Source organism: Leptospira bandrabouensis (assembly GCF_004770905.1).
GTDB lineage: Bacteria > Spirochaetota > Leptospiria > Leptospirales > Leptospiraceae > Leptospira_A > Leptospira_A bandrabouensis.
This window is the reverse complement of sequence record NZ_RQHT01000014.1, coordinates 1,912,672-1,970,342: the sequence shown is the minus strand read 5'-3', so window position 1 is coordinate 1,970,342 and position 57,671 is coordinate 1,912,672. Positions and strand designations below refer to the sequence as shown.

Here is a 57,671-nt window from a genome sequence, read left to right as displayed (position 1 = left end):
TACTTTGAGTGAGGTCAATTCATGATTGAGATCACTTAACTTGGCATTGACCAACTCAAATACACGAAGGCCCGTACTATACAATACTTCGACAATGGCTTTATCCCGCTTTCCAAGCACTTCCGCTTTTTCACCGTCTTCATAATCTAAGATGTCTTCGGTTTCAATAGGTGTGAAGTTTTTTGGTAACTTCTTTTTTGTTTTCGGAAAACTCACTTGTAAGATGGGATTGGCACCAATCTTTTCTTCACGGAATAAAAATTTATAAAAAGTGCGAAGCGAAGAAAGTTTACGGCTTTGGGTTCGTTTGTCTTGTTTTTTCGTAGATTTTAAATCAGCAAAGTAGGCCCTAACATCCAAAACATCGACAGTCAATATGTCGATTTCCTCTTTCAAACAAAACTCAAAGAAAAATTTCAAATCACGTAAATAAGCAAATAATGTATGTTCCGAATAATTTTTTTCAATCTTAAGGTAAGTTCGATAACTGCGAAAAAGTTCAGCCATTGTTTGGGGAAAATGGTCGGGAATTTGGACTTCAAGAGTTGGCAGGGTCATACAGAAACACTATCGGCACAGTTTTCTTTCTCCAACGGCAAAAAAATACTATACAAGTACTTACATTTTGTTTAGTGTTGAAAACGACAAAAAAAGACATAATCCATAAAAAATTTCGCCATCTTCCTAATTTGTCCCAGGTCTCATGCATAATGGAGCCAATCTGGAAGAGAAAAAGAGTGGAATTCGGAGGGGATGGGTTCATCCTTGAGAGAGTCGGTTCAGAGTTTTTTTGAAACCAACTGCCCTAGTCCCCTACCTAGTCTTTCGGAACACCGATTTTAGGAGAACGTTTGATTCATGAAAAAAGAGAAAGCTGACAAGGCTCTAGAAAAAGAAACCGACCAAAGAAAGCAGGCCATTGACGCTGCCCTCGGCCAAATCGAAAAACAATTTGGTAAAGGTTCCATCATGCGCCTGGGCGCAGATACCCGTATGGCCGAAATGAATGTTGTATCCACTGGTTCTTTGGACTTAGACATCGCCTTGGGGATTGGCGGGTTTCCTTCTGGTCGAATCGTAGAAATCTACGGACCAGAGTCTTCGGGTAAAACTACACTCACTCTTTCTGCCATTGCAGAGACGCAAAAAAAAGGAGGCATTGCTGCCTTCATCGATGCAGAACACGCTCTAGATCCATCTTATGCTAAAAAATTAGGGGTCAATGTGGATGACCTACTCGTTGCCCAACCAGACAACGGGGAAGAGGCATTAGAAATTTGTGAATCTCTTGTTCGCTCCAATGCCATTGACCTCATCGTCATCGACTCGGTGGCGGCTCTTGTTCCAAAAGCTGAGATCGAAGGAGATATGGGAGATTCTCATATGGGCCTCCAAGCACGACTCATGTCCCAGGCCCTTCGTAAACTGACAGGAACCATTTCAAAATCCAATACCACAGTTATTTTTATCAACCAAATCCGTATGAAGATTGGAGTGATGTTCGGTAGCCCGGAAACTACTACAGGTGGTAACGCATTGAAGTTCTATGCATCCATCCGATTGGACATTCGTCGTATCGAAACACTCAAAGAAAAGGAAGAACCTGTAGGTAACCGTGTCCGAGTGAAAGTGGTGAAAAACAAATGTGCTCCTCCATTCCGACAAGCCGAGTTTGACATTATGTATGCCAACGGAATCAACAGAGAAAGTTCTCTCATTGATCTTGCGGTTCGCCACGACCTAGTTGCGAAAGCAGGTTCATGGTATTCTTACGGTGGAGAGAAAATTGGACAAGGAAAGGAACAAGTTAGAAATTTCTTCCTCGAAAACCCAGACATTGCCTTTAAAATCGAAAACCAAGTTAGGGATCTAAACGGCCTTCCGCTTATGGACCAAGTTAAAATCCAAACCAGAGAAGTGAAATCCATTGAAAGGGATCCAAAGGAAACTAAAGAAACAAAATCAAAACAACCAGTTAGTTTCTCTACCGAAGCAGACGGAGATGTTGCTGTCGGAGAATAAAACCATTCGGCTTTCTTTTTAGGAACCATTGACCGGTTCGGGGTTACCCGGGCCGGTTTTTTTTTGCTGTAACAATGGATAAACGATCAATCAGACCACTGAAAGTTGGTTCCCAACATTTGATTCACGGCACCAACGAGTCTTTCCGGTTCCCAAGGTTTCGATAAAATGATACTATTTTTATCAGATTTATAAACAGAAAGAATGTTTTCCTTAGTAGCAAAACCAGTTACAACAATCACAGGTAAATCTGGATAAAGCTTTTTCACTGCTTCAACTAATTTATCACCGGTTAAATAAGGCATCTTCACATCAGAAATCAGAAGATCTGGTCTACTTTTTTGTAGATATTCAAATGCAATTTCAGGATCTTGAATGTCGATGATAGACAACTTAACATTATCTAATTTTCTTGCTACAAAAGTTAACTCTCGTTTCATGGAAGATGAAATCGATTTTATATCATCTACCATCACAATTTTATAAACTTTCTCTTCTTTCTTGACATCCGTTACTTGAGACTCTACTTCTTCTATCAACTGGTCGATACTATTCGGAACCATTTTCATCCTCCAGATTTGTTGGCAATAAAATTGAAAACGTTGTGCCTTCACAACGAATACTCTCTAAATCTATTTTCCCTTTATGTTTTCGAATGATATCCATGCTGATGGACAAACCAAGTCCCGTCCCTTCGCCTGTTTCTTTTGTAGAAAAAAAGGGATCAAAAATTCTCGATTGGATATCTTCAGAAATACCAATCCCATTATCTTTAATCTTAATTTCTGCAAATTGTTGGTTGGTTTCGGAACTAATGTATCTTGTTTTAACTTCAATTTTTCCAGGTTTTTCACCCTGTATGTCAGAATATAAACCGTGATTTTTCTTTTCTTCAATTGCGTGTCCAGCATTCACGAGTAAATTAATGATCACTTGACCAATCTCTTGTGGATGGCAAGGAATTTCAGGAAGATCCTTAGCAAATGAAAACTCAACTACACTATCATATTTTATATTATGATGACTTATATTTATGGCGGAAGTAATCACCTCGTTTAAATTACACATTACAAAACTTTCTTCTTTATTCACATGAGCAAAACTTTTGATATTACGAACAATTTCCACAACACGACTGGCACCATCTATCGACTCCTCCAACATATCCGAAGTATCTAGTAAAACGTTAGTTACATCATAATGATCCCAATCAGAAAGAATTTTTGAAACAGTAGGATCTGTTTGGTATTTTTTTAAAACTAAATTTACACTTTCCATTATGGTATGAAGCTGTTTGTGATACCTCCTCATTGTTTCTAAATTACTTGATATAAAAGCCATAGGATTATTAATCTCATGTGCCACACCGGCAGCCAATTGTCCAATCGTAGCTAACTTTTCACTTTGCAAAAGTTGCATCTCTGTATCCTTGGCCTTCGAAAGATCATTAAGATAAACTAAAATAGAAACTTCACCATTATATATTATCTCAATGGCCCAAAAACTAACCCATTTTTTCTGACCGTTTGATAAAATAATATTTCTTTCAACTACATTCTGATCAGGAGCAAATCCATTATTAGATAAAGATTGAATGAACTCGAAAGGGTCCTCTCCATTTAAAAAACCAAATACCTCAGAAACTTTTTTATTTTTCATCTGGTTTTTGCTTTGAGAGAGAAGAATTTCCGAACTTCGATTATAAAATTGAATATTACCATCAAATAAAATCAAAATTCCGTTTGGAGAACATTCTACAATAGATTGTAGATTCCACTCACTGGTTAAAAGTAAATCTTCCGTTCTTTTTCGAATCAGAATATGAACTAACTCAGTACCAAGTAATTCTACTTCTTTAAAATCGATTCCTTCATATTCAGTTCTTTTATTATAAAGAATTAATTCGACAGTTTCATTTTCTTTTAAATTAAACTTAATTGGTAATTCTCTAATGATGCGAGGCAACTTAAAAGAAGAATCAAGTGGCATAAAAACAGAAGCAGACTGGTCCCGCACTGTATAAAGTCCAGATTCACTTATGATCAGCCCATCACGACAAATCCGTACGTATCCACAGTTACTCTCTGTTAGCTGCAATGAATATCGCAAAGCTAAAAGTAGTATGTTATCTTCACTCTCTGCCCGAGAACTTTTTTGTCCTATTTTAATTACAGCCTCAGTTCGAATCTCTGTTTTTTTACGTTCCGTTATATCAATATGAGTTCCTATCACACGAATCGGTAAATCATTCTCATCTCTTTCTACTACCTTTCCGCGACTCCAAACCCAGATGGTTTTCCCTAATCTTGTGTACATCCTAATTTCTAGATCATGTGAATCTATTGAGCCATTAAGATAATTTTCAAATAATGCCCGAATTTGTTCTCGATCTTCCCAATGAACCAAAGTCTCCCAATGAGAAAAGTTTTGTGGGAAATGTTCTGGCTCAAAACCTAACATCCTAGCATACTCCGGACTAAAATAGGCCTTCCCTAATCGAAGAGAAAAATCCCAAACACCACTCTGCCCACTTTCTAAAGCCAATTTCAACCTAAGTTCATCTGTGCGGTTTTCCGGTAGACGAATGGTATCCAAATTTATAATATAAACTACAAGTCTTTCTAAAGAAATTGATTGGGAAAGAATTTGGTAAGTTCCTTCCAGAAACGAAAGAATTACAGGAAAAGAAGACTGATCCGATTTGCGACTCAAAGAAGTCCGAATTTCTTCTTGAATCTCCTCCTTACAAATTAGTTCTACAAAATCCTTACCTAAAAGCTGAAAAAAAGATTTCTGAAAAAGTTCGGTCGCAGAAGCATTACATCTGAGGATTTTTAGGTCATGGTTTAATACAAACGAAGGTAATGGATTCCCATCCCAGGCAGCTTCCAGCTCCTTCTTTGCATTTAGTACTTTGTCGTTTGCCTCGCTGATTTCCATACAAACCTACCAACAAGATATGACGAAGAAATTAATTATTAGTTTATTATTTTTAACCATCCATTGCCAATTCCAAGAAAAGAAAACAGAGATCGCGTTTGCTGAAACTAACATTTATGATGAATGGGCAGGTCTTAGTGACTCGGATCTTCTCCATAAAAATGAAATGGAACTCAGTTGGAAAAAACTAACAAACACTAAAGATTTAATCGGAAACTATTTAAAAAACAAAGATTACCAACCAAAAGTAAAAACAGTCATTTATCCGTTTAGCGGAATTGATGTTTTAAATCTTTTTTCATTTTATCCAAATGCAGAACGTTATATCCTATTCGGATTAGAAGATCCCGGTTATCCCAACCAATATCAGTCTCTTTCTGAAAAAGAAAAACAAATCGTGAAACAAGGGATTCGCAATCTATCTGATCACTTAGCTGGTAGAAACTATTTTACCTATAGAAAAATGAAAGAGGAAACAAAGAAAAAAGAACTGAATGGAGCTTATCCAGTGTTTGTGGCCTTTCTTCGTCGTATGGGCAAAGAAATTCTTGATTCAAAAGAAGAAACAATTGTAGGCAAAGGCGTTACCTATAAAGGATTCACAATTTCTCTCTATGATACAAAACTACAAAAACAAGAATCACTTTCCTATTTTAAAATATTCTTAATTGGAAATGAAGGAAACCCTGGAGACGGGTTATATGAATATTTTTCTGACTTAAAGAATGTCGGGATATTTACAAAGTCTGCTGAATATTTATTTCATGGCGAAAAAAGAAAAGTATTCCGTGACCTATTATTAAAGAATGCTGAATTTGTAGTCCAGGATGAGTCAGGGTTTCCCATTCGTTTTTTTCCAGAAGAAAGTTGGAAACGTCAAGTTTTTGGAAGATATGAAAAGTCTTGGAATTTATCTGGAGCTGTTACCCCAGAAACCCAACCTGAATTAAAAACCCTAAGTGAAGTTACAAACGACGCACCTCTGCCTTTTCCTTTTGGTTATGGATACTTAGGAACAAAAGACAATCGCCAATCGGCAGTTCTCGTCTTTTCAAAAAAATAAATCGAAAACGATTTATCGAAAGCCCCATTACTCTACAGAGGTGGGGTCCCAACAAGTCCGGAAATTTTCATTCCAACTGGAGATTTCCTTCATATCTTCTTCCGATAAAACAAAATCAAATACATCTGCATTTTCTTTGATACGAACAGGATTTTTCGATTTTGGAATTACCACATGCCCTGCTTGTAATGACCACCGGATTAAAATTTGTGCATTCGATTTTTGATAACGATTGGCAAGTGCAGTAATTCGTGGGTCTTCTAACTTTTGTCCATGAGCCAGAGGACTATATGCTTCAAGGAGAATTCCCTTTTTTATACAATAATCTTTTAAATCATTATCTTGTAAAAAAGGATGATACTCTACTTGGTTCATTGCAGGCACAGTCCCAGTTTCTTTTAAAAGTTCCTCAAGATGCGAAACCATAAAATTACTGACACCTATCGATTTAGCTTTTCCTTCATTTTTGATTTTTTCCAAAGCCTTCCAAGATTCATTTCTCTTACCAGTTACAGGAAAATGAATTAAATACATATCTACATAGTCTGTACCAAGTTTACTTAATGATACATCTATTGCGCGTAAGGTGGAATCATAACCTTGGTCCGCATTCCAAAGTTTTGTGACGAGAAAAATATCACTTCGGCTCACTCCACTTTCCTTAATGGCAGCTCCTACATCGGCTTCATTCCCATAAATGGCTGCAGTATCAATATGCCGATAACCCAAAGATAAAGCCGATTTGACAGCTTCAAAACATTCTTTTGGACGAGACTTCCATACTCCGAGTCCAAACCTTGGTACGGAAACGGATTGGTTGGATGGTAAAGTGGATGTGATTTCTAGGTTTGTCATAAAGTAGACTTTAGACTTAAAAAACCCAACTATAGTTTTCATATAGTTGGGTTCCCATTTAGAATCCGGTAAAAATTATCGTTTGGATCCCACCCCTTCTGGAATGGCTGCAAATACTAATTGTTCTCCATTCCAATCGGCACGGTATCTACCTTCACCAATGGTTCCTGATAGAATCTCCTTTGCCAAGGGTCGATTGACAATTCGGTTGAACACACTACCCAGAGGTCTTGCTCCAAATTTTGGATCAAATCCTTGTTCACGTAAAATATGTTCAGTGCTTTCCGAAAGTTCCACAAAGATACCCTTTACCTTCAGACGTTCATTCAATTGACGAACTTGTTTTTCAATCAGTTTCTCCATAATAGAAGAATCTAATGAATGATAGGTTAGAATTGCATCCAATCGTCCTAAAACTTCCGGTTTAAAATCTGCTTCAATATTTTTTGAATTCGTAGTCAAAATCACAATGGTATTTTTAAAATTGATGGTTCTACCTTTGTTATCTGTTAATCGACCTTCATCCAAAATTTGAAGTAGAATATCCGAAAAATCAGGATGTGCCTTCTCTACTTCGTCAAAAAGAACCACAGAATAAGGTTTTCTTCGGATGGCTTCTGTAAGAATTCCACCTTCATCATAACCCACATACCCAGCTGGTGCTCCAATCAGTTTTGCGACCGAATGTTTTTCCGAATACTCACTAAGATCCAGACGAACCAAATTCGTTTCTTGATCGAATAAAAATTTCGCAATGGCCTTCGCAGTTTCTGTTTTTCCTACACCAGTAGGTCCTTTGAGTAAAAAGGATCCAAGTGGTCTTGTTTCTGAGGAAATACCTGCATAGGATGTAAGAAGAGTATCCGCAATTTCACGAATCGATTCTTTCTGTCCATAAACTACAGTATTGAGATCTTCTTCTAAATGGAGTAGATTGTCCTGTTTGGTTTTAAGAATTTTTTCTACAGGAATACCAGTTTGTCTAGAAATAACGGCCGCTATATGATTTCTTTCGAGAATCCAACTGTTTTGAAAAGTGCTTAGTTCTTTTTCCAATTCAGGAAGAACTGCATATTTCAAACGTGAAGCCTCTGTATAATCGGCTCTTTGTTGGGCTGCATCCAAATCAAACTTCACTCGATCAATTTTGTTTTTAATCGAAGCAATTTGTTTCAAAGAGTTTACTTCTTTTTCCCAAACCAATTTTCCTTCTTGGAATTTTTTTTCTAAAACCTCAATTTCCTTTAGAATCTCTTCGTTTTTCTTTTCAACTTGAGCAAAGATTTTTTTGGAACGAATTTCACTTTCTAACTCTACAAGTTCTGTAGGCATTGCTTCAGCAGAAAGTTTCAATGCGGAGGCCGCTTCATCAACCAAATCAATTGCTTTATCCGGTAAAAACTTATCGGTGATGTATTGGTCTGATAAAAGTACAGATGCATAAATTGCTTCATCAGAAATTTTAATTCCATGATGGATTTCATGTTTATCACGAATCCCCATAAGGATTTCGATTGCATCTTCCTTACTTGGTTCATTGACAGGAACTGCACGGAATCTTCTTTCTAAAGCTTGGTCACCCAAAATATATTTTTGAAATTCATCCTGAGTTGTGGCTCCAATACAATGTAATTCCCCACGTGCCAAAGCTGGTTTCAAAAGATTGGCCGCATCCATTGCTCCATCCGTTTTACCTGCTCCCACTAATTGATGAATCTCATCGATAAATAGGATTGCTTCACCTGCTTGGCCTTTGATATAACGAAGTAATGCGGTTAACTTCTCTTCAAACTCACCTCTATATTTTGTTCCGGCCATGAGTTGCCCCATATCCAAAGAGTAAATGGTTTTTCCTTTAAGAACATCAGGAACTCTTCCTTTAACAATTTGTTCCGCAAGACCTTCCACGATGGCAGTTTTACCAACTCCCGCACTACCAACTAACACTGGATTGTTTTTTGACCTTCGCCCAAGAATTTCCATCACAGAACGAATTTCTTTACTCCTTCCAATGACAGGATCTAGTTTTCCTTCCCGTGCAAGGTCATTCAAATTCACAAGGAAGTTGGGAACTTCTTCATCCGTTTCTTTTACCTGCAAATCTTCATAATTGATTTTTAACTCAGGTAAGATCTGCGGTAGAAACTTTAAGAAGTCTGCTTCTTTCAACTCTTCCCTGCCATTTTCGGCAGCGCGCGAGGAGGCCATCGTGAACCACTGCGCTAACTTCGGGGAAGTTCTTAGTGACTCAAAAGGAATCTCACCGGAAGCTCTTGCTTGTTTTTTTAGAAATTCATCTACTGTTGATTTATACTTAATTAATGATTTTCCAGAAACCGAAGTTGGTAGAGTCATGAACCCCCAAACCAAATGGTAAGGAGTGATTTCTGTATTTTGTCTCCTCATAGCTTCTGTTTGCGCGATGTCCAAGGCTCCCTGGACGTTGGAATCATACTGTTTCATAGTGTTTTGCCCCTTTTAGCACTCTATCGGTTAGACTGCCAATTCTGCGTTCTTATAACAAGTTTTTTAAGGAAATTCACTTTATCTGTCTCAAACTCGTCCCATTATAGTAGAAATGTTTTGCAGTCGCTTTTCTTTTTTTGATTTTTTGGTGGAATCTCGCAGGCGCTACTTTCAAGGCCCGAGCCAAAACCGATCCAAAAAGAAAACAATGTTCTCGTGCAACTCCCCCTTCCCACTCCTCCTTCTCGGGTTTAGCCTATTTATCCATTCTTCTCTCGAAGCGTTTCCTCTCTCCATTGAAGAATCCAAAAACTACCGAGACATCGGGAAATACTTTGAATATGTAATTGTACCCGAAAGGGAGTCCAGTTTGGACAGGATTTTGAGAGAAGATACCATCTGGAGACCCAACCCCAAAGCAACGATATCATTTCCCAGAGTGAAAAATCCCTTATGGATTCGCATTACACTCGTCCACTATGGGAACTTGCCCCATACATTTTTTTTACATTTCTCAAGCCCCGTAGTCGATGTCTTCGAACTACATTCTCAAGTGAAAGGGAATTGGGTGACACAAGTATCGGGAGAACAAATACTCCAAAGAAACAAACCTATCTATTCCCATATCCCAGCTTTTCCCATTACACTTTCTCCTGATGAAACAAGAACTATTTATGTGAAGATAAACTCAGCCAATCCAATCTTTAACTTTGTTTCCCTGTATAACTCGAGAAGTTTTATAGCCTTTTCAAAAAAACAAGACATCTTCTTTGCCGCTTATTTCGGCGCAGGTTTTATGATGTTTTTATTTAGTTTATTTTTAGCGAGTACCTTACGATATAGAAAATTCTTTTACTACTTCTTCTACTTAGCAACAGTACTTTTAATCAATTCCTTTTCGACAGGATTTATACAGTATATTGAAATCGGAAATTCTCATACATGGAAAAATTATCTTTTCCCGATTACAATTTATCTTACATCAGTATTTGGATTATTGTTCACGATCGAATTTTTAGAAACGGAGAAAGTTTTTCCGAAAGTTACTAAACTTACAAGAGGATTCATTTTTCTCTTTATATCTTTAATTTTTTCAATTTTCTTTTTAGAATTAAGGAATTTTATCCAATTGGGAGTAACACTCGTTATCATTCCCATTTTGTTAGCTTTATCAATCTCAACGATGGCATTTTTTAAAAGTAAGAAAAAATTAGAAGTGATTCTATTTTTATTCGCCTTTGGTTCCATTCTCCTTGGTGCTGCCTTAAATTCGTTAACAGTTCAAGGTTTAATTCGACCAATGCATATTTCATCTTATTCCTTACCATTAGGTTCTGCTGTAGAAGTCTTCTTTTTATCGATGGCATTGGTTTTGAAGGTATCGGATTACAGAAAAGCAACGGAAGATAAACAAGAAATTGATTTACAAATGAAGATCGCACAAAAATTACAAAACGGTCTTCTTCCGAAAAAAAGAACCCATGCAAATGGATATGCCTTAGGATTTCGATATTCACCTGCTTCAGATATAGGTGGAGACTTTGTACAAATCTTTGTGAAAGAAAATGAAATAGGTTTATTTTTATGTGATGTATCTGGACATGGAATTCCAGCAGCAATGATTGCTTCGATGGCAAAAGTTTCCTTACAATTTTGGGATGATTCTTTAGACAAACCAGCCTATGCTGCAGAAAGAATTCGGTTGTCTTTACTCAGCTCCCTCTCTGGTCATTTTTTAAGTGCCTTTTTTGTTTATATCAACCCCAAAGAAAAAATTCTAAAAATAGCGAATGCTGGACACCATCCCATGGTGTATTTAGATCGAAAGGGAAATTTAGAACATATCACCAGTTATGGAAGGGCCATTAATGAATATATCGAATCACAAATGATCGAAAAAACACTTCCCCTTCCCGACTCTGGAACGTTGGTATTATATACAGATGGTGTAATTGAGGCAAGGAATGCTACAACAGGGGAACTCTTCGGAGAAGACCGATTTTTCCATCTTCTAAAAAATTTGAAAGACCAGACTCCTCAATCCATTTGTGATCAGGTAATCACAGAAGTGGAAAAATTTCAGAAGTCAAAAAGATCTGACGATGACATAACTATATTAGCAATTTCTTTAGAAAAAGAACTTAATTAGAAATCCAGTGAATTAATTTTTGTTGCAAATCGTTAGGATAAAACGGTTTAGAAATAAAATCGTTCATTCCCACCGCATGAATTTTCTCCTGTGTTTCTAATTGTGCGGATGCGGTCAAAGCAATGATAGGGATTTTCGACCAAAAAGAATTTTCTCTAATACGTTTTGTTGCCATATACCCATCCATATTTGGCATATGTAAATCCATTAAGATCAAATCAAACTTTTCATTGATTAACTTACTGATTACTTCTTCTCCATCAGAGGCTTCTACACATTCAATGCCCCAACGTTTTAAAAAACGAACCACAATAGATCGATTGATTTCAATATCATCAGCAATAAGAACCCTTTTTCCGGCCAGATCAAATGATTTTTTTAACGTATGTTTTTGGCTTATCGAATTTATTTTTCCAATTTTACATGGAAACGTAAAAGAAAATTTAGAACCTTTGCCTAATTCCGATTCTAACTCAAGATTTCCTTTCATCAGTTCCACAAGACCTTTTGAAATAGCAAGACCAAGTCCAGAACCACCATACTTTCTAGTTGTATCGCCACTAGCCTGCGTAAATTTTTCAAAAACAAACTTAAGTTTGTCGGGTGCAATACCAATGCCTGTATCGTGTACTTCAAATCGAATAACCACTTCTTCATTAGTCTTAGAAACTAAATATACGCTGAGAGTGATTCGACCTTCTTTTGTAAATTTTATTGCATTTGATAGAAGGTTATTAAGAACTTGTAACAAACGAGTAGGATCAAAACAAATAGATTCTGGAAGATTAGAATCAATTTTGGTTTCAAATAACAAGAGTTTTTCTTTGGCTTTTATTCCAAAAGAGGAAGCAACAGAACCAATGAAATCTTTTAGATTAAAATCTATTTCTTCAATTATAATCATTCTTTCTTCGATTTTATTAAAATCTAATATATCATTAATCAAAGTAAGAAGTGTTTCACTTGAAAACTTTAAGTTTCTCAAATATTCGATTTGTTCTGGTTTAGGATTATCTTCCATTAACCACAAAGAAAGACCAATCACAGCATTTAAGGGCGTTCTCAGTTCATGACTCATATTAGAAAGAAACTCCGACTTTGCACGGTTAGCTTCTTCAGCCTTAAGGCGAGATTCTATTAATTCTCGTTCATATAAAACCATTTGTGAAATATCTAGGGAAACAGCACGAGAACGAATCACCTCATTATTTTTACCATAAATTGCCGTAGCGGAAAGATTTAAAAACAACGAACTTCCATCTTTACGGATCACTTCGAATCGCAAATTATCCACTTGACCCGTCTTCTTAAATATCTGGAAGTGATTCTCAAAAATTTCTTTACTTTCCTTGGTTAAAAGATCTGGCCATTTAACTTTCCCAAGTAATTCTTCTTCCGAATAACCTAGCCATTTTTGTTCTGTTTTATTGATTTTTACTATATAACCATCAACATCTAAACTATGAAAACCTACAGGTGAATTCTGATACAAATCATCTACTTCGAACAGACGATCCTCAATCAGCTCTTTCTCAAGTATGATCTGAGCATTTCGTTTTAATACAAAAATCATCCAGATGATGAATATCGATAAGATAAAAAATAAACCACCTGAGATCGTAATTAAACGAATTGTATACTTACGACTTTTTTCCCTATCCAAACTTTCTTTTTCTGATTTCTTTTTCAAAAGAGATTGAACTTCACTTCGAAACAGATCCATTCTTCTTTTGCTTTCGATAAATTCACCTATTTGGGGTCGCTTCGCAGGAAAGTTTTCAATAAAATTTTGAATCCAATCTAACTTTAATTGTTTAGCGCGAATGATTGAATCTAAGTCTGACTCATAAGAAGGTTCACATTTCGCTCTCAGGAATTCTTCCGCAATCCTCATTTGATTCAGAGAATTACTATATGGTTCTAAAAAATTTGGATCACCGCCAGTAAGAAGATAACCGCGAACTCCAGTTTCAGCGTCTTTCAAATAGGATGCATAGTCGTTTAAGATAGAATTCCATTGCGTTTTTTCTTCAAATGTAATTCGATCCACTCGACTTTCATAAATTTGATAAAAGAAAAATAAACATGAAAAAAATAGTAATCCAAGAAGTCCCCACAGAAATCCTAAATATAAGGACTCAAAGTATTTACTTAGAAAATATTTCATGTTACCAATTCAAATCATCAAAAAAAGTCAATTTGTCAAATGATTAAACCATCGCCTTCCATGCTGGAAAATATAAATCAAATTCAGTTCCAATTCCTACCTTGGAATTTGCAAGAATGGTCCCACCCATTTTTACCATGATTCCATAAATGATTGGTAGTCCTAAACCTGTTCCCTTTCCACCTTTTGTGGTAAAGAATGGATCGAAAATTTTTTCAATAATTTCAGGAGGTATACCAGATCCATTATCAGCAAAACCTAACTTCCAATAATCGGTATTTTTCATAAAACCTATATGCAGCAATTCTGACTTTTCATACGAAACTTTTGAAAGCGAAATGGAAATCTTCGGGTTTGGTACATCTTGCAAGGCAAAAACTGCGTTTTCATATAAATTAGATAGAATCTGAAAAATTTGGATAGGATCCGCATTCACATAAGCCGCTTCATTTCCCAAATCTGTAAACAAAGTGATTTGGTTTGAAGAAACACTTCGCACTTCTTGTAAAACCTGCAATAAATGTTCGCGCAAATCTAATTGTTTCGAAATAGAATTATCAATTTTAGAATATGTCAAAATCTGTTGGATTAAATTTTTGGCCCTATCTAATGACTTGGAAATTCCCTCAATGGCTGGCAAAGATTTTTGTATCGCTTCGTTTGTTTCCCCTTTCGACCATTCTGAATTCAAATATGATACATAAGCCATCATCGGAGTAAGAAGATTATTGAAGTCATGCGCAATCCCGCCAGCAAAGGTGCCAAGTGCTTCTAGTTTTTGCGATTGGGCATAAGCGCGTTCTAATACGATTTTCTCCGTAATGTCTTTTGCTTCGAGTACAATATATAGAATTTTTCCAGTAGCATCTGTAAGAGAATAAAAATCACAATCAAAATATTTCTCACGACCATCTAACAAAGTATAACGAACAAACACTTCGAAACTTTGATTTTTTAATGCTAGTTTCATCCCATAGGTTAACTTCTTTTTTGACTCTTCATCTGAATTAGAAAAAATGGAACGAATTAATTCTAAACCCTGTACATCCGTCTCATCTCTCTCAAAAGATAAAACAGCCATACGATTCATACGAATCACATGACCCTGCAAATCTAATAAAAAAATTGCCTGTGAAGAATTATTAAAAATACCTTTAAATAACTGTTCGTTGAGTTGAATGGAATGTTCTAGTTCAGAAAGATCTGAGATATCATGGATGGTACCGAAAATACGAAAGCGTGAATCTTCATACCTTTCTGCCTCCAACCAAAGATTAACTTTTTTTTTGCCTACCTTCGTATTCAATGTAACAATCATCTCTTTGGAATGGTTGTCCTTTAGTAGATCTTCCCATACTACTTTGATGTGTTCTTGTTCTGCTTGGTCTAAAAGCGACCAAACCTTTTCCATCAGAGGAATTTCACTGAAATCAAATTCTAAAATTCTATATAATTCTAAGGACCATAAAGTATTTTTTTCTGGGAAAATTACTTCGAAATGGCCAAGATGGGAAATTTTCTGCGAACGAGTTAATAACTCTTCACCATGGACCAACATATCCCAAGCTTTTTTTTGAGATACCTTAAGGCGATAAGCTTCCAACTCGCGATTGACTACAAACGGAAGTTTGATGATTGAAGATTTTGGCAAAAATTCAGCAGCACCCAAATTCAGAAATTCTGAAGCTGCATCCTCAGGAAGAAATTCTGTAATTAAAATTACAGGTAAATTTGGATTAATTTCTTTAACTCTAGTGATGACATAACGTCCATCAAAGTCGGGAAGATAAAAGTCCGATATGACGATATCCCAAGTTTCATCCAAAAGTCTTTGCTCAAATTCCGCCTTCCACTCAGCTCTTTCTGGAAAAATGGAAAACCCAAAATTTTGCAGTACAGATACAATTGCTTTGTAAGAAGCAAGAGAATCTTCAACAATCAAAACATTGAGTTTCTTTTGAATGTCCATAGAATTTTACTGATTAAAAAAACCAAATATTGGCAATTCTAATTCTCCTAAAATTTCAGCTTTATGCCTGTAGGCAGTTCCTCGTCCTTCAGCAAGCGCAAACTTACCTCTCGAAAAATCATTGGGAGATAAATATGGAGTATTTGTTTCGAGTCGAATGAGCTTTTTCCCTTTTTCTTTTGCGAGTAAAGATTTTAAATCCTCCGATTCCGACTCGATGATTTGAACAGAGGCATCTAACGCTCGTTTCATTGTATTTTTACTTAGGGGTCTATGATTGTTAATTTGGTGAATTACTATTCTATCAATACTTGGATCTAAAATTAATTCTTTGATAGGTTCACCGTCACCAATTCCACCATCCAAAAACTCCTGACCTTGAAATTCTTGCACTTCATAGAGAAACGGAAAAGCAATTGATGCCATCACTGCATCAAGAACATTCCCTTCTGTAATTAATTCTCTTTTATTTTTTGAAAGATTCGAAACAGCAATGCCCAATTTAATCGGTAAATCGGAGAACTTCTTATTCCCTAAATAAGGATATAAAATTTCACGAGTGGCCTTTCCCGTAAGAACTCCGCTATAACCGTTTAGGCCTTTTTTGAATAAACGACCAAGCATCGTCAAAGAATTGCCTTCCCAAAAATCTTTTTTCCTCAGTCCCAAAACAAGAGATTCAAATTCTACCATCTCTCGTCCTGTGGCATATAAAGCACCGATCATGGCTCCAGAGCTTGATCCAGTTACAATAGCAGGTTTAAATCCAATTTCTTGTAATCCACGCACAAAACCCGTGTGCGCAAAAAATCCAAAAAAGGCAGATTTCAAACAAAGGGCAGAATATTTTTTAGGAAAGAGAAGTTCAATCATAACGTTTTGCTAAGTTTAAGTACCGGCGATTACTATGTCAGCCACGAAGTGATCTGGAAACCAAAACTTTTGTCATATCGTAAAACAAAACTCCGACAAATGCAACTAGTATCGCCGTTGAAAACTGAAGAAAATTAAGTGGTACAAATCGAAACATTGTATTCATTCCCGGCAAATACATAGACAAGATAAGCACAGCTATCGTTCCTGAAAAAACATACCGAATCGTTCGGTTAGGAATTCGCATCCTACTCCACATGGACTCATGTAAGGATCTATTAGCAAGGATTAAGAATAAATTCGAAAATACTAATGTAACAAAGGTGGCAGTACTAACTACTTTCGGAGAAGAATCTCCTTTTAGGAATAGTTCCGTAATCCAATAAGAAGAAACTACCGACAACAAAGAGAACGCACCTTGAATCAAAGAGTTAATGAATAATTCTCTATCTAACAATGGCTCCGATGTTTCTCTTGGTTTCCTCTTCATAAGATCAGACTCGGCTGACTCTCTTTCGAATACAATTGTACAAGTAGGATCAATTACCATTTCCATAAATACAATATGGACTGCCGACAAAACAATGATAGGCCAATCGAAGATGATTGGAAAAAAAGTAATACCAACAATAGGAATATGAACTCCGATAAGATAACCCAATGCCTTTTTTAAATTATCAAAAATCTGCCTACCAATTCTTACCGACTCCAAAATAGAAGAAAAGGAATCGTCCAACAATACGATATCTGCGGCTTCTCGAGCAACATCAGTCCCACGTTCCCCCATCGCAACACCAATGTTAGCTGTCCGCAATGCTGGTGCGTCATTGACTCCATCTCCCGTCATAGCAACAATCTCTCCATCAGCTTTTAACATTCGAACGATGCGCCATTTATCTTCTGGACTGACTCGAGAAAAAATATTACATTTACGAATGACTTTTTGCATTTCTTCTTCGCTAAGATTGGAAAATTCTTTTCCTGTATATACTAAGTGGGATTCCTTTAATCCTATTTGATCAGCAATGTTTTTTGCAGTTTCTGGATAATCACCAGTAATCATAATCACTCGAATTCCTGATTCGTAAGCAGTTTTTACAGCCAATGGTACTATCTCTCGAATCGGATCCAAAAATGCGAGAAGGCCATAAAAACGAAACTTAACTTGTTTTCTTTCGTTGGGAATTTCTTTGGATGGAGATTCCGATTTTGCCACACCAAGTACACGAAAACCTTGTTTTGCAAGTTCATTGGTTTTTTCTGTCCAAAATTCCAAATCGGGACCAGTAAACTGGCATAAATCAAAAACTGCTTCGGGAGAACCTTTTGCATAACTAACAAATTGCTCTTCTTCCTTCAAAACACGAACCATTGTTAAATGGTCAGGAGACAAAGGAAAATCTCGAACTGACAATAAAGCTGAATCGTCATCATGTTCTAACAAATCCCAACAATCCGATATGGCAATGTCCATTGGATCAAAACTTGGATGTTTGGAGGCACAATAAGCAATATGAAGTAATTCCTTTGTATCCTCAGATAAATTTACATTTGGATTTAATTCACATGTCTCTGATTTTGTTACAACGAAACCAACCTTCATTTTGTTTTTCGTGATTGTTCCCGTTTTATCAGAACAAAGAACTGTAGCAGCACCTAGAGTTTCAATAATCGAAGATCGCCTGACTAAAACATTTTTTGTACTCAATCGGAATGCACCTAATGCAAAAAAAATAGTTAATACTAAAGGGAGTTCTTCTGGCATCAAACCAATCGCTAAAGTAAGCCCCGAAAGTAATCCTTGTAACCACTGGCTTCGGGCAATTCCAAAATAGAGTGCAAGAATCACACACAAAGAGGCCGCAACTATAAATATATTTCGAACCAAACGAGCAACTTCTACTTCGAGTAAGGTTCTACCTACCGCTTCATCAGCAATTTTACGACCAATTTTACCAATCTCTGTATGGTTACCAACGGCTGTAACTCGGCATACTCCTTCCCCACTAACAACTAACGACCCACAAAATACCGGATTCGATTGAGATTTGGTAACTGGAACAGATTCTCCTGTCAGTAAAGACTCATCACAGGAAAACAATCTGTCAGATATAAGTTCTGCATCAGCAGGAACTCTATCTCCCTCATTGAGAATTAATAAATCATCAAAAACAACATCCTTCCCTTCTATACGAAGGATTTGCCTGTCACGAATCACATTGGTTCTAGGACTGGCAAGGGAACGCAAAGCAGAAATAGCGGTTTCTGTTTTTTTCTCTTGGATGAAGGTGATGGTGATGATTCCAATGACAGAGCCGAGTAACAAAAGTGCCTCTCCCTGATCTCCTAAAAGTAAATATACGATACTTATGGAAATGAGAAGCAAAATCATTGGCTCGAGGACCACTCCCAATAACATCTGAAAGATTCCCTTTTTTTTGGAAGAGCTGATCTCGTTGGCACCATACTTGATACGGTTTTTTCTAACCTGTTCTTGGGTTAGGCCCATAAGGATGTATTCAGAGATTTGTTTAGGTATTGAAGGCATATTCTTTATGATTTGGTCTTGTATTTTAATAAAATTCTGTTTAACATTCTAGAATGTGCGATACATCTCTTGCCACTGAAAAATTTACTAAGACTCAAAAAAGAATCTTTGCCAAAAACTCGGATCGCGAACCAAACGAAGCACAATCCATATTGCACCTGCCTCGTATAGAACACGAAAAAGGTTCTTTATTACGCACAACTTATATCGAAATACCTCAAACTCCTGTTACGTATGAAGTTTTTTTAAGCAAACCCTTCCATATGTGGGGTGCCGAAATGGGTGTAAATGAATTTGGAGTTTGCATAGGAAATGAAGCAGTTTTTACCAATTTAAAAATCCCCAAAAAAAATAACGGTTTAACGGGAATGGATTTAATTCGGTTGGCCTTGGAACGATGTAAATCTGCCAGAGATGGATTATTTTTAATTACGGAACTTTTAGAAACCTATGGCCAAGATGCATGTGGTGGATATGAAAATAAAACTTTTTTTTACCATAACAGTTTCATCATTGCCGATCGAACGGAAGGTTATGTTTTAGAAACCGCAGATAAATTCTGGGTAGCCAAAAAAATAGATACTTTTTACGCCATTTCCAATGGACTTACAATTGGATCCGACTTTGAATATTCTTCACCCAATCTAATTGATCTTTTAAGAAAAAAATCAAATAAAGAATTTTCATTTAAAGATCATTTCAGTGATCATTTTTACACCTACATGAGTCATTGTAAAGATAGAAGAAAATTACATGAAAAAACTGCTGATAGTTTAGAAAAAGAAACAGAAAGTTATACAATTGCGCAAGCAATGGAAACTTTAAGAACACATTCCATTGACATTGATGAATTCGAACCTTCTGCCTCTTCCATGAAATCTCTATGTTTACATGCTACAGGTCCAACTACTCCAAACCAAACCAATGGCAGCTTAATTGTGGAATGGGATACATCTGAAAATAACCAAGATCCCCTTAGAGTATTTTATACCGGAACATCCACTCCTTGCCTTAGTTTGTTTAAACCATTTTATTTTGGTACAAAAAAATTTATTAGATCTTCTAGTTTATCTTCCGATGCAACATATTCCGAAACCTTATGGTGGTTACACGAATCTATAGCAAGAAAATCAAATTTTGATTACCAAGCGGTTAGGTCTATTTTATTACCAACATTGGTTGGATTACAAGAATCGGTAACCAATATCGCAAAAGAATTTCTTTCACCGCAAAAAAAAGAAGAAGTGCAATGGCGTTTTCTAAAAGATCATGTCAATATTCTAAAGAAAGTAGATGAAGAATTAATTCAGTCAAAAATTGGAAGGAGTCGTTGGCAAAATCCGCTATTCCAAATATACTGGTCTGGACAAAATCGAAAACTAAAGATTCCTTTCCGCTAGTAGAAGGATCAAAAGATCATTCACATTGGTTCCTGTGGCTCCAGTAAATAATAAAGAGTTTGTATCTTTTAAGATAGGATAAGCATTGGAGTCATTCAGTTCTTTGTTAACATCCCAACCATTTTTTTTCATTTGTAACAAAGTGTCTGGGCCAACAATTCCACCGGCTGCATCAGTTGGTCCATCTGTACCATCAGTTCCACAAGACAAAAACATCCAATTTCTGTTGATACGAACCGATTCAGATAAGATGGCCATACGAAGCGCAGTCTCTTGGTTTCTGCCACCCTTTCCATTCCCTTTTACAGGACAGACCATTTCTCCTCCAAGTAAAATGGCTTGTTTTTGGTCATATTTATCTGCTAACAGCAGTTCCTCTATTAAACGACTTGCGGTTTCTTCACTAGAAAAGCCCCATGAATCCGAAATAATTTTTACTTTATAACCTAAACTTTTAGCAGCAACTTCCATAGCGGAAAGTGATGTAGATAAATTTCCCATTACATAATACTCGCTTCCTGGATAAGTTGGCCCAGAAGCAATCACTGCCGGATCATCACCTAACACATCAGAAATGGCAAAAGTATAAACTTTTAAATTTGGATGCAAACGTTTAAGAAGTTTACCCGCCTTTACTGCGGAATATTTTTTTCTCTCAGCATTGATTTCATGAATCCCTAGTCCCTTCTTAAGTAATTTTTCACTTAATTGAATGATATCATTCAAATCGAATCCATCTTCTGGAATTTCAAAAAGACTAGAGCCACCTCCAGATAACAAAACTACCAATTGGTAACTTTCATCTAATCCTAAAAGTTCTAACAAAACCTCTCTAGAATACAATTCTGTATTTTTATCGGGGATAGGATGAGAGGATTCCCTACATTTCCAAACACCCATTTGTCCAATGGATTTAATTTCGGAAGGTAGGTGATCGTATTTTGTAAGAATGAAACCTGAGTTAACTGGAAAGGATTCTTGAAACGATACTGCCATCGCAAAAGCAGCTTTACCCAATGCAAAAACATAAGTTTTTTTCTTTGGATTCTTTAACTCTTTTCTTAACTCTGAATGCAGATTCCAAAATCTTGGTGAGAGATACTTAGGTGTTGCCGCTTTTACTCCTTCCCAAAAAAGAAATTCAATATCATTTTTTAATGAATTCAGATTTTATTTCCTCAATTTTGCCTGTAATGAATCATAACGAATTCCGGACGCAGTGATGAAACCAAATTCTAAAACATCTGTCGGGCAAAGCGAAACACAGGCAGAACATCTTACACATTGTACGCTATCCATTGGTATACCTCTACTTGCGTATCCCATAACATCGATCCCCTGGTGGCAATTTTTCGTACAAATATTACAAGATATACATTTCTTTTTTTCAGAGAATATACGGAATTTACTAAACTTTGCATAAATATGCATAAGCGAAGCTAAAGGACAAAACATTCGGCACCAAATTCTTCCTGAAAATAGGAAAAAAAATCCCACACCTACAACACCGGCAAGCCCAATATCTACAACAATATCATAAAGCCACTTGATAGAATCTGCAATGGACTCACTTAAAACAAAGTTAGAATTTATGCTCTTCCCATATACACCAACTAACTTTAAGAATGTTAATAAAAATGCCAAAAGTAGAATGTATTGTCCAGAATGTTCCAACTGATAGGCCCATTTCCCATGAGGCATTTTTTGCCTATGTTCATCACCCAATGTTTCCGCAAGGCCGCCGCAGGAACAAATCCAACCGCAATAAGCCCCCTTCCCATAACGGTAAACTAAAATTGGAATAAACCCAAAACTAAACAAAACTCCGTAACCTAACCAAAAATTGGTGATTCCTCCGTCATACAAAACACCCATACTTAAAGGCCAGGCCAATATAAATCCGTAGGCTTTCCAATAGGCATCCTTCGGAAATATTTCGGTTCGAATATATCCATCCGGATTTCCTAAATAACCCAAATCTCCAAGTGCTGGCAAAATCAACTCAGGCAATAAAAACAAAAAGAAAATTTGTATGAAAATCAAACTAAGAGTTTGGTAAAAAATATAATCAGTTTTACGAATATAAATCCTTCGAATACCAAAAACCAAGATTGTCAAAGAATATAACATGGTATAGTGGAAAGATGGATACTTTCCCAAAAAAAAATGATTCAGGTAAGTTGCAGTAAAATAAACAAAAAGAAAATAGAAAAAAGCCAAAAGAAGATAGCCATTCCTAATAATAATCCAAGGTTGAATTTTACCAAACCCATGTTTAAATTTTAAAAAAACAAATAGAGTTAACGATAGAATGGATATTAAACCAAACGTAGTTGCTAATGGAGAGAACCAACCCGAACCATAAAAAGATGCCTTTCCAAAATAAGCAAGGGTTGCAAAAGATAATAAAGTCGTAAATCCCACCCAGTCAGAAAACGTTTTTTCATTTTGAATTTTGATTCCGATTTTTTTCAAAAATGGAATTGGTGGTGTTGACCCAATTAAAATATAAACCAAATCCGATTTGATTTTTATTACGGAAGATGGAGTTTTTACAAAAATATTCTTTTCGGAAATTTCCGAAACTTCCGATTCCAATAATACTTTTATCTTTCCTTCTTGAACTAACTGTTCTAATCGTCTTAAGTTTTCAGCTTTAGGTCTTTGAAGATTTTTTCCACGGTGAATTAAACTTACATCATTTGCATAACTAGCACTAACAATGGCAGCTTCCACTGCCGTATCGCCACCTCCTACGATGACTACCGATTTATCCTTTGTATCATTAGGATCAAAGAAGCGGTAAAAAACAGTGGGGGATGATTCCCCCTTCACTCCCAAACGTCTTGGATCACCTGATTTTCCAATCGCGATCACAACAGAGTTAGTGAAATAAGAATCTCCCGATTCCGTTTTTACAATATAAAGAGAACCAGCCTTTTCAATAGACGATACCCGTTTCCCGACTAACAATTCGATAGGTTCTTTTTTTAATAAATGATTTAGATAATCCAATAATTCTTCTTTTGTTGAATCAAAAATTTTTACTTTTGAGGAAGATTCGATTTCTTTTGGTTCAGCAAAAATTGGCTTTTTTTTAGGATAACTTTGGATCGTTTGAAAAGGAAGGTTTGCTTCCAAAACAACATATTTTTTTCCCAACTGACTGGCTTCATACGCACAAGACAAACCGGCAGGTCCTGAACCAATGATGACGGCATCTAAACAATCGGTTTTATTTTCTCGAATGTGTTTCCAAACTTTGACACCGCTTTCTGCGGCTAATTTCAAAAGAGGAACGCCCGTTAAATCCCCAATGATAAATACATTGGGAAGATTAGTTTCAAAATTGTCAGAAATCTCAGGATAAATTTCAACAGGTCCTGTAGGGACAGACTTGGTTAACCAACGAAAATAAGAAGATGGCCACATACTAAAAGATTGGACTGATACTTAAAAAAAAGAAACGAATTTAATTTACAAGAGGAAGTTGGATGATGATTTTAGTTCCCTCTTTTGGATTACTTTTTACTCGAAGTGAACCACCCTGTTCTTTCAATAATTCGATACAAACAAGGAGCCCCAGTCCCGTTCCTTTTTCTCCAACGGTTCCAAATTGAGACGTAAACCTTTTCCCCTCGATAATTTTTTCCAAGAGATCCTCGGTCATCCCAATTCCATTGTCCTCAAAACAAATTTCCATAAAGGATGAAATCGCTTTAGCTTCGATCAGTATCTTTCCATTTGGATGAGAATATTTTATCGCGTTGGACAAAATATTACGCAGGACAGTGGCCGTCATTCGTTCATCACATAATACGAGATATTCATCCGAAATTTTCGTTTCAATGCGAATTCCTTTTTCGGCTGCCTGCATATTAAGGATATCAATAGCATTTTTGATAATCGAAGATAAATTTAATTGATTAGGATTACATTGGGTTTTTTTAGTTTCATTCCGAACCCAATCGAGTAAATTTTCGAGTACCAAATAAGTTTGATTTGTACTTTTTTTCAATTCTTTCAAAGCAAAAATCAGCTCTTCCCTTTCGGGCAAAGAATTTGTTAGATATCCCAAAAAGGTATTCATAGTTCCGATTGGGCCTTTTAAATCGTGAGCCAAAATAGAAAAAATTCTATCTTTATGGTCATTAATACGAACCATTTCTTTTTGAATGTGATTGATGTTTCTTAAAAAATAAAACATAAACAAAGCAACAAAGGACAAACAAGAAACTACTGAATTGATACGAAACAAATCTTGCACTTCTTTATAATATAATAGAGTTCCTTTTGCAAATACACCAGGAGTTCCAAAAAACTCAAACCATAGATAGAAGACAGTATTCATTAGGAAAACGAAAAGAATCCACCACTTCTCCTCGTATGGGAAAATCACAAAAGGAACAATTGCAAACATTAAAAAGTAATAATAAAACCCGCCGGACGTTCCAAAACTAATGGTAGAAACTAAAAACAATGGCACAGATATAGTGATAACTAAAATGATACGAGATAAAAAATACCTTTTCCTGGTATTCAAATACAAAACATAAACTAAGAATGCGATCACGAACACATGAATCATATTCATAAACAGGTAGTGAGGAGCACCAGCAATGACAAAAAAAATAGAATACTGTATGTTTGAAAAAATTCCTAATAGGGCAACTAAATTGGAAAGTTGAACGCGAACCGAAGATTCTAAACTTAATTCTTCAGTAACTCCTAAATTGAGTAATCGCCGAATTCCTAATTTATCTATTAAGTTACTCATTTGATATCGATGGTAAAGTATGTGACGTCATCTGACAAACGAAATGCAAATTTTCGAATATCCTTTTTGATTTTTTCGTTCAAATCATGAATCGAGAGATTTAAACCATCGACTAACTGTCCTTTTAGTCTAGATTCCCCGTACAATTCCCTACGTTTATTCTGACTTTCTGTAATTCCATCCGTATAAAAAAAGAAACGATCCCCCACCTCAAGTTTACGGGAAAAAGTTTCTACTAAAACATCTTTTTTCCATCCCATAATCGGTCCTCTTCCCGTGAGTGGGGCCAAGGTATGAGAAAAAACATTCATAATAAAAGGACTAGGGTGTCCCATTACCGAATATTTCATTATTAATCTCTCTAAATCGAAGTGGCAGGCAACAGCCGTGATATAATTCTTTTCAACTACAGGTAACATCTTTTGATTTAGTTCTAATAAAAATGCACCTGGATCCTTTTCTTTCGGAGCTATTTCTAAAAAATTCACCTTCAACATACTGGCGATAAGAGCGGCTGCAATGCCATGACCTAAAACATCACATAACAAAAAGCTAATGGAAGAATCCTCATGAATATAATAATCAAAATAATCACCGCCAATTTTCTCCATTGGCATAAAAACAGAAGCTACACTAAGGGAATGGTGTTCAAATTCCATAGGTGGAATTAACTTTGATTGCAAACCAGCAGCAATTACCAAATCATCGTGTAACAATTTAAATTGTTTATGTAGCTCTTGTGTACGAAGTGTAACAAGCATTTCCAATGACTCGTTTAAATTGCGAAGTTCCCTTTTTGTTCTCGCACTTTGTAATGCTATAGCAAGAACTCCCGAAAATAGAAAAGTCAAAATTCCATATTGAGTTAAATAATCATTTTTCCCTGTGACAACATCAGTAATGACATCGGCAATCCCAAAAAAAGTAGCAACAAGCGCACCAAGAGAAACAACAACTGCCTCTGCGGTTTTTTTATAATTTTTTGCCAACAATTGAACAAGGATTGGAACCTTTACAGCAAGTAGGATATACCATAGGTATACTAAATAAAATCGACTATCAGGATCCATCGGGAACAACTGAATGATACCAAGAACCACATCTAAAAAAAAAGTTATCACAGCAAGTTTTGTTAGTCGTCTATCGAATAGTGTGTAAACAAATAACAGGATAAAGACGGGAAATACAAACTGGCAAAAAAACAACAAACGCACCAGAATTTCGGGAGAAACCATCAAAAAGTGAATTTTATTTAAAACAGGTAATCTCCAACCTACAAAAAGAATTGCTGTACCTGCTAAGTAAATTCCTGATTTTGAAGATCGATTTAATGCATAGCCAATTCCTTGTTGTAAAAAAATTCCAAAAAACAAGGCAGCAATTACAATTTGGTAGACATCCTCAAAAACCATTTTGTCTTTGATTTGATCTTGGTTCCCAAAAATAGGAACCGATCGAAACAATCCACACCTAAACTGTGTTTCGCGGCACTCCACATCTACAACAAGTTCATTTTCACCTAGTTTCAGAATAGAAATGGGAATTTCATAATAACGGACTTTGTGCCAATACGGATAATAATTAGGTGTGAAACTTCCCGTAGAACCTATATACTTTCCATTCCAAAAAGTTTGGTCAGCCGAATGAAGACGATCCATATAAATCGCCTGTGAATATTCCGGTAAAACTGGGACAAAAATTTTTAAGCGATACTTTCCACGTATCGGGACTTTGTATCCTTGTTCAATCAATGGAACTCCAACTAATACAGGCTTGGCGATTGTTTCGCCCTCTCTTTGGAAAGTCCAACCTGACTCTAATGTGACAATCTCAGAATAAATGGCAGATGATGATAAAAGGACAATCAACCAAAGGAATTTCATTTTGTTGTCCTAGAAAAGACCAAACTCCACTCTCGAGGAAAAATGAAATGTAGAGGATACATAGAATTTCCAGGGAACATCGGAAGGATTGAATAGAAATCCAAAAGAACTGCAAGAATTTTTTAAACAGAGGTTAACAAGATGGTCCAGTTTCGTAAAAAGATGTGTTTTCCGCCCACCCTTCCCCAAAGCCGACTTGCCGCTTTTGAAGATAGACCTATCTATCTGTGAATTTAGACTAAATCGAATTTGATACCAATTCCAATCCATTAATATTTTAGATTGAGTCTAATTATTGACAAAAAAAAGCGAACCGAGAAGGTGAAACTGAAATGGATCTTAGTTACCAAAAAACCAAGGAACTCCTCGAATCCCACGGGATCCGACCGACTTCTCAAAGATTGGAAATGGCACATTTGCTTTTGGAACGCCACCAACATTTATTTGCAGAAGAAGTGTTTCATTTGGTCAATTCCCACTTTCCTCACGCGTCCAGGGCCACTATTTTTAATAACCTGAAACTTTTTGCCGAGAAGGGAATGCTTGGGACTTTGGAATTAAAAAGTGGGGTCACCCATTTTGACTCAAACATTGGACCACACCACCATGCTCTCAATGAAGAAACCGGTGAGATTACTGATGTGGATATGAATGAAGAACTTGAAGCAAAAGTATTAGAAGAACTCACAGAAAGTTATTTCCAAAAGACAGGCAAAAAACTAGAATCTGCAAAACTAGTCATTACCCTCCGAGGGAAATAAAATCCCTCGCTCTTATGTTAACGACTTATCCTTCCATTGCAATTAGTGGGATTGGTTCTGTAACCGTCACTATCATCCATGCCCTTTCCCAAAATCAGATTCCATTTAAAATCCTATGTCGCAACCAATCTAGATTTCAATCTCTAAAGAATAACCCAATAAGTTTCCAAGGCCCGAATGGAAAAATAGTTAAGATTGATTTAATGAGCCACCTAACAATGACTCAAGACAACCAAGAAAAATTTGATTATATTCTGATTGGTTGTAAAAATCAAAATCTTTCTGAATATTTGGAAGAAACAAAATCATTTCTAAAACCAAATGGGAAATGGGTTTTGATTCAAAATGGAATTCCTGAACTACAATTCAAATCCTATACAGATAAAATCATTGGTGGAGTTGTGGGTTGGAATACCCAAACTTTATCTGATCATACTTATTACCAATCCAATGTGGGAAGTTTGATCCTTGGTGAAGCCAAAGGAACCAAACCTGATTCTCTCTGGGAAAAACTTCTCTCACCTTTTCTTCCTGTTGTTTTGACTGACAAACTTAGTGGGTTTAGGTGGCATAAACTAGCCATCAATTCCATCATCAATGGACTTGCCGCTTCAAAACAAGTTAGCTTAGGTGAACTATTTCTCAATCAACAATCAAGGGTAGAAGCCCTCGAAACGCTGACTGAGATTAAACAAGTGATGAACCGGTTGGAAATTACAGAACAAGTGGTGCCGGGATCTTTTCCCATTCAAAAATTAGGTGGAGGTCCAGGTTCTCTTCCAAGGTGGATTTGTCATTTGATCCTTATTTTACTTGGTTTAAAATACTTTAGGATTCGAACTTCTATGGTCCAAGATTTGGATGCAAACCGCAAAACGGAAATTGATTTTATCAATGGTGAAGTTGTAAAAAAAGCAAACAAGTTAGGAATTTCCGTACCTAGGAACGAATGGATTGTTCAGAAAATCAAAGAATTAGAATTAAAAAACTAATACAAAGTCTGGATTTTAGTTTATTTACCCAAACGTAAAAGTTCTGAAATAGAATGATTTGCTTCCAAAGGATGGCGTAATTTTTGTTCGGTCTGGATGATGTATTGGTTACGTCGACCGTCTTTACTTTTTTCTAAGATTTGTGCATCCACCAAATCTTTGACTATGGCTTGAACAGCTCTCTCGGTAATACCAACTAACAAAGCAACATCTTTCAACCGCATATCTGGATCCTTGCTCAAACAAATCAAAACATGAGCATGGTTTGAAAGAAAAGTCCATTGGCCTCCTTTTTTATTCAATTCTTGTGCTGTTCTTTTAGGTTCTTTGGTCATTCTTCGTGTATAAAACTAATATAATATTGTATATATGATCTAAATATTTTGATGATGCATTAAAGTAAGTGCTTACAATGCACTCTTCCTAAAACAATAAAAAATGTAAACGAAGAAACGTTTTAAACCTAACTCACAGGAGTTAGGTTGTTTCGTCAGACCATTTGAAGTTTCTAACTAGCCATGCCCAATAGATGAATAAAAACTGGAAGGGCAATCTTGCATACAAAGCCCAAATCGGGACTCCAAAATCTTTTCCGTCTAAGGCCGTTAATAACATATTGATATTTGCTGGATATATGGCGAGTAAAAGCAAAATGATTCCGTAACTTGCCATCTTTCGCATTCGTTCATAGAGGACCAAGGATCCTAAGGTAATTTCAGCGAGTCCACTCGTCACATTCAAAAGTTCGTGGAATGGCAGATAATCTGGCATCATTTCTAGATAAAATTCTGGAGAAAAGAAATGGTTGGCTCCAGCGATTATGTAGAAAGCCCCGAGAGAATACACGAGAAATTTTTTCATCACCGAACTTAAACACAATGGTAAAAAAAATCATTACAAATTTTATTCGGACCGGAAAATGGTCTGCTTTTCTTTTGGTTACCCCGGGCCTTAAGAACCCGGATAAAAACTAGAAAAGTATTTTTAGTGGTTGGTTAGGCAACAATCCGCCCTTCTTTAGATTTATAATGCCCGAGTTTTTCCTCCAATCGTTTCCGACTTTTGATCGTAATTCGATTCGGTTCAATGACCAAGTTTGTATCACTTAGGAATTCCTGAATGGTTTCTTGTTTCACCTTGATGATTCCACACATATTACAAAGTTCTTCCATCTGGATATAAATCGTATGTGGATTGGCTAAACTTTCATCCAAGTTTCGACCTAAACGAATGTCTTGGTCCCGGATTGAATTGTATAAATAAGCGTAGAGTCTGATGACGGGCGTCTTCAATCGAAGAATGACCAGGCGTTGGTGGGAAAACCAAATCCGTCTAGCAATACTTTCAAAGATTTTTTGTAACAAGGATGGTCCCACAGATTCAAATAAACTATCTGCGGTAACACGAAGGATTTTACTTTTGGTTTCGGTAATGGCTGATGCCATACGCGGAGCATTGTCAATGAGAGACATCTCTCCAAAAATTTCGCCCGGCCCTAAAACATCGATTACATACTCAAAACCACGAACAATTCCAAACAGTTTAACATTTCCCTCTAACACTACGTAGATTTCGTTGTTCTTTTCACTTTCAACAAAGAGGATTTCTCCAGCCTCCAAAGAGGCCTGCATACTCTCCCAAACAAAAGGTTTGTAATTGGATCCAATGGATCTGAGTAGTTCCGTAGCCTCTGCCACGTTAGCCGTGGAATTGTTTTCTTTGGACCATTTAAGAAAGGTTTGTAAAGAATAGGCCGCTAAATTTGGTTTTTGCCAAGTTAGGTAAGTTCTAGCATTTAGAACCAAACGTTCTGGGTGGTATTCGCGGTCTGCGGGTTTGTTTGCCTTGGATAGGTGTTTTTGTAAAGTTCTGAGCTCTCTAGAATAAAGACCTAATATCTTCATAGCGAGCTCTTTTCTTTCTTTCAAATAAGAACCCAAAAGTCGAATCGGGATCTGCACTAACTCCACATCGGTATCCGCAAACAAAGTCACCAAAAATCGATGTTCGGTGAGGGCTGAGACTAGGCCAAAACTATCCCCCGCTTCGTAAAATGAGAGTTCATGATCTACGACAATATGTTCAGAGTCGACCGATACCCGGCCTGATCTTACAATAAAAAAATTTCCAGTATTGACGGAATTCTGCACAACGATGGCAGCACCTTTGGAATAATTAACAACTTTGATTTCTTCTACGGACACTGAATCAAAAATAATGTTTCGGAAGCTAACCAGTCAAACATTTAAATCTTGGATGTCATCTGATCCCAAATCAAATCGTACACTTTATTAGCAGAAATTTCTTTTCCGGGGTAAGACTGTGCTCCTGAAAATAAAGGGTAAAATTCCTTTTTTGCATGAATGGTCCCGTGAGATCCTTTTACCAAATTTGCATCCAGGGGGATCACATCCATCAGGTAGCGAAAACCTAGTTTTTTTTGTAATAATTTTAACAATACTCTCAGTTTAACGGCAGATTTTTTAGGATCTAAAAACATCTCACAAGGATCATACCCTGGTTTTCTGTGAATATCCACCAAACGAGCATAATCTGGTGCCATTCTATCATCTAACCAATAATAGTAAGAAAACCAAGAATCTGAATCTGCTACTAAAACGAAATCACCGGAACGTTCGTGGTCCAAATGATATTTTTTTTGCGCTTTTTTATCTAAAACAAGCTGAATTCCTGGAATGTTTTTTAGAATCCTTTCCACCTTTGTTTTTGTTTCGGAATCTTTGCAATAAATATGACTAATTTGGTGGTCCGAGACCGCAAAAGCCTTCGACGCACCTGGATCTAAAAGTTCATACCATCGTTCCTTGCGAACAGAAATGAAACCATTCTCTCGGAGGATTCGGTTGATATGAATCGGACGATGGACTGGTGTGATTCCATATTCCGATAACAAAATGATTTTTGTATTCTGTCCTTCGTAGTATTCAATTAATTGTTTAAGAACCGTATCAATTTCTAAAAGCTCCTTTTGGATTTTTGAAAGATTTGGTCCCAATTTTTGCAAACAATAATCCAAATGAGGAAGGTAAACCAATGTAAGCGTTGGGTTGTATTTTTTATCTACAAAGATAGTTGCATCTGCGATCCATTGTGTGGATTTAATATTGGCATTAGGTCCCCAAAAATGGAAAAGAGGAAACTGGCCTAGTTCTTTTTGTAACTCATCTCGAAGTTCTGGAGGATTCGAATAACAATCAGGTGCTTTTACACCGTCTGCATGGTATTGCGGCCTCGGTGTCACCGAATAATCCGCGCTAGCGTACATATTGTACCACCAAAACATTTTGGAACAAGTGAATTGGGGATCGATCTTCCTTGCCCTTTCCCAAATTTTTTCACTCTCTACTAGGTGGTTGGATTGTTTCCAGAATTTAATTTCTGAGTCTTTGTGATCATACCAACCATTACCAACGATTCCATGTTGGTTCGGCCATTTCCCTGTCAGATAAGTGGATTGCACGCTGGTAGTCACAGCAGGGATCATTGGTTCAATGAGTATTGTATTTCTTTTTTCCAAAAACTGTTTTAGAAAAGGAGTAAATTCGCAAACCAAATGAGAACTAAGTCCCACAACATCGATCACAACTGTTTTCTGAAATGAGTTAGTTTTTGTATTTTTCATTTTATAACCTATAGATTTATTTCTCAATCTAAAATAGTTTTTACCCATGCCAATTCACGAATGATGGATGTTGTAATAGGAGTTTGTAATTCTTTTGGTAACACTCCCCAAGTATACGTTTCCACTTCTAAAGCATCAGTTAAATTAAATTCTTTTTGTAAATTCAATAGATAAACTAATTCACTTTGAGTCGAAGATAAAAGCCCATAACTATCTAAAAAAACTGGAACATGAAAATGGATTCGCCATTCCTCAAAAGGTTTGACATCTCTTTGTAATGCATAAGGCAAATCAGGAAAGGATTCTAATTGTCCATCTTTGGACTGAATGACTACTTGGTGAAGATAGGTTGGTTCCTCAAAATGCTTTAGGGAATCCAAGGTTGGTTTAGGATCTTCAGGGAACTTTACTTTCAAAGCAGAACTGATTTGAATTCTACCCACTTTTATGAAATTCTTACGTAACAACCTAACTACAGTATTGTTATCTTCGAAACTCACGGCGGAATGACAAACATCTAAACAAATTCTAATATGATTACGAATTATACTTTCCGCTTCTTCCTTTGTAAACCCCCATTGGGATTGGATTTCAGGAAGTGCTGTAGGGAGAAAAATATCTCGAAACCAGTGAATCCAAAGTTCAACATTTCCTAAAATACCATCCGGTTCCGGTTCTATATCCAAATGTAAAATTTTTCCCGTTTCCTTTTGGATTTGAATCAAATGATGAAGGACTTCTGTGATATTTTGAGTGGCAGATTTAACTCTTAATTCTCTTTCTGCATCTGTTTTGTCAAAAAACTGATAGGAAATGGGTGGAGTCGAAACTCCACCTTCCAAACCTTCCGGTAATAATTGCGATAAAATAGAAAACAAACGAATTGTATAATCCAATCGGTCCGTGGTAGCCCAATCTGGATGATATACATTCTCTTTAACCGTTGTTTTGTGAAAATTACCATAGGGAAATCCATTGATCAAAAAAACGTAAAATCCTTCTTTGGTTAACCAAGTTTGGAATTCAGAAATAATATTTGGTTTTATAAGTTCAAACGAAGCTTCACCGGACAACCTAAGCCCAATGCCCATCGGTGTTTGCGGTGATACTTTCGCACGAATTATCGGAAGATTTTCTTTGAGTTGCAAAAAATGATCCGACCAAGTTTCTCCAGGATGAATATTGGAACAGTATGTAAGATGGCCGTATTTGGTTTTCATAGATAAGTTTTTAAGAAATTTACAGAAGTATCTATAGTTTTAAAATCCATTTCATGGACTTCCAGAGATTTTCCAATTTCAGCTAACAATACAATGGTGAGACGACCTCCCAAATGTTCCCGAAACTCTTCTAACCCTAAAAATAAATTCTGTTTTTCTCCATCCGATAACATAGGATGGTAAACGACAAATCCCAGTGTTTTCAATAAAGAAAGAATCCGTAGACAATCGTCTTGGGACAAAAATTGTTTTTGATAAGAATACACTGTGTCCAATGCAATACCAATCGCTACGGCCTCACCATGCCTTAAAGAAAACTGAGTTAAGTATTCTAATTTATGAGCTGACCAATGTCCAAAATCCAATGGTCGAGAAGATCCAAACTCAAAAGGATCTCCGCTTGCAATATGATCCATATGAAGTTTTGCACAGCGGTGGATTAGGTATGCCATTGTATCTAAATTTCGATTTAATAATTCACTGGCATTCGATTCGATCCAATGGAAAAAATCCTTATCTTTAATTAAGGCCACTTTGATGGCCTCGGCCATACCGGATCGCCAGTCTCTGTCATCTAAACTTTCTAAAAATTGGAGGTCGTTAAACACGGCAACAGGTGGGGCAAAGGTACCTAGGAAATTTTTTTTACCTTGGAAATTGATGCTATTTTTCACTCCCACACCAGAATCATTTTGTGAAAGCACAGTCGTTGGGATTCGAACCAAACGAATCCCACGGTGAGACACAGCCGCTACATACCCAACCAAATCAAGAACTGCTCCTCCTCCTATGGCAAGGATATAGGAATGTCTATCGACACCGTGTGTATTTACCGCATTCACCAATGATTCCCAAAGGTTTTGGTTATTTTTACATTCTTCCCCACCAGGTATTGGAATGATATCGCCCGTTAGTTGGATAAATGATTCTAAACCTTGAAAGTAATTTTTTATTTCTGAAACCAAATTCGGATGATAATGGATCAGTCTTTCATCAAACACTACCATTACTTTTTTAACAAGGCCCTGTTTTATTTCTGAAATAAAAAAATTTTTTAAAACTGGATTATCTTTTTGAAAAATATCTTTCGTAAAGTAAACTTTATATCTATAAGTGATTTGAAACTCTGAAAAAAGAGGGAAAAAAGAATCTTCATTCATAATAAAACTCTAAGTAACAGAAAATGTTTTTGCTAAAACCAAAGAAAGAGGTAATAAACAAAAGATAACGATCGCTATAGTTAAAAATCCGAAACTTGCCGCAAAAGAAGCATTCAAAAGAATGAGCGTAATTACCCCCATCTTAACTGCCTTACCAATCATAGGACCAATAGGATTTTGATAAGCACGAAGCAGTGGTGGAAATACCATCGCTATGTGTAAAACCACAAAAGGGCTACTCTTTATCAAATTTCCCAATTGAAAGGACAAAAAGGAGATACAAAAGAAAACGATAAGGTATAAAACACCAGCAAATAATAAAGGTATCTTTTTTCCACCGTGGACTTCTCCTCGACTCACCATCGTTATAGCAGCGATATAACAGATAGGAAGTAAAGAAAGAGAAATTTCGAATGTTGTGATTTTGGATACTAAACTCATTCCTAGAATTAAGTTACCACCGCGACACATTCCCATTACAATAGGACCAAGTATAGAATGATGTTTGGCATAACGATTGTAAGTAAGGATAAGGACAATAATAGCAAAGGCAATCCATCCACTTTTGATTTGGTATAAAAAAGCAAAACCAAGCCCCATGCCTAAAAGGAAAATTCCAAAAACCAATGCAGAATTTTTAGTAACCTTCCCACTAGGAATTGGTCGTTCTGGTCTTTCTTTTATATCAATTTTTGTATCAAAATAATCATTTAATACCACTCCACCGCCATACAAACCTATGGTGGAAAGTAATAAAAAAATAGGGGTATTGTCTTTCCAAACAAATCCAACTATGGCCATACCAGCAAGGATATCAGCCAGTGCCGTTACTACATTTGCAGGTCGAAATAGTGTAAGGTAAGCTTTTAGAATCATTTATTGGATGAAGAGAGAATTTTTATTGGGAACTGGTTGTTGGCCACCCCTTAGGATAGAGTTGCCATGAAACTTAGCATTTGGATCGGGTTGGAATTCTGTTTCAAAATCAGTTACATCAATCTGACCACTTTTTGCAAAGGCATCGATCGCATTTTGATAAGTGACCATTCGAATGACATCAACTGGAATTCCTCTTTGTTTCATGAGTGCTGCAGTTTTAGGAATGGCAAGTGGATCGGAAATTCCCCAATCGGCACTGGAGTTGATCATAATTCTTTCTGGTCCATACTTCTCCACAACAGTTACCATCCTTTCGTTCCCCATTTTAGTAAAAGGATAAATGGTAAATGCGGCCCAAAATCCTTGATCTAACACTGACTTTACGGTTTCTTCATTATTATGATCAACAACAACCCAGGACGGATCAAGTCCATGTTCTAATGCAATGGACATACTCCTTTCTGTTCCGCGTTTTTTATCTCGATGGGGTGTATGAATTTGTACAGGTAATTTTGCTTTTTTAGCCAGTTCCAGTTGCAAACGATAGTATTTTTCTTCCAGAGGAGTTTGGTCATCAAATCCAATTTCGCCAATTCCAACGACACCTTCTTTATAAGCAAACAAAGGTAAAATTTCCATTACCTCTTCCGCAAGACGTTCGTTATTTGCTTCTCTTGAATTTAAACCCATTGTACAATAATGTTTGATTCCAAACTGGGATGACCGAAATCTTTCCCAACCCACAAGGCTACTATAATAATCTTTAAAACTGGAAAGCCCCGTCCTTGGTTGTCCGACCCAAAAAGCAGGTTCAATGATGGCTACAATTCCTGCTTTAGCCATCATTTGGTAATCGTCAGTGGTTCTTGAAACCATGTGAATGTGTGGATCAAAAAACCGCATCCCTTGGATTAGATTTTGGTAATCTTCCCATAACAAATCGCGATGAGTCAGTATTTCGTCGCCAGAAGGAGTAGATTCAAAATGAGAAGGGTTTGTAGATGGTTCTTTATGATTTTGGCACATAAAAATTTGATTTAAGGAATGGACTCTATCTTAGACCAATCCAACTCTCCGTTTTTTATAGATAATTCAAGGTCAGGATATTTCGATAATAAAGAATGTACATTGGGATTTTTGGATTCAAAACATACAAGAGCTGCGACTTCCCTCTCCGCTTTTAATTCCGATTCCAGTAAATTGATTAAATTAGGAAAAGTGGTTTCATCACTAAAAGGAGCAACCAGTCTCCAAATTTGTAAAGGTATCTTTCGCCCTGCAGCAAAACGTTCACTGATAAAATCAGAAATTGCAATTGCCAAGTCTTTGTTTTTTCTCCTATCAATTCCATAAATTAAATCGATTGGTTTTCCATTAAATATGGTTTTTAAAACCAATTGGTTCCAAGCAAGTTCAGAAAAATAAAGTTCTGGGTAAGGATTCAGTAATGCAATGGAATCGAAAACAAAACCCATATTCGATCGTACAGCATCTGTAGCTCTAGGCAACCATTCCCAGGGATAAGGCAAAAGTGGTAATGCTGAATACAAAGCAACTAACTCATTTAATTCAGCTGTATCAAATAATGTTTCAATATTTTTGACAAACTGATCTTTAGGTACCGAAGGTAAATGCAAAAGCAACCAAACACGAGCTAAACGAACAAGGCTCCATCCATTCACTTGAAATCCATTACATTCAGGGACCAAACCTCCATTCGATTTTGAATCGTTAAAAACCATTTTTTTTGATAAAAAACGAGGAGTCGCAACAAAGGCAGTCATCAAATCCAAATCATTTTTTTGGGTTTGTTCTTCTAACCATTCACGTTCTAATTTGGTAGTTTGTTCAAATAGGAATTGAGTCAAATTTGTTGGAATATCTGTCATAAAGAACTATTATTGGAAAACTTCTGATGGATACACCACACCGTAAATCAAATATTCAATTTCCAACTCACTTTCCCCTATTACCGCCATTTTTTAAGATATTTTTTATAAAAAATATAAATATCATTCTGTAACTTTGATTACTTTTGTTTCTATTGGATGAATCTTGGTAATTCCGGAAAATTAAAAAAACAAAACGGAAATTTGAATGAAACATCAAGAAAGTCCCATGCAGAACCAAGAAGAAATTTTAGAGAAAACCAAAAATTGGATTTTGAAATCAGTGATAGGACTTAACCTTTGCCCCTTTGCAAAACAACCGTTTCAATCGAATACAATTCGTTATGTGATTAGTGACTCTAAAACAAAAGAGGATTTACTATCTCATCTCCAATCAGAACTAAAAATTTTAAGTGAAATCGAACCACTTGTAACCGAAACAACACTTATCATTCATCCTTATGTATTGGAAGATTTTTTGGATCAAAATGATTTTTTGGACGAGGCTGATTTTCTTTTAAATCAATTAGATTTAGAAGGTGTCATACAAATTGCTAACTTTCACCCGCAATTTCAGTTTGCCGACAAAACTGTAAACGACATAACCAATTTCGTAGGAAGATCCCCATATCCGACATTACATCTGTTACGTGAAGATAGCATTAGCCGCATTGTCGACTCTCATCCAAATATTGACAGTATCTACAAAAACAACAGAACAACATTCACTAAATTAGGACAGGAAGGTTGGAAAAATTTAGGATTATAATTTATTTACAAAAGTAATATGGATTCATATTTTTCGTTTATGATAATGCTAGGAGACCTACGAACCATTAAATATAAAGTTTGAAAGTAAACTCAACCTAGATTCACTGACGAAAAAACAGGTGGTGGACCATGTATCTACGAAATCATCAATACATAATCGGATTTCTTTCTTTAGGGATCCTAATATCTCCCTTCACTAAAGACTTAGATGCACAATTCATTACACCGGTAAAAAAGGAAGTTCCCCAAGAAACACCCCCGCCACCGCCGATAACTCCACCACCTCCTCCTCCCCCGCCAGAAGAACCAGCAGAATATGTAAGTCCTATGAAAGGGAACCTAACTGGTGAATATCTTAAGAGTATGCAGATCACCGCAAAACAAAGAAAGGCGTTGCAAGAGAATACTAACCTATGGTTTGCCGACAGGTTTCGTGTGGGATTTGGAATTCGTCCAAAAGCAGACTCACTTTACAATACAGACTTCGATCGTTCCACTCCAGATAACAGAAATACGGTGAGTAATCAAACTCAGTTTTTTCTGATTGGAGATATATCTCCCAATGTGGCTTTTAAACTGACTTTACAAGATGTTAGGCTTTGGGGCGGGGAAGTTTTGAATGGATCCACAGACCAAAGGTTAGGTGTAATTTCCAATGCTGGTACAACGATTGATACTTCCAAACAGAAAGAAGTACCTTTAAATAACTATACGGGGTTTCGAGAGGCCTTTGTTGATTTAAAAACTACCAACCAAATATTTCGTGTTAGAACAGGTCGCCAAATTTTAGATTTTGGAGATGGAAGGATCGTAGGAGCGAGAAATGACAGTTTGAACGGAAATGCCTTTGATGCCATTCGGACAACCATCACCATTCAAAAACATAGTATCGATTTTTTTGGGGCAGTACTCAGCTCAGAAAATAATGCCAATAGCATCGTTTCCAACAATTCCACAAGAGTTGGTGGGCCAGGAAATGCTTCTTATTACGGAGCCTATTTTGGTTTCAAACCTTGGGACTGGCTCGGAATCGATTTATATAACTTCACTCTTTATAAACAAAAACTAAAAGCCTCAAACACTACTGCAAATTATGGATCGGAAATTTACTACAGAGGTCCTGACCAACTCAATACAACGGGTTTTCGGCTTACCAATCGCACTAAAGGCAACATGATTACAACTGAAACTGGAATTGACTGGATGGTCGAAGCAGCTTGGCAAACTGGATTTACTGGTGATCGAGTTTCCCCAGACTGGCTCAACCAAAATGGAACTTATACAACTAATAAAAAAACAGGTGAGGCACCACCCCTTTCCTCTCCGGTCCAATACAAAGCCAATTTAGTAGCAGTTCAATTGGGATTTACTCCAGTGAAAGAATTTCGAATAGGCGTACAATATGTCCAGGCATCAGGAGATCCTAATCGAAATGATGGAAGTGTAGGCACTTATAATCCTATTTTTGCAACAAGAAGGATGGCAAGCGCAGGACTTGCGTTCTCTGGAAATGGAAATTCTGGGATGGTATTTTGGCAAAACATCAAAGATTATTCCATCAATATAAAATATGATTCAGGAAAATGGGGAACATTTATCTTAAACCCTCACTGGTATTATAAAGTAAAATTACAAGACGGTTACTACGATAACAGTGGCTATGTGTCAGGTAGTAAAGCTACGGGAGAAACTGCTTCTACAGAAGATTACTTTAATACGGAAGCTTACAACCAAAACCGACCGAAATTAGGAAAACATGTTGCTACAGAAATTAACTTTATCTATATAGTGACTCCTTTTGAAAATGTTTCTTTTTGGTTTGGGGCAAGTTCCCTATATGCTGGAGATGCCATCAGAAACCAAAAGAACAATCCGTATGAAACCGATCCTTATCATAGATACGATTTGAAACCTAACTCAAGTTTTTTTACTCTCCAGAGTGTGTTTGCCATTTAGTTTTTTAGTTATGTTTTTGGTTGACGAACTGATTAGTTTGTATTCCTTTAATACAAACTAATTTAGGATAAAAATGAAAACTATTATTACCTTCATCCTTACTTTAACAGTAATCCATTGCAGAATGAAACCGGAAATTAAACCAAATTTGCCTAAACAATCTTCTGCAGTTGTTTTCGAACTGGTTGTCCCTAAAATATTTATGGGACATTTTTATCCAGAAAAAGTATTTTTACTAAAACTCGATAAGTCAAAAAAGAATTTAAGCGAATTACAAATGATTGAAACTAATTTTTTTTCCATCAGCCGTTATTACGTTTTAAACATTGAACCTGGTGAATATGCGATTGTAGCAGCCCATGTCCATGAAAAAGATCCTAATACACAAAAAGATGCAAATGTATACTATGTATTAGATCGACAAAATCTCGAGAAATCAAAGTTCACGGTAAAACCAAATCAAATTCGGATCTTAGGTAAGTATGTAGTTGATTTTAACAAATCAGAATTGGGAACTGATCTTGACATGGACAACGTGGGAGAATCTATTATTGGAAGTTTTAAAACTAGCCTAACAGCCAAAATCGGTGCTGCCATAGTTTCCACAGTACTTACTGGGGGTGCAGACCAAACAGATAGTTCCGGTTACGCAGGATTTACCGAAATCGATCAATCTAAGGAAATGATTGAGGAAATAAAAAAACAATCAAAGTTAGACTTCGAAGAAACAGCTTGGTCTTCCATTCCCATAGAGTAACTATTTAGCTAACTTCCGTTTGATTCCGGACGAAGTTTTTCTAAACCATCTAAAATCAAATTTAAGCCAAATGCAAAGTCGTGTATTCCATTATATTTTCCGGAGACCACTTCTTTGCCTAAATTGGTTATGTGAGAAAAGGGACTCAATTCCAATAGTGGCATAAAACTTTCGGCCTGTTTTGCGTAATCATTTGGATCAATGGGAAAATTCAATTCTTGTAAAATAAAACCATAAATATGGCTGTCGATTGTATTGATAATATGGTCAGCGGTCTGCAAAGAAAATCCAGCGGCATGTAAACAACCAAGTGTGGTATCAAAGTAGGTCATCATTCCTTCTCCCACATTCATTCGCGAGACGATAAGAGAAGTAGCCCAAGGATGTAAAATTAATATTTCACGAGCAGACTTGGCTCTTATTATCATTTCTAATTTCCAATCTCCACCTATCCTTGGTAATGTGATTTTTGAAATAACAAGGTCTACCATTCCATCGAGGACTTCGTCTTTATTTTTTACATGATTGTATAAAGACATAGCTTCCACACCCAAACTAGATGCCAAATGTCGCATGGACAATTTTTCCAATCCAAATTCATCGGCAATTCGAATGGCAAATTCTAAAACTAATTTCCTAGATAGGGTCTGCTTTTTTTTAGCCTTTTTAGAGAGTTTCAGAGAAGATAATTTGGGTTTCTTTTTTTTATACACTTCCTCTCCTTTTTTAGAATTTATATCATATTTTCCCTATATTTCTATTGTTTTTACGAAAAGACAGAGAGAAATAAATTTCCTTGACAGGCTTACACTGTAAGTATAAATATTGTTTTCAGGAGATTAGCCATTGAAAGTCATTACCGCAAGAAAGTATGGAACACCGGATGTCTTCCGTTTAGAAAATTGGGAATCCCCTTCTCCCCAAAAAAATGAAATCCGAATCAAAAATCATAATAGTGCAGTGAATTCAGGTGATTGGCGGATTCGTAAACCCGATCCCAAAGCAGTTCGTTTATTTTTTGGAATATTGAAACCGAGAAAGCCAGTTTTAGGAATTTCTTTTGCGGGAGTGGTAGATGCCATTGGCGAAAACGTGACAAAATTCCAAATAGGAGATAAAGTTTTTGGTTCCGCTGGAATGCAAATGGGAACTTATGCAGAATATTTTTGTATCAAAGAATCTTCCGTCATGACTATCCTTCCCAAAGAAATATCCTTTTCGGAAGGAGCTGCTTTATCATTTGGAAGTTTAACGGCTCTAGACTTCGTTCAAAAATGTAATATCCAAAAAAACCAAACGATGATCATCTATGGAGCTTCAAGCTCGGTGGGAACTGCGGCCATCCAAATCGCAAAACATTTTGGAGCAGTTGTCACAGCAGTTTGTAGTGTTGGAAATTTTTCCTTGGTTCAATCAATCGGAGCGGATTATGTTATGGATTATACGGGTTTTCACTCTGAACCGCATAACACAACTTATGATATTGTATTTGAATGTGTGGGTAAATCATCCATCTCATCCAACTTAAAACACCTAAAAAAAGGTGGAGTTTTAGTTTTAGTCGGTGCTTCCTTTAAAGAAATGTTTCAAGCAGCTTGGATTTCCCTTACCAAAGGAATCAATATTAAATTTGGACCTATTTCTGAAACGATAGAAAATTTAAATTTTATCGCTGAACTTACGAGAAAGGGAGAGTTTAAGGTGGTAATCGACAAATCTTTTCCTTTAGAAGCAATGTCCGCTGCCCATGAATACGTAGAGGCCGGTCACAAAAAAGGAAACGTTGTCATTGATATAACCAATTAACTTGATTTATTTGAGGAAATTTTTTTAAAAACTACCACATTCGTTTGTGGTAGTTTCTCCATTGGATTTGTTTGTCACTATTTGAATTTTTGGTTTTGTTTTTTAGTCTCCAAGAATGTGAGATCTTGATAAGAATGATCTGCTTTACAAACCTTTACGTTTGCAGAAGTGGAACAAGAAGCGGTACCAGAAATTTTACAACCTTTGGCTTCACAAGCCTTCCTGTCATTTCCACGACATTGTTGGCAACCGTTGGAACTTCCATTTCCACAAAGGAAACAATCTTCGGCAACTAATCCTGTAGTTCCTAAGACCATCAGGAACATAAAGCAAATCGTGACCAATGTTCTCATATATTCTCCTTTCTTTCTATTTTTTAAATAGAAAGAGGTGTGAATTTTCATCGAATACGATCCATTGACAATTCAAATTTTAATTTCGGATCGGAGGTAAAACATAAAATAAAATTGCAAAAAAATGACAAATACTTCCTGAGAGAACAAAGAGATGCCAAATCGCATGATTAAAAGGCAAACGGTCCCAAAGATAAAAAATCACACCTACCGTATAACTCAGTCCACCTGCCACAAGCCAAGAAATTCCACCCACACCGATTGCTTGGCGAATGTCTTTGATCACAAAAATGGCAAGCCAACCCATAAAGATATAAACGACAACCCGAGCCCCGCTATATTTACCTGGAAACAATAACAACAAAAGGACTCCCACAAATGCCAAAATCCAAACCACTAAAAATAAGGTCCAACCCCACTCGGAATGTTCCCTTAAACTAACAAGCGTAAATGGAGTATAGGTTCCCGCGATTAACAAATAAATGGAAGCATGATCGATCACTTTAAAAATACGTTTGGTGGCGGAATGGTAAATTCCGTGATACAAAGTGGAGGCAAGATACAAAAGGATGAGAGTGGCTCCGTAAATGGCAGAACTGACTATATGCCAAACATCTCCATATAAAACTGCAACAGTTAGTAAAATTGAAAGTCCAGCAATACTTAGACCACCACCGATTCCGTGTGTAACAGCATTGGCAATTTCATGTCCAATGGAATATTCATGAATGGTATCGATAAGTTCGGCCGTAGATTGTTGTATTTGATTTAAAGAATCAGAAGGAGAAAGAGAGAAATTGTTTTTTGATGTTATTTTTGATTTGGATGAGGTGGTTTGTTTGTATTTACTTTGATTAGAACTAATGGATTTCTTTTTTGCTTTGGGATTACTTTTTTTCGCTTTCATAAGGTATCTGTAAGAGCAACTTAACTGCCTACATTTCGAATCGTCAATCGAAAGATATTGAATGACTGACTACATGGACCAAATGAACCATTTTTAAAAAATCCAATGATCCTTCTTTGTTCTTATTTGAAGATTACAGAAGCCATTTAACTTTTCCAGGTCTATGGAGATAAACCGAAAGAATGCTTAGAAATCCTCTAATTCTACTTTTAAAAATTCAGGTATAACCTCTATAAACAAACAAATGTTATCTGTGATGTTTCTCGATTTGCAAACAAAAAAGGTGATCCCAATTCAATGCAGGTCGAATAGGTTACTTGCAATGGAATCTTTGTAAAATAAGGAAAACCCTAGCGCCAGGGATCGTAGTGGAAATCCTTTCGTGGCAAACGAAAGATTGGAGCGGAGAGCCCGGTCGAGCCCTCGTTGGATTTTTTGGTATCGATCCAATGCGAGGCGCCCCAATCCAAACGGTTGTTATTCGGAAAATTTTTTCTTTTTATCGTTTTTCTTTGATTTTGCCTCTTTGGCTTTTTCATTCATTTCTTCTTTTTTCTCTTCCCGTTTTTCCATTCGCGAAGATCTCATCTCATCGAGAGTCACAGATCCGTCAGCGTCTTTGTCAAGTTCGGTGAAAAAACCATCATGGAATTTTTGCCATTCTTCCTTAGAAACTTTGTTGTCGCCGTTGGTGTCCATTTTTTTGAAATGATCCCCTGCCATTGCATTCCTTCCACGACCATCATGATCGTGAGCCGATAGGGATGCAATGGCAGTGAAACCAAAACTAATTAGGATGGTTAGAATTTTTTTCATAGAAAAACCTCTGGTTAATTCTTGAACATTTTTTACCTCGAGTCAAGACCTTCCTTTTTTTATCTTTGGAAATTTTTTATATTCATTCTATTTTTTGATTTTCCTATGATTTAGGTTCGCTTATCCTTTCGGAAGTAAAAACCTTGGGTACAAACTTCGAGCCAAAAAAAGATTTTAATCAACGTAGCATTTTTCCTTTTTTCTTTAACATTCCTTCCGATCCATTCAGAACCAACTGACAAGGAAAACTGTGGTAAACCAATTGTAATTTCCGACTGGGAAATTTCGAATTCGACCGAATCTGAATTTGATGATAAAAAGTTTTGCCAAATAGTAAGAGAAATTAGTTCCGATGAAAGCGAATTCCATTCCTTTCTTGTGGAAAGACACGGGAAACTAATAACAGAAATTTACAATACCAGAGAAGACCATCCATTTAACAAACGTTACGGACTTAGATTCCCATTTGATGGAGAAACAAAATTTGACACTAATACCTTACACGATGTTAGGTCAGTTAGTAAATCGGTAGTTTCTTTACTTTTTGGGATTGCTATTGATAAAAAAATTCTCGATGGAGTCGATACTCTTTCTTTTTACCCTGCATTACCTGTTGCAGTGGATGATTCCAAACAAAAAATTACTTGGAAACACCTATTAACAATGAGTAGTGGACTAAATTGGGAAGAATGGAGGTATGGATTTATATTTAGTGATGAAACACGACTCCTTTGGAAAAAGGACATACCAGGTTTTGTTTTTGACAGAAAAATAATAAACTCACCAGGAACTAAATTTAATTACAACGGAGGGGGAACATCAGTTCTTTCTGATATTCTAATTGTAAAAACCAACAAATCATTAAAAGAATTGGCGAAAGAATGGTTATTTGATCCCTTAGAAATTCAAAACTTTGAATGGGTGGAAGATACAAATGGTAGAGCCCTTCCCCATGCAGGGCTTCGATTAAGACCTAGGGATATGTTAAAGTTAGGAAGATTGGTTTTAAACCATGGTAACTGGAAAGGGAAACAAATTGTCTCAAAACAATGGTTAAATGAATCACTTAAATTCCATATCGATTCAGAGGTAAAAATATTCAGAAAAGATGGGAAGTCTCTTGGTTATGGGTACCAATGGTGGCTCGGAGAAACAATTTATTGGGAGAAAAAAATTCCTTGGTCCCTGGCACTAGGAAATGGTGGCCAACTCATTTTCTCCATCCCCAGCTTAGATATGGTAATCGTTACCACTGCGGGTGGTTATGGAGATCCAACCTCCATCCAAAGAATTTTGGACGTAATTGAAAAAATCATAACAACCGCTAAGTGACAAAGTTTATTTAATCGATTTATCCATAATTTTGAATTCGGTACAATGAAGATTGGGCGATTGCCGCGCTATCAATGACATAAGCCCGGCAGTCTTTTTCCCAAGTTTCTTTAACTTTAGAATCATTGATTTTGGTAATTGATTTTTCGTATAACAAACTGCAAATATAACGAGTCATTTGGATCATTAAGTTTTCTGCCACAGTTTCCTTACGAACTTCCTCTTGTATGTTTCGCATCACACGAATGGACTCTTCTAAAACTCTTTCTTGTTCTAATAAAAAAGATGAAGGTGATGGAATTTCTGCTTTCAAAGAGTTAAGATACTTACGAAAGTTTCCGTCTCCCGCCATACCTGCAAGAATGGCACCTGTGGCAATGCGAACATGAATTTGGCTCGTACCTTCATAAATGGTATTGATACGGGAATCTCTGAACATACGAGAAATATCGTAATCTTCCGTGTAACCAGCACCACCAAACACCTGTACTGCTAAATTTGTACATTTATGTCCTTCTTCTGAACTATAATACTTTGCCATGGGAGTGAGAGTAGAAGCAAGTGTAGACCAAAATTTTACCTTTTCATCTTTTCTGATTTCTCTGTCTTCCTTACCCGATTTTTCCATACGGATTTGGTGATGTTGGTACATATCAATGACACGAGCTGTTTCTAAAGTGAGAAGTCGCATGGCATTTGTTTCTCGTTTAATTTTATGAATCATCTCTGCCACTGCAGGGATTTCACCAATGGGTTTTCCGAATTGTTTTCTTTCGTTTGCATACTTCACACATTCAAAATAAGCAGCCGCTCCACCGCCACATCCACCGGAAGCACTCACAAGACGCATAAAGTTTGTCATCCCCGCTGTATAACGAGTTAGGCCTAGCCCTTCCTCCCCTAATATTTCCCCGTATGTATTGTCATAAACAATTTCGCAAGTAGGAGAGGCATGAATTCCCATTTTCTTTTCGATTCCTGCAACAAATACATCTTCACTTTTGACTATGAATACAGAAAGTCCTCTCGCTCCACCCTCTGCTTTTCCTGTTCGAGCCAACGTTAGCAGGAGAGCTGGATGATCACCCAAACCACATCCTTGAGAAATAAATCGTTTAGTTCCAGTTAAACGGTAACTTCCATCCTCTTGTTTGATTGCGACAGTTCGTACATTATTTAGATCTGATCCGAAATCAGGTTCTGTCAGTGACATGGCAAACAGACATTCACCTGTGGCAGCCTTTGTTGCATAGGTTTCCACTTGTTCAGGAGTTCCAAATCGGTCCACAATCTGTGCTAAATTGAGTAAGGTGGTGGTCATACAAAAAGCAACATCAGCACGAGCCATAAGCATAGCATACAGTGCGCCTACAGTGGCAGGGAATGCAAGACCACCAGCCTCTCTGGAAAGAGAATACGCCATAAGTCCCGTGTTACGAAATTTTTCATAAATCTCTATAGTTTCTTTTGGGAAAATTACTTTTCCATTGGCGTATTTTAATTCATTGCGATCCATGATTTTAGATTTTTGCGAAACATCATTCCCAAAAAAATCGCCCATCGCCTCTAAACTGGATGTATATAATTCGAGTGCTTCTTCTTTTGTAGAAGGAGCCATTTCATAGCGAGGGTTTTTTGTTTTTACAAATGTTTGGTGATCAAAAAATTCTACCCCTTCGGTTTCTTTGATGATGGATTCCCAATCAAGAAGTTGGTTATAAATTACCTGTAAATCTTCGTCTTCTGAAAAATAGTTATTTGCGATCATGTTTTTCTCCTAATGAATGCTATGTGCTGCTTCTAAACCTTCTAAAAAGGCTCGTTTTGCATCTATATTTTGTGGATCTTTAGCTCCACCAATTACAACAACTTGTTTCTCCGGATATTTATTTTTAAATTCCTCATATAGTGATGTTTCTTTTTCTTGTCCTACACACAAAACAAGAGAATCACAAGGATATAAAAATTCTTCTCCATTTTTTAATTCCACTTTTAATCCTTCTTTTGTGACTTCTTTATAAGTGAGTCCATGATAGAATTCAACTCCCACAGATTCTAACTCTTGTTTGAGTGCCCAAAATGTTGTAGGTCCAAGCCCTGCTCCATGTTTTCCATTTCTACGAAACACTGCTACATCCCGATCTGCCTTTTCTTTTTGTACGGCTGCATTGGTAAACGAACTAATATTATATTTTTTATCGTAAGAGCTTAGGGTTGGGTCTCCTTCTTCTGTCAATCTATGTGCCACATCCACACCAATTCCACCACCTCCGATTACAGCCACACGTTTGCCTGGTTTGAATTTACCAGTAAGATACTCAGTATAATTTCCTGATGGAAGATTTTCTAGTCCTTTTAATGTAAACTCACGAGGTTTCACTCCACTTGCAAAAATAATCACATTAGGATTTTCTTTTTCTAACAATGTTAAAGTTGCTGCTGTATTTAATTTGATCTCAACACCAAGAGCTGGAAGTTCGTTGGAAAAATAACGAATGGTTTCTTTAAACTCTGACTTACCAGGAATATGAGAAGCAAGTTGAAACTGTCCACCAAGTAGGTTTGCTTTTTCATATAAGGTAACTTTATGACCAAGGCTTGCACTGGCACGTGCGGCTTCCAGCCCAGCAGGTCCCGATCCAATAATAAAAACTTTTTTCGGATCCTTAGTTTTTGGTTTCGAATATTCTAATTCATGCACTGCTTCAGGATTTACGATACAAGATACAAATTTTTCTTGGAAGGCATGATCAAGACAAGCTTGGTTACAAGCTACACAGGTGTTGATTCGATTGGAAATCCCTGTTTGGAATTTTTTTACTATGAATGGATCTGCTAGAAATGGTCGTGCCATTGAAATGATATCGGCACTTTTTTCATCAAAAACCTTTTGCATGGTAATCGGATCATTCACACGGTTGGATGCAATGATAGGAATCCCTGGTGTTTTTTCTTTGATGCGACTGGCAATAGAAACCCAAGCCCCTCTAGGAACCAGTTGGCTAATCGTTGGAATTCTTGATTCGTGCCAACCGATACCAATATTCAAAGCAGAAACCTTTTCATCTCGCAAAACATTCGCTAACTGAACCACTTCTTCAAAGGTTGGGTTTCCAGGAATCAGATCTATCCCTGACATTCGAAAGATCACGGGAAAACCTTCGGGGAGTTGTTTTTTCACGGCACGAAGGACTTCTATAGATAAATTCATCCGGCGTTTCGCATCTCCCCCAAAAAAATCATCTCTCTGGTTGGTTACCGGAGAAAAAAACTGATTTAATAGATAACCTTCGCTCCCCATAATTTCAACGGCTCCAAACCCAGATTCAAATGCGAGTTTTGCCGCCACTCCAAAGTCTTCGATGGTTTTCCAACACTGGTCTTCTGTAAGCGCCTTTGGCACATAACGATTGATTGGTGCACGAATGGCAGACGGTGCCACACAATTCCTATCAGCAGCATACCTTCCTGCATGGAAAAGTTGGGCGCACATGGTCCCCTTTCCAGAAAGAAGTTCATTCATACGTTTTAGCTCTTTGGCATGGTCTGGATTTTGGATGTTAAAAAATGTCCGAGAACCTTTTCCTTCCTCATTCACACTGATCCCACCCGTAACAATGAGACCCACTCCGCCTTCGAATCGTTTACCGTAAAACGCTGCCATTCTTTCTGCCGTGCCTGTTTCTCCTTCCACACCTAAGTGCATGGAACCCATAATAAAACGGTTAGGGAGAGTGAAATTTCCAATGTTGATAGGTGTAAAAGCTGGATTCATTTGGTTTCGAGTCCTTGGGTTTGAATTAATTTACCATTGGTAATATTCAGAGTTTCAAAGGCAAGTCGTAAAATTACCAATGGTAATTAACACTAGTCATTTTGAGAGTCGAAGTGAAAATGGGGGAAATGGCGGTTTCTAAAAAAAAATCCTCACCCAAAAAAACAAAGGCAGTGGGTCGCCCTACCAAAGATAACGGAGTGAATGTAAAAGAGGCCCTCATCCAAGCAGGAGTGGAACTTTTAGAAAATACTTCTTTGGAAGATATCTCACTTCGAAAAGTGGCTGCACATGCTGGTGTCAGTCATGTTGCCTGTTATCATCATTTCGAAAACAAACATGCCCTATTTTCGGCTATCGCTGAAATCGGATTTCAAAGGTATTTTGAAACCTACCAAAAAGAATTAGAAAAAACAGACCAGGACTTTAAAGGAAGATACAGGGCCCTTGGATGGACCTACTTCCAATTCATTATGACTAACAGACAGTTCGCAAGGATTATGTTTGGTGGAACGGGAGTTGATGCAAAAACTCATCCTACATTACTGGCTGTTTCCAGGAGAACCTATCGCCAGTTACATGAAATCATCCGAATGGGACAAAACTTAGGTCATTTAGAAAAAGGAAATACCAGAGAAAAAACTTTAGCTTCTTGGGCTATGATTCATGGAATTGCTATGTTATTTTTAGAAGGTCGTTTGCAGATGAAAAATGACATTCAGGAAATGGAAAAATTCATCCAAACAGTGACCGAGTATGCATTTATCGGCATGAAATCCAAATAACAGTTTTGAACTTTTTCGATCAAAATCTGCCTTTGTTTGCAATCCTAATTCCGATTCTTCAACGTATGCGAAACCTTTCCTTCCATTCAAAAATTGCAAATTTCTATTTCGGTTTGCAAACTTCAGGCAGATAGTTTTTTAAATAAGAAATTGTTGCTCTTTTGGTTTCCCCCACCATCCAAGGTGTGAAGTCCCCGTAGGTCCTGTAAGAATGTTTTAAAAGAGAATCGGCGATCGAAAAGGCAACTCCAAAGATTTGATCGGCTTGTTCTAAGAGAGGTAATTCAAATCGGTCCATCAGTCCGAGTTTGGCTAAGTTCGCAAGTTTAGCATCTAACTCTTGGCCCACTTGGCGCATTTCTGGATTACTCATCCTATAACCATAAATCAATCTTGGGAAAGCAATTTCCTTATTTGTCACTTCCACTGCTACATCGATAGAACGTTCAATATACTTTTCCCAACTAACAAACGTTTCCCGCTTTAACAAAAGTGATTTTTCAATCAAACTTTCTGAATGTAACAATCTGATTCCATGAAAGATCGCTTCTACGTTTGGGAAAAAATGGTAAGCCGAAGGCCTGGGAATATTGGCTTCTTTACAGATATCAGCAAAACTAATCTCTTCTGGAGATTTCTCCCGAAGAAATTCCAAAGCTATGGTCAAAAGTCGCGTACGTCTATTTCTACCTTGTTTGCTAGTGAATTTAAAAGGCCGGGAAGCAAGGTCAGGGGATAAGGATGCGTCTACCAATTTATCCATACTACGAGCCTTCTAGAAAATCATCCCTAGTCAATCCCGTTGCAAAGAAAATACCTGACCTTTTTTAAGGCCAGGTGAGTGATAGTTCAGATTTTACTGCACGGTGAATTGATTTGTGACTCCTTGGTAGGAAGAGATGGCACCTGTCCATCCTGATTTCCAATGGCCTCTATGGCGGATTCGGTAAGTTCCGGATGGGAAGGAAGATGTTTTCCAAGAAACATTGATTTTGGAATAAGCAATTCCATCCCTTTGCCACTTGTAAGTTGTAGATGGATCGTAATCCCTTGCTACCACCGTCCAAGAAGATCCATTTTGTTTTTCCACATCCACAAAACTGCTACCGATGAGCATATTGTTTTTAGGATGAGCCCCCCAAAATACTGCATTCACAGTGGCCCCACTGCTATAGGAGGCTGCCGGTTGTGTCACAACATTTCCAAAACTCTTAAAGAGTGGGACATCATCAAATACAACTCCCGTTTGGAAAGTGGCTTGGTAATTTGTTAGGTCTGGTGGAGTGGGACCCGCAGGTGAACTTGCACCATTTCGCATTGCACTTGCTAGTTTACCAAATTCTTGTTCGTATCCAAGCAAAGTATTCGGTCCAAATTGTGTGGATGCTCCTTCATACTGTTGCGAAGAATACTCTTCTCTTGTTGTGAGATACGAAGTATAAGAATTGGAAAGCCCAGCAATGACTGTGTATTCGTTTTCCAAAACATTTTTTACAAGAGAACGAAGCCTTCGGCCTGCCATTGTGGATACTTCCGCAGGAATGGCAAGGATCGCTAAGTTTCCAATTTTAATGATCTGCATAGGAATCACAGGTGGAGTCCACGGATTTCCATCGAAACTGGCAACACCTGTAGGAATCAATACTGGTTTTTCTGCATGGCAAAGTTTATAGGCTTCGCTGACAGAAGTTGGCCATAAAACACCGAGAAATCCGCCAAGGAAACTGGCTTTAAATGCATCGGCAGTATTTGTATTCCAATCGAGGGAATCCACTGTGGTTCCTTCATCAAAAAAATCAACAGACACAGCGTTGTCTTCCACACTACCTGCAGAAAAAGAGGCGCCCATTCCCGCAGGACAAGTAGTAGTTCCTATACTACTGATATACAAATTAGAGAAGTTAACATAGGTATGACGAAAGTCCACAGGGCCAGTCACTGGAGTATTAGCCGAGGAATAAAGAGATTGAGCTTTATTAAATTGTTTTTCTGCAATGATATTTTGCCGTGCATAATCATTCACACCATCAGCAGGTCCCCACAGGTTTGGTGTCACATCACCAGCATTCGATTGGGCAAAAGCTGCCACAAAGGTTTGGTTTGCCGAGTAATTTGCTCCTTTTGATTTCTCAAATAAATAAGATGCAAGCCCCTTATTATCACCACCAATCAATTTATTAGTTGGTCCCACATTAGTAGGATGTACGGCAAACCAGTTTACCATTCCAAGTTCTCTACCATCAGCAGCAACTAACTTAAGTAATGTCATTGTTTGATCTACGTTAGAAGCATAATAGTTTCTTTCACTCACCGGGTTTTTATCATAAGCAACAGGTGAGCGGTTCATACTTGCATCTGTTAGATTTCCTTGGTTGATATACACATTTCCAGGAACCAAGTTTTGGTGTGCCAATTTGATCGAACGATAAATTCCATCTACAATCACATCATAGTTTTCTTTGATAAAACCTGCTGTGGTTGCATTATATAAAAAATAATGGGAGTACCCACCAGGACCACTATGGGTATGAGTGGCAGATAACAAAACATTGGCTTCGTTGTAATAAGGCGAAAGTTCAGAATCCAAAGCAATTTTTTTACTCACTGCTTGTTTAATAGACTGAAATATCATTCCTAAGTCAGCGCTGACAAATACGACTCGTTTAGATGCATCACCAATAATATAGGCCCTTGACCAAAGACGCATATAAATCCCTTCTGTCTTTTGTGCGCTTTCCGCAAATCCCATCATGCCTACTTCTGCTGCGGGTCCTGTGATGTCATAGATTCCAGCTCCAACTAAATAGGGCGACGAACCAAGCGAAGGTGCTACGGCACGACTCACTCCAGTAGAACTCACTAAATCCGATTGAGAACTGTCGGTTGTGCCAGTACTCACGAGTCCAAGAAGGGGCGATGGGGAAGGTTTCTGGTCTGAACAATGTAATACCAGAAAACTACAAACAATGGTAAAACCCAAGCGCACTCGGGATTCTCTTTTGGAATTCATATACTTTCTCCGAATTTAAATTTCTATATTAAACGGTTTTTCGCTTAGGTTTCATCCCCTGGCCAAGATAGGTCTAAAACTAAATTCGGTTTATAAGTCTAAACAGTGTTAAAAATATGGCAAGAAATTTAATCGACATATGTCGATTTTTATAGACCAGTGTTCAGGAATTCACTACAAAGGAAGGGTGTATCTACCCATTTAAACGACAAATATGCGCAATTCGTTGGTTCATTCTTGGTAATGAACTCCCCTCCTGACATGTGAACCTGCCTTTTCCTCAAATATTTCGATCCTATAGAAACTCAATTCCATATTTATGGAAATTTAGTGTCATTTTTTTAATCGACAAATGTCGATTACCGTGACCCAACTGGCCAAAGTCCATTCGAAAAGGAATGCGAATCGAGGAACTATGAAATTTAACTGGAAACTGCAACAAACCTTGAGGTCTATCTTTACCTCACTTTGTTTACTAATCACACTGTCCTGTACTCAGGCAAAAAATACGGAGCAGGTATTTCTCTCCTTACTTTTGTCAGGTGGGAGTGGACAATCAGAATCTAACGGAATTGATTCCTTGGGACTTTCTAAATCTGTTCAAACCACAAATTCCATACATAATTTCGATTATAGCCTTACTTCCCAGGAAAGAGAGATTTTGATTTCGGATAAAACAAACAACCAATTTACGGACCAAATTTTTGTGGATGGTCTCGGACGCGAAGTCAGTTTCCGAGGATTTAATATTTCAGGAAATATGAAACTTGCACAACACGGATTCAAACCTTTTGCCAATGAAACCGATGCAGAGATTGCCTTTTCGAGGCTTGGAAAAACAACAGGTTCAAATATCATTCGTTATACGATTGCATGGGAAGGGGTTCATCCTGCTGTCGACACGATCGATTACAATTACCTTGATGCTGTCATCAACCAAATCAAAAAAGCAACTGCCAAACGAATGTACATTCTACTGGATTACCACCAGGATTTGTTTTCACGCCATCTATTTAATAAAAACTCATGGTTTACGGGAAACGGAGCACCGGCATGGATCACCAAAGGAGGAAATTATCCCACTGAATACTGTGGATTCATTTGTGCGAGTTGGAGCCAAAACAATTTAACAAATGAAGCAGTGCGCCGTGCCTTTCGTAATTTTTGGAACAATGCCCCTCTATCGACAAATTCTGGAACGAGAAATATGCAGACAGAGTTTCTATGGCAAATCGAAAAAACATCAGCTTACCTCAAAGAGAAACTAAGCGCAGAAGAATTTTCATATATTCTCGGTCTCGATCCATTGAATGAACCAGTGGATGGGGGGATGGAAGGATTAACCCCGGCACAGTGGGACAATCAAAAACTATGGCCATTTTACCAAAAAATTAGAACCGTCTTAAATCAAAACGGTTGGGAAACCAAATGGGTGTTTGCGGAGCCATTAGTATTTTGGAATACAAACATTGGTTCGGCGATTGCACCCGCAACGGGAGGCGGACATTTACTTTCTCCACCTGGCCCTGGATATGTTTTCAATTCACACTTTTATGATGCCGCCCGTATGGGAACAGATCTCACTGGAATTGATAATGCAACCTATTTCAAATATTTAGATGAAATTAGAAAAGAATCCAGGTTTTTAAAAATTCCTGTTTTTCTAAGTGAGTTTGGTATGTGGCTGAAAGGCACAGGTGCAAAGGACACTCCTCGGATGATCAGCGCTGTTTACCAAGCAATGGAAATTTCCGATGGAAACCAAACATCCAAATCTAGATTTGCCGATTTTTACAATCCCATAGTATCAGGAACCCAGTGGCATTGGGATTATTATTACAACAACCATGCAGAGTATATGAATGGAAATCCAAACAAACTGATTACTACAAAAGATGCATGGAACGAAGAAGACTTTTCTGTTGTAGGAAATTATGGAACCAGTTTTAATATAAACAATTACACAATTGAACGAGGGTATTTACGTAAGTCCCAAGGCCGGATCATCAGTAGTTATTATAATACAGTTGGGTTTGATACTTGGAATAATGTATTTTCTTGGGCGGCAATCAAACCAGGGGAATCAGAGCCAAAATACTTTGTTGGAAAAAGATTTCAGTTGGTAGTTTGGAAGGGAAGGCATTCGGATGCACCAACAGAAATTTATCTGCCAAATCATTTTGATTTAACAAAGACCGTTTTGATTACTGAAAAAAGAATTTATTCCCAAGGAATCCCTTCCACTCCTAACCAAGGATTGAATGAGGCAGTGGCCACTCCCGACCGGGACCGTGAAATTGGTTCAGGAACTATTTTGCATATTTGGGATGATTTGGACTTGGATGAAAATCCAAATTCTTCCTACCATTATGTTTTGGTAGTGGATAATGCAAGTGGCTCTTACTCCTTACAAACACTTGCGGATCTCCAATCCAAACTCAACACTCGGATTCTTTTAGAACAAAAAAGTCCGGTTTATTTGACAGGTAAAATGACATACGGCGGATACCCCGCCGAATCATCAAATTAGAGTTAGCCAACTCTCTCTTGTATTTTCCAAATGCCAGTTTTGGCTGTTTCTTTGGCATAGGTTCGAAAGTCTTTTGGCTTTCGGCCTAATGCCAATTCTAAATCGTTTACTACTGATTCATTTCTTCCATCAAGGACTGTACGAAATAAATAATCGATTAACCATAAAACATCTTCTGGAAGCCCAAATTCTTTTAATGTCGACAAATAATCGTCTAAGGGAAGTTCTTCGAATGGAATGGTTTGGTTTGTAACTTCCGCTATCGTTTCAAATACATCTCTAAAACTAACAAGTTCGGGGCCTGTCAGTTCATACAGTTTGTTTTTATGATTTTCAGTGACAAGAGAGGCAAAGGCTAGATCACAAAGATCATCCAAATCCACAAATGGCTCTCTGGTTTCGACTTTTGGAAATAATACCCTTCCTGCTAATATGGATTCTAGAAACATACCTTCACTAAAATTTTGTAAGAACCAACTCGACCTAAGGATGGTCCATTCTAATCCGGAGTTTTGTACAATTTGTTCGCATGCCCTTGCTTCTGGTTCCCCTCTTCCAGATAACAATACAAGACGTTTTACTTGATTTTTTTGACAAACCTGGACCAAAGTTTTTATGGCTTCTAGTGAAGAAGGCACTGCTAAATCTGGTTGGAAACTAATGTAAACTTGGTTTATTCCTTGTAGGACATCATTCCAACTTTCTGGTTTTTCCCAATCAAAAGGTGGCTCTGCATTTCTTGACCCCAACCTAACGGGGTAACCTTCTTGTTTGAGTTTTGATAGAATTCGGGATCCAGTTTTTCCGCTGGATCCAATGATAAGTGTTATTGGTTTCATAGATTTAAAGATACAGGAAACCAAAAAATAAAAATTGAACAAACCCGACAAAGGTTAAATTTTTTCTCGAAATCGGAATGGTTTTTCTTTAGTAAATGATTTGAATTGGCGGATAAAATGTGACTGGTCCGAATACCCACTCATATAGGCAACATCGGTTAACTTAGGTTTATTTCCTCCATCTAACTCACGTAAACTGGACTGGAATCGAATGATGGTAGAAAATTGTTTAGGCGTGAGACCTACATAATTTTGAAACCTTCTCTGGAGGGTTCGTTCAGACAATCCATGTTTATTAGATAACTTTTTAATTTCGCAATTCCCATTTTCCTTTAAAATTTCTTCGATACAAACCTGTAAAATAGGATCAGGACGAAA

At 37.1% G+C, this 57,671-nt stretch carries 45 protein-coding genes (2 of these 45 only partly in view); 13 read left to right on the top strand and 32 right to left on the bottom strand.

Annotated features, from left to right (window positions below):
• Positions 1-558 carry the 5' portion of a site-specific tyrosine recombinase/integron integrase gene (gene xerA, locus EHR07_RS16370; protein ID WP_135746041.1) on the bottom strand. It extends 378 nt beyond the left edge of the window, so only the first 558 of its 936 coding nucleotides appear in the window; it begins with the start codon at positions 556-558; its stop codon lies beyond the left edge, outside the window.
• A gap of 300 nt (positions 559-858) precedes the next feature.
• Between xerA and recA the strand changes: the two genes are divergently transcribed.
• On the top strand, positions 859-2,022 hold the full coding sequence (gene recA, locus EHR07_RS16365) for a recombinase RecA (RefSeq protein ID WP_135746040.1): 1,164 nt from the start codon (positions 859-861) through the stop codon (positions 2,020-2,022).
• An 86-nt stretch (positions 2,023-2,108) separates the two neighbouring features.
• On the opposite strand, the gene EHR07_RS16360 is transcribed toward recA, so the two are convergent.
• Both EHR07_RS16360 and EHR07_RS16355 read right to left on the bottom strand, forming a co-directional pair.
• Complete coding sequence (locus tag EHR07_RS16360; protein WP_135746039.1) at positions 2,109-2,585, bottom strand: response regulator; 477 nt, start codon at positions 2,583-2,585, stop codon at positions 2,109-2,111.
• Complete coding sequence (locus tag EHR07_RS16355; protein WP_135746038.1) at positions 2,572-4,962, bottom strand: ATP-binding protein; 2,391 nt, start codon at positions 4,960-4,962, stop codon at positions 2,572-2,574. The genes EHR07_RS16360 and EHR07_RS16355 overlap by 14 nt, the downstream gene beginning before the upstream one ends.
• A gap of 19 nt (positions 4,963-4,981) precedes the next feature.
• Here EHR07_RS16355 and EHR07_RS16350 point away from each other — a divergent pair, with 19 nt between their 5' ends.
• Complete coding sequence (locus EHR07_RS16350; RefSeq protein ID WP_135746037.1) at positions 4,982-6,025, top strand: hypothetical protein; 1,044 nt, start codon at positions 4,982-4,984, stop codon at positions 6,023-6,025.
• Positions 6,026-6,052: 27 nt separating this feature from the next.
• Here EHR07_RS16350 and EHR07_RS16345 read toward each other — a convergent pair whose 3' ends face one another.
• Both EHR07_RS16345 and EHR07_RS16340 read right to left on the bottom strand, forming a co-directional pair.
• On the bottom strand, positions 6,053-6,880 hold the full coding sequence (locus tag EHR07_RS16345; RefSeq protein ID WP_135746335.1) for an aldo/keto reductase: 828 nt from the start codon (positions 6,878-6,880) through the stop codon (positions 6,053-6,055).
• A gap of 75 nt (positions 6,881-6,955) precedes the next feature.
• Positions 6,956-9,343: an ATP-dependent Clp protease ATP-binding subunit gene (locus tag EHR07_RS16340; RefSeq protein ID WP_135746036.1), complete on the bottom strand. Its 2,388-nt coding sequence runs from the start codon at positions 9,341-9,343 to the stop codon at positions 6,956-6,958.
• A 211-nt stretch (positions 9,344-9,554) separates the two neighbouring features.
• Here EHR07_RS16340 and EHR07_RS16335 point away from each other — a divergent pair, with 211 nt between their 5' ends.
• The gene (locus EHR07_RS16335; protein WP_135746035.1) at positions 9,555-11,495 is read left to right on the top strand and encodes a SpoIIE family protein phosphatase; all 1,941 of its coding nucleotides are present in this window, start codon (positions 9,555-9,557) and stop codon (positions 11,493-11,495) included.
• Here EHR07_RS16335 and EHR07_RS16330 read toward each other — a convergent pair.
• Genes EHR07_RS16330 through EHR07_RS16315 form a run of 4 tightly spaced genes read right to left on the bottom strand, consistent with a single transcriptional unit; the run spans position 11,488 to position 19,052 of the window.
• Positions 11,488-13,662: an ATP-binding protein gene (locus tag EHR07_RS16330; protein ID WP_135746034.1), complete on the bottom strand. Its 2,175-nt coding sequence runs from the start codon at positions 13,660-13,662 to the stop codon at positions 11,488-11,490. The genes EHR07_RS16335 and EHR07_RS16330 overlap by 8 nt on opposite strands.
• 43 nt (positions 13,663-13,705) lie before the next feature.
• Positions 13,706-15,631, bottom strand: coding sequence for a hybrid sensor histidine kinase/response regulator (locus EHR07_RS16325; protein WP_135746033.1), 1,926 nt, complete (start codon positions 15,629-15,631; stop codon positions 13,706-13,708).
• 6 nt (positions 15,632-15,637) lie between these two features.
• On the bottom strand, positions 15,638-16,504 hold the full coding sequence (locus tag EHR07_RS16320) for a patatin-like phospholipase family protein (RefSeq protein ID WP_135746032.1): 867 nt from the start codon (positions 16,502-16,504) through the stop codon (positions 15,638-15,640).
• A gap of 37 nt (positions 16,505-16,541) precedes the next feature.
• On the bottom strand, positions 16,542-19,052 hold the full coding sequence (locus EHR07_RS16315; RefSeq protein WP_135746031.1) for a cation-translocating P-type ATPase: 2,511 nt from the start codon (positions 19,050-19,052) through the stop codon (positions 16,542-16,544).
• 53 nt (positions 19,053-19,105) lie between these two features.
• On the opposite strand from EHR07_RS16315, the gene EHR07_RS16310 reads away from it, so the two are divergent.
• Complete coding sequence (locus EHR07_RS16310) at positions 19,106-20,452, top strand: C69 family dipeptidase (RefSeq protein ID WP_135746030.1); 1,347 nt, start codon at positions 19,106-19,108, stop codon at positions 20,450-20,452.
• Here EHR07_RS16310 and EHR07_RS16305 read toward each other — a convergent pair.
• From EHR07_RS16305 to EHR07_RS16290, 4 genes are read right to left on the bottom strand one after another with little or no spacing between them, the layout of a single operon-like run.
• Positions 20,432-21,619: a glycerate kinase type-2 family protein gene (locus tag EHR07_RS16305; RefSeq protein ID WP_135746029.1), complete on the bottom strand. Its 1,188-nt coding sequence runs from the start codon at positions 21,617-21,619 to the stop codon at positions 20,432-20,434. The two genes, EHR07_RS16310 and EHR07_RS16305, sit on opposite strands and share 21 nt — an antisense overlap.
• A 3-nt stretch (positions 21,620-21,622) precedes the next feature.
• Positions 21,623-23,884 carry an NAD(P)-binding domain-containing protein gene (locus EHR07_RS16300; RefSeq protein WP_135746028.1) on the bottom strand — a complete coding sequence of 754 codons (2,262 nt, stop codon included), beginning with the start codon at positions 23,882-23,884 and terminating at the stop codon, positions 21,623-21,625.
• Positions 23,885-23,924: 40 nt separating this feature from the next.
• The gene (locus EHR07_RS16295) at positions 23,925-25,229 is read right to left on the bottom strand and encodes a sensor histidine kinase (RefSeq protein ID WP_135746027.1); all 1,305 of its coding nucleotides are present in this window, start codon (positions 25,227-25,229) and stop codon (positions 23,925-23,927) included.
• On the bottom strand, positions 25,226-27,112 hold the full coding sequence (locus tag EHR07_RS16290) for a PP2C family protein-serine/threonine phosphatase (protein WP_135746026.1): 1,887 nt from the start codon (positions 27,110-27,112) through the stop codon (positions 25,226-25,228). The genes EHR07_RS16295 and EHR07_RS16290 overlap by 4 nt, the downstream gene beginning before the upstream one ends.
• 332 nt (positions 27,113-27,444) lie before the next feature.
• Here EHR07_RS16290 and perRA point away from each other — a divergent pair, with 332 nt between their 5' ends.
• Together perRA and EHR07_RS16280 are read left to right on the top strand one after the other, a co-directional pair.
• The gene (gene perRA, locus EHR07_RS16285) at positions 27,445-27,873 is read left to right on the top strand and encodes a peroxide-responsive transcriptional repressor PerRA (protein ID WP_135746025.1); all 429 of its coding nucleotides are present in this window, start codon (positions 27,445-27,447) and stop codon (positions 27,871-27,873) included.
• A gap of 14 nt (positions 27,874-27,887) precedes the next feature.
• Complete coding sequence (locus EHR07_RS16280) at positions 27,888-28,865, top strand: ketopantoate reductase family protein (protein WP_135746024.1); 978 nt, start codon at positions 27,888-27,890, stop codon at positions 28,863-28,865.
• A 20-nt stretch (positions 28,866-28,885) separates the two neighbouring features.
• On the opposite strand, the gene EHR07_RS16275 is transcribed toward EHR07_RS16280, so the two are convergent.
• The 9 genes from EHR07_RS16275 to EHR07_RS16235 form a co-directional block, all read right to left on the bottom strand.
• A complete protein-coding gene (locus EHR07_RS16275; protein ID WP_135746023.1) occupies positions 28,886-29,200 on the bottom strand; it encodes a winged helix-turn-helix transcriptional regulator in 315 nt (104 codons plus the stop codon).
• A 142-nt stretch (positions 29,201-29,342) separates the two neighbouring features.
• Positions 29,343-29,726: a DoxX family protein gene (locus EHR07_RS16270; RefSeq protein WP_208739815.1), complete on the bottom strand. Its 384-nt coding sequence runs from the start codon at positions 29,724-29,726 to the stop codon at positions 29,343-29,345.
• 134 nt (positions 29,727-29,860) lie between these two features.
• The gene (locus tag EHR07_RS16265; protein WP_135746021.1) at positions 29,861-31,069 is read right to left on the bottom strand and encodes a Crp/Fnr family transcriptional regulator; all 1,209 of its coding nucleotides are present in this window, start codon (positions 31,067-31,069) and stop codon (positions 29,861-29,863) included.
• Between the two features lie 41 nt (positions 31,070-31,110).
• Positions 31,111-32,508, bottom strand: a complete 1,398-nt coding sequence (locus EHR07_RS16260) for an alkaline phosphatase family protein (protein ID WP_135746020.1) — start codon at positions 32,506-32,508, stop codon at positions 31,111-31,113.
• Between the two features lie 23 nt (positions 32,509-32,531).
• Entirely contained in the window at positions 32,532-33,728 is a 1,197-nt protein-coding gene (eboE, locus tag EHR07_RS16255; protein ID WP_135746019.1) for a metabolite traffic protein EboE, read from the bottom strand.
• A complete protein-coding gene (locus EHR07_RS16250) occupies positions 33,725-34,888 on the bottom strand; it encodes a 3-dehydroquinate synthase (RefSeq protein WP_135746018.1) in 1,164 nt (387 codons plus the stop codon). Before EHR07_RS16250 ends, eboE begins: the two co-directional genes overlap by 4 nt.
• Positions 34,889-34,897: 9 nt before the next feature.
• Positions 34,898-35,764 carry a UbiA-like protein EboC gene (gene eboC, locus EHR07_RS16245; RefSeq protein ID WP_135746017.1) on the bottom strand — a complete coding sequence of 289 codons (867 nt, stop codon included), beginning with the start codon at positions 35,762-35,764 and terminating at the stop codon, positions 34,898-34,900.
• A complete protein-coding gene (locus tag EHR07_RS16240) occupies positions 35,765-36,793 on the bottom strand; it encodes a TatD family hydrolase (protein ID WP_135746016.1) in 1,029 nt (342 codons plus the stop codon). It lies immediately after the preceding gene.
• A gap of 11 nt (positions 36,794-36,804) precedes the next feature.
• Entirely contained in the window at positions 36,805-37,656 is an 852-nt protein-coding gene (locus EHR07_RS16235) for an EboA domain-containing protein (protein WP_135746015.1), read from the bottom strand.
• Between the two features lie 208 nt (positions 37,657-37,864).
• Between EHR07_RS16235 and EHR07_RS16230 the strand changes: the two genes are divergently transcribed.
• The 3 genes from EHR07_RS16230 (at position 37,865) to EHR07_RS16220 (ending at position 41,140) form a co-directional block, all read left to right on the top strand.
• Positions 37,865-38,425 carry a DUF1415 domain-containing protein gene (locus EHR07_RS16230; RefSeq protein WP_135746014.1) on the top strand — a complete coding sequence of 187 codons (561 nt, stop codon included), beginning with the start codon at positions 37,865-37,867 and terminating at the stop codon, positions 38,423-38,425.
• A gap of 131 nt (positions 38,426-38,556) precedes the next feature.
• Positions 38,557-40,383: an alginate export family protein gene (locus tag EHR07_RS16225; RefSeq protein ID WP_135746013.1), complete on the top strand. Its 1,827-nt coding sequence runs from the start codon at positions 38,557-38,559 to the stop codon at positions 40,381-40,383.
• A gap of 73 nt (positions 40,384-40,456) precedes the next feature.
• Positions 40,457-41,140 carry a hypothetical protein gene (locus EHR07_RS16220; RefSeq protein ID WP_135746012.1) on the top strand — a complete coding sequence of 228 codons (684 nt, stop codon included), beginning with the start codon at positions 40,457-40,459 and terminating at the stop codon, positions 41,138-41,140.
• 8 nt (positions 41,141-41,148) lie between these two features.
• Here the strand turns inward: EHR07_RS16220 and EHR07_RS16215 are convergent, their stop codons facing one another.
• A complete protein-coding gene (locus EHR07_RS16215; RefSeq protein ID WP_244288967.1) occupies positions 41,149-41,853 on the bottom strand; it encodes a TetR/AcrR family transcriptional regulator C-terminal domain-containing protein in 705 nt (234 codons plus the stop codon).
• A gap of 133 nt (positions 41,854-41,986) precedes the next feature.
• Between EHR07_RS16215 and EHR07_RS16210 the strand changes: the two genes are divergently transcribed.
• Positions 41,987-42,946: an NAD(P)-dependent alcohol dehydrogenase gene (locus EHR07_RS16210; protein ID WP_135746011.1), complete on the top strand. Its 960-nt coding sequence runs from the start codon at positions 41,987-41,989 to the stop codon at positions 42,944-42,946.
• 77 nt (positions 42,947-43,023) lie between these two features.
• Here the strand turns inward: EHR07_RS16210 and EHR07_RS16205 are convergent, their stop codons facing one another.
• The 3 genes from EHR07_RS16205 to EHR07_RS16195 all read right to left on the bottom strand — a co-directional run bounded on the left by EHR07_RS16205 (position 43,024) and on the right by EHR07_RS16195 (position 45,022).
• The gene (locus EHR07_RS16205; RefSeq protein WP_238753592.1) at positions 43,024-43,299 is read right to left on the bottom strand and encodes a hypothetical protein; all 276 of its coding nucleotides are present in this window, start codon (positions 43,297-43,299) and stop codon (positions 43,024-43,026) included.
• A gap of 79 nt (positions 43,300-43,378) precedes the next feature.
• A complete protein-coding gene (gene trhA, locus EHR07_RS16200; protein ID WP_135746010.1) occupies positions 43,379-44,206 on the bottom strand; it encodes a PAQR family membrane homeostasis protein TrhA in 828 nt (275 codons plus the stop codon).
• A gap of 477 nt (positions 44,207-44,683) precedes the next feature.
• Entirely contained in the window at positions 44,684-45,022 is a 339-nt protein-coding gene (locus tag EHR07_RS16195; protein ID WP_135746009.1) for an EF-hand domain-containing protein, read from the bottom strand.
• Positions 45,023-45,400: 378 nt separating this feature from the next.
• Here EHR07_RS16195 and EHR07_RS16190 point away from each other — a divergent pair, with 378 nt between their 5' ends.
• Positions 45,401-46,354 carry a serine hydrolase domain-containing protein gene (locus EHR07_RS16190; RefSeq protein ID WP_244288966.1) on the top strand — a complete coding sequence of 318 codons (954 nt, stop codon included), beginning with the start codon at positions 45,401-45,403 and terminating at the stop codon, positions 46,352-46,354.
• A gap of 19 nt (positions 46,355-46,373) precedes the next feature.
• Here EHR07_RS16190 and EHR07_RS16185 read toward each other — a convergent pair whose 3' ends face one another.
• Both EHR07_RS16185 and EHR07_RS16180 read right to left on the bottom strand, forming a co-directional pair.
• Complete coding sequence (locus EHR07_RS16185; RefSeq protein WP_135746007.1) at positions 46,374-48,122, bottom strand: acyl-CoA dehydrogenase family protein; 1,749 nt, start codon at positions 48,120-48,122, stop codon at positions 46,374-46,376.
• A 9-nt stretch (positions 48,123-48,131) separates the two neighbouring features.
• Complete coding sequence (locus EHR07_RS16180; protein ID WP_135746006.1) at positions 48,132-50,129, bottom strand: oxidoreductase; 1,998 nt, start codon at positions 50,127-50,129, stop codon at positions 48,132-48,134.
• A gap of 128 nt (positions 50,130-50,257) precedes the next feature.
• Between EHR07_RS16180 and EHR07_RS16175 the strand changes: the two genes are divergently transcribed.
• The gene (locus EHR07_RS16175) at positions 50,258-50,914 is read left to right on the top strand and encodes a TetR/AcrR family transcriptional regulator (protein WP_135746005.1); all 657 of its coding nucleotides are present in this window, start codon (positions 50,258-50,260) and stop codon (positions 50,912-50,914) included.
• A 103-nt stretch (positions 50,915-51,017) separates the two neighbouring features.
• Here the strand turns inward: EHR07_RS16175 and EHR07_RS16170 are convergent, their stop codons facing one another.
• Together EHR07_RS16170 and EHR07_RS16165 are read right to left on the bottom strand one after the other, a co-directional pair.
• Positions 51,018-51,677 (bottom strand): TetR/AcrR family transcriptional regulator, encoded by a 660-nt coding sequence (locus EHR07_RS16170; RefSeq protein ID WP_135746004.1) that lies wholly within the window; start codon positions 51,675-51,677, stop codon positions 51,018-51,020.
• 93 nt (positions 51,678-51,770) lie between these two features.
• The gene (locus EHR07_RS16165; protein ID WP_135746003.1) at positions 51,771-53,924 is read right to left on the bottom strand and encodes a neutral/alkaline ceramidase; all 2,154 of its coding nucleotides are present in this window, start codon (positions 53,922-53,924) and stop codon (positions 51,771-51,773) included.
• 415 nt (positions 53,925-54,339) lie between these two features.
• On the opposite strand from EHR07_RS16165, the gene EHR07_RS16160 reads away from it, so the two are divergent.
• Positions 54,340-56,454: a cellulase family glycosylhydrolase gene (locus EHR07_RS16160; protein WP_208739813.1), complete on the top strand. Its 2,115-nt coding sequence runs from the start codon at positions 54,340-54,342 to the stop codon at positions 56,452-56,454.
• A gap of 2 nt (positions 56,455-56,456) precedes the next feature.
• On the opposite strand, the gene EHR07_RS16155 is transcribed toward EHR07_RS16160, so the two are convergent.
• Positions 56,457-57,293, bottom strand: coding sequence for an SDR family oxidoreductase (locus tag EHR07_RS16155; protein WP_135746001.1), 837 nt, complete (start codon positions 57,291-57,293; stop codon positions 56,457-56,459).
• Between the two features lie 54 nt (positions 57,294-57,347).
• Positions 57,348-57,671, bottom strand: partial view of a helix-turn-helix domain-containing protein gene (locus EHR07_RS16150; protein WP_135746000.1) — the 3' portion only. 450 nt of this gene lie beyond the right edge of the window; the window shows 324 of its 774 coding nt (coding positions 451-774); the start codon falls outside the window, past its right edge — the gene reads right to left on this strand; the stop codon is at positions 57,348-57,350.

Excerpts from the sequence above, each read along its gene's own strand:
- EHR07_RS16195 (WP_135746009.1), bottom strand. The coding sequence starts at position 45,022 with ATGAAAAAAATTCTAACCATCCTAATTAGTTTTGGTTTCACTGCCATT.
- EHR07_RS16270 (WP_208739815.1), bottom strand. The coding sequence starts at position 29,726 with ATGAAAAAATTTCTCGTGTATTCTCTCGGGGCTTTCTACATAATCGCT.
- EHR07_RS16230 (WP_135746014.1), top strand. The coding sequence starts at position 37,865 with ATGAAACATCAAGAAAGTCCCATGCAGAACCAAGAAGAAATTTTAGAG.
- recA (WP_135746040.1), top strand. The coding sequence starts at position 859 with ATGAAAAAAGAGAAAGCTGACAAGGCTCTAGAAAAAGAAACCGACCAA.
- EHR07_RS16290 (WP_135746026.1), bottom strand. The coding sequence starts at position 27,112 with ATGAAATTCCTTTGGTTGATTGTCCTTTTATCATCATCTGCCATTTAT.
- EHR07_RS16160 (WP_208739813.1), top strand. The coding sequence starts at position 54,340 with ATGAAATTTAACTGGAAACTGCAACAAACCTTGAGGTCTATCTTTACC.
- trhA (WP_135746010.1), bottom strand. The coding sequence starts at position 44,206 with ATGAAAGCGAAAAAAAGTAATCCCAAAGCAAAAAAGAAATCCATTAGT.
- EHR07_RS16175 (WP_135746005.1), top strand. The coding sequence starts at position 50,258 with ATGGCGGTTTCTAAAAAAAAATCCTCACCCAAAAAAACAAAGGCAGTG.
- EHR07_RS16280 (WP_135746024.1), top strand. The coding sequence starts at position 27,888 with ATGTTAACGACTTATCCTTCCATTGCAATTAGTGGGATTGGTTCTGTA.
- EHR07_RS16205 (WP_238753592.1), bottom strand. The coding sequence starts at position 43,299 with ATGAGAACATTGGTCACGATTTGCTTTATGTTCCTGATGGTCTTAGGA.
- EHR07_RS16310 (WP_135746030.1), top strand. The coding sequence starts at position 19,106 with ATGTGCGATACATCTCTTGCCACTGAAAAATTTACTAAGACTCAAAAA.
- EHR07_RS16225 (WP_135746013.1), top strand. The coding sequence starts at position 38,557 with ATGTATCTACGAAATCATCAATACATAATCGGATTTCTTTCTTTAGGG.
- EHR07_RS16340 (WP_135746036.1), bottom strand. The coding sequence starts at position 9,343 with ATGAAACAGTATGATTCCAACGTCCAGGGAGCCTTGGACATCGCGCAA.
- EHR07_RS16275 (WP_135746023.1), bottom strand. The coding sequence starts at position 29,200 with ATGACCAAAGAACCTAAAAGAACAGCACAAGAATTGAATAAAAAAGGA.
- EHR07_RS16155 (WP_135746001.1), bottom strand. The coding sequence starts at position 57,293 with ATGAAACCAATAACACTTATCATTGGATCCAGCGGAAAAACTGGATCC.
- EHR07_RS16355 (WP_135746038.1), bottom strand. The coding sequence starts at position 4,962 with ATGGAAATCAGCGAGGCAAACGACAAAGTACTAAATGCAAAGAAGGAG.
- EHR07_RS16295 (WP_135746027.1), bottom strand. The coding sequence starts at position 25,229 with ATGAGTAACTTAATAGATAAATTAGGAATTCGGCGATTACTCAATTTA.
- perRA (WP_135746025.1), top strand. The coding sequence starts at position 27,445 with ATGGATCTTAGTTACCAAAAAACCAAGGAACTCCTCGAATCCCACGGG.
- EHR07_RS16240 (WP_135746016.1), bottom strand. The coding sequence starts at position 36,793 with ATGTGCCAAAATCATAAAGAACCATCTACAAACCCTTCTCATTTTGAA.
- EHR07_RS16170 (WP_135746004.1), bottom strand. The coding sequence starts at position 51,677 with ATGGATAAATTGGTAGACGCATCCTTATCCCCTGACCTTGCTTCCCGG.
- EHR07_RS16250 (WP_135746018.1), bottom strand. The coding sequence starts at position 34,888 with ATGAATGAAGATTCTTTTTTCCCTCTTTTTTCAGAGTTTCAAATCACT.
- eboC (WP_135746017.1), bottom strand. The coding sequence starts at position 35,764 with ATGATTCTAAAAGCTTACCTTACACTATTTCGACCTGCAAATGTAGTA.
- EHR07_RS16220 (WP_135746012.1), top strand. The coding sequence starts at position 40,457 with ATGAAAACTATTATTACCTTCATCCTTACTTTAACAGTAATCCATTGC.
- EHR07_RS16320 (WP_135746032.1), bottom strand. The coding sequence starts at position 16,504 with ATGATTGAACTTCTCTTTCCTAAAAAATATTCTGCCCTTTGTTTGAAA.
- EHR07_RS16300 (WP_135746028.1), bottom strand. The coding sequence starts at position 23,884 with ATGTGGCCATCTTCTTATTTTCGTTGGTTAACCAAGTCTGTCCCTACA.
- EHR07_RS16345 (WP_135746335.1), bottom strand. The coding sequence starts at position 6,880 with ATGACAAACCTAGAAATCACATCCACTTTACCATCCAACCAATCCGTT.
- EHR07_RS16335 (WP_135746035.1), top strand. The coding sequence starts at position 9,555 with ATGTTCTCGTGCAACTCCCCCTTCCCACTCCTCCTTCTCGGGTTTAGC.
- EHR07_RS16325 (WP_135746033.1), bottom strand. The coding sequence starts at position 15,631 with ATGGACATTCAAAAGAAACTCAATGTTTTGATTGTTGAAGATTCTCTT.
- EHR07_RS16315 (WP_135746031.1), bottom strand. The coding sequence starts at position 19,052 with ATGCCTTCAATACCTAAACAAATCTCTGAATACATCCTTATGGGCCTA.
- eboE (WP_135746019.1), bottom strand. The coding sequence starts at position 33,728 with ATGAAAACCAAATACGGCCATCTTACATACTGTTCCAATATTCATCCT.
- EHR07_RS16350 (WP_135746037.1), top strand. The coding sequence starts at position 4,982 with ATGACGAAGAAATTAATTATTAGTTTATTATTTTTAACCATCCATTGC.
- EHR07_RS16165 (WP_135746003.1), bottom strand. The coding sequence starts at position 53,924 with ATGAATTCCAAAAGAGAATCCCGAGTGCGCTTGGGTTTTACCATTGTT.
- EHR07_RS16330 (WP_135746034.1), bottom strand. The coding sequence starts at position 13,662 with ATGAAATATTTTCTAAGTAAATACTTTGAGTCCTTATATTTAGGATTT.
- EHR07_RS16185 (WP_135746007.1), bottom strand. The coding sequence starts at position 48,122 with ATGATCGCAAATAACTATTTTTCAGAAGACGAAGATTTACAGGTAATT.
- EHR07_RS16260 (WP_135746020.1), bottom strand. The coding sequence starts at position 32,508 with ATGAAAAATACAAAAACTAACTCATTTCAGAAAACAGTTGTGATCGAT.
- EHR07_RS16180 (WP_135746006.1), bottom strand. The coding sequence starts at position 50,129 with ATGAATCCAGCTTTTACACCTATCAACATTGGAAATTTCACTCTCCCT.
- EHR07_RS16360 (WP_135746039.1), bottom strand. The coding sequence starts at position 2,585 with ATGGTTCCGAATAGTATCGACCAGTTGATAGAAGAAGTAGAGTCTCAA.
- EHR07_RS16235 (WP_135746015.1), bottom strand. The coding sequence starts at position 37,656 with ATGACAGATATTCCAACAAATTTGACTCAATTCCTATTTGAACAAACT.